55 protein-coding genes and 1 pseudogene (1 of these 56 running past the window's edge) are annotated in these 56,270 nt (G+C 70.8%); 11 read left to right on the top strand and 45 right to left on the bottom strand.

Translation table 11 applies throughout. The features are described 5' to 3' along the window. Positions 1-28: 28 nt before the first annotated feature. From dxr to AB4091_RS10025, 3 genes are all read right to left on the bottom strand, one after another. Positions 29-1,237 carry a 1-deoxy-D-xylulose-5-phosphate reductoisomerase gene (dxr, locus tag AB4091_RS10015; protein WP_442291603.1) on the bottom strand — a complete coding sequence of 403 codons (1,209 nt, stop codon included), beginning with the start codon at positions 1,235-1,237 and terminating at the stop codon, positions 29-31. Between the two features lie 25 nt (positions 1,238-1,262). Continuing rightward, the gene (locus tag AB4091_RS10020; RefSeq protein ID WP_442291604.1) at positions 1,263-1,784 is read right to left on the bottom strand and encodes a pyridoxamine 5'-phosphate oxidase family protein; all 522 of its coding nucleotides are present in this window, start codon (positions 1,782-1,784) and stop codon (positions 1,263-1,265) included. An 85-nt stretch (positions 1,785-1,869) separates the two neighbouring features. Next, entirely contained in the window at positions 1,870-3,165 is a 1,296-nt protein-coding gene (locus tag AB4091_RS10025) for an SRPBCC family protein (RefSeq protein ID WP_442291605.1), read from the bottom strand. Between the two features lie 73 nt (positions 3,166-3,238). Here AB4091_RS10025 and AB4091_RS10030 point away from each other — a divergent pair, with 73 nt between their 5' ends. Both AB4091_RS10030 and AB4091_RS10035 read left to right on the top strand, forming a co-directional pair. Further along, positions 3,239-3,727 (top strand): ribonuclease domain-containing protein, encoded by a 489-nt coding sequence (locus tag AB4091_RS10030; protein WP_442291606.1) that lies wholly within the window; start codon positions 3,239-3,241, stop codon positions 3,725-3,727. Beyond that, on the top strand, positions 3,724-4,071 hold the full coding sequence (locus tag AB4091_RS10035; protein WP_442291607.1) for a barstar family protein: 348 nt from the start codon (positions 3,724-3,726) through the stop codon (positions 4,069-4,071). The genes AB4091_RS10030 and AB4091_RS10035 overlap by 4 nt, the downstream gene beginning before the upstream one ends. Positions 4,072-4,174: 103 nt before the next feature. Here AB4091_RS10035 and AB4091_RS10040 read toward each other — a convergent pair whose 3' ends face one another. The 8 genes from AB4091_RS10040 to AB4091_RS10075 all read right to left on the bottom strand — a co-directional run bounded on the left by AB4091_RS10040 (position 4,175) and on the right by AB4091_RS10075 (position 13,807). Next, positions 4,175-5,188 (bottom strand): DnaB-like helicase C-terminal domain-containing protein, encoded by a 1,014-nt coding sequence (locus tag AB4091_RS10040; RefSeq protein WP_442291608.1) that lies wholly within the window; start codon positions 5,186-5,188, stop codon positions 4,175-4,177. Between the two features lie 87 nt (positions 5,189-5,275). Continuing rightward, positions 5,276-6,745: an NAD-dependent succinate-semialdehyde dehydrogenase gene (locus AB4091_RS10045; RefSeq protein ID WP_442291609.1), complete on the bottom strand. Its 1,470-nt coding sequence runs from the start codon at positions 6,743-6,745 to the stop codon at positions 5,276-5,278. Between the two features lie 117 nt (positions 6,746-6,862). Continuing rightward, positions 6,863-8,110 carry a saccharopine dehydrogenase family protein gene (locus AB4091_RS10050; protein WP_442291610.1) on the bottom strand — a complete coding sequence of 416 codons (1,248 nt, stop codon included), beginning with the start codon at positions 8,108-8,110 and terminating at the stop codon, positions 6,863-6,865. A 20-nt stretch (positions 8,111-8,130) separates the two neighbouring features. Continuing rightward, positions 8,131-8,943: an ABC transporter permease gene (locus AB4091_RS10055; RefSeq protein WP_442291611.1), complete on the bottom strand. Its 813-nt coding sequence runs from the start codon at positions 8,941-8,943 to the stop codon at positions 8,131-8,133. Beyond that, positions 8,940-9,860 (bottom strand): ABC transporter permease, encoded by a 921-nt coding sequence (locus tag AB4091_RS10060; RefSeq protein WP_442291612.1) that lies wholly within the window; start codon positions 9,858-9,860, stop codon positions 8,940-8,942. The genes AB4091_RS10055 and AB4091_RS10060 overlap by 4 nt, the downstream gene beginning before the upstream one ends. After that, positions 9,857-10,993, bottom strand: a complete 1,137-nt coding sequence (locus AB4091_RS10065; RefSeq protein WP_442291613.1) for an ABC transporter ATP-binding protein — start codon at positions 10,991-10,993, stop codon at positions 9,857-9,859. Before AB4091_RS10065 ends, AB4091_RS10060 begins: the two co-directional genes overlap by 4 nt. Beyond that, positions 10,993-12,234, bottom strand: a complete 1,242-nt coding sequence (locus AB4091_RS10070; RefSeq protein WP_442291614.1) for a polyamine ABC transporter substrate-binding protein — start codon at positions 12,232-12,234, stop codon at positions 10,993-10,995. The genes AB4091_RS10065 and AB4091_RS10070 overlap by 1 nt, the downstream gene beginning before the upstream one ends. A 124-nt stretch (positions 12,235-12,358) precedes the next feature. Then, positions 12,359-13,807: a gamma-aminobutyraldehyde dehydrogenase gene (locus AB4091_RS10075; RefSeq protein ID WP_442291615.1), complete on the bottom strand. Its 1,449-nt coding sequence runs from the start codon at positions 13,805-13,807 to the stop codon at positions 12,359-12,361. Positions 13,808-13,920: 113 nt separating this feature from the next. Between AB4091_RS10075 and AB4091_RS10080 the strand changes: the two genes are divergently transcribed. From AB4091_RS10080 to AB4091_RS10090, 3 genes are all read left to right on the top strand, one after another. Beyond that, positions 13,921-14,433, top strand: a complete 513-nt coding sequence (locus AB4091_RS10080) for an Lrp/AsnC family transcriptional regulator (protein WP_442291616.1) — start codon at positions 13,921-13,923, stop codon at positions 14,431-14,433. Beyond that, positions 14,430-15,869, top strand: coding sequence for an aspartate aminotransferase family protein (locus tag AB4091_RS10085; RefSeq protein ID WP_442291617.1), 1,440 nt, complete (start codon positions 14,430-14,432; stop codon positions 15,867-15,869). The genes AB4091_RS10080 and AB4091_RS10085 overlap by 4 nt, the downstream gene beginning before the upstream one ends. Before the next feature lie 179 nt (positions 15,870-16,048). Further along, the gene (locus tag AB4091_RS10090; protein ID WP_442291618.1) at positions 16,049-16,807 is read left to right on the top strand and encodes a hypothetical protein; all 759 of its coding nucleotides are present in this window, start codon (positions 16,049-16,051) and stop codon (positions 16,805-16,807) included. A 222-nt stretch (positions 16,808-17,029) separates the two neighbouring features. On the opposite strand, the gene AB4091_RS10095 is transcribed toward AB4091_RS10090, so the two are convergent. Next, positions 17,030-17,968, bottom strand: coding sequence for an AEC family transporter (locus AB4091_RS10095; protein ID WP_442291619.1), 939 nt, complete (start codon positions 17,966-17,968; stop codon positions 17,030-17,032). A gap of 90 nt (positions 17,969-18,058) precedes the next feature. Between AB4091_RS10095 and AB4091_RS10100 the strand changes: the two genes are divergently transcribed. Continuing rightward, complete coding sequence (locus AB4091_RS10100; RefSeq protein WP_442291620.1) at positions 18,059-19,183, top strand: LOG family protein; 1,125 nt, start codon at positions 18,059-18,061, stop codon at positions 19,181-19,183. Between the two features lie 92 nt (positions 19,184-19,275). On the opposite strand, the gene AB4091_RS10105 is transcribed toward AB4091_RS10100, so the two are convergent. Both AB4091_RS10105 and AB4091_RS10110 read right to left on the bottom strand, forming a co-directional pair. Beyond that, complete coding sequence (locus AB4091_RS10105) at positions 19,276-21,198, bottom strand: propionyl-CoA synthetase (protein WP_442291621.1); 1,923 nt, start codon at positions 21,196-21,198, stop codon at positions 19,276-19,278. A 4-nt stretch (positions 21,199-21,202) separates the two neighbouring features. Then, positions 21,203-22,540 carry an MFS transporter gene (locus tag AB4091_RS10110; protein WP_442291622.1) on the bottom strand — a complete coding sequence of 446 codons (1,338 nt, stop codon included), beginning with the start codon at positions 22,538-22,540 and terminating at the stop codon, positions 21,203-21,205. A 71-nt stretch (positions 22,541-22,611) separates the two neighbouring features. Here AB4091_RS10110 and AB4091_RS10115 point away from each other — a divergent pair, with 71 nt between their 5' ends. Further along, positions 22,612-23,619: a GlxA family transcriptional regulator gene (locus AB4091_RS10115; protein WP_442291623.1), complete on the top strand. Its 1,008-nt coding sequence runs from the start codon at positions 22,612-22,614 to the stop codon at positions 23,617-23,619. A gap of 16 nt (positions 23,620-23,635) precedes the next feature. Here AB4091_RS10115 and AB4091_RS10120 read toward each other — a convergent pair whose 3' ends face one another. The 14 genes from AB4091_RS10120 to rpsB all read right to left on the bottom strand — a co-directional run bounded on the left by AB4091_RS10120 (position 23,636) and on the right by rpsB (position 38,284). Continuing rightward, positions 23,636-24,784, bottom strand: coding sequence for a N(5)-(carboxyethyl)ornithine synthase (locus AB4091_RS10120; protein ID WP_442291939.1), 1,149 nt, complete (start codon positions 24,782-24,784; stop codon positions 23,636-23,638). Between the two features lie 87 nt (positions 24,785-24,871). Beyond that, positions 24,872-26,071: a 23S rRNA (adenine(2503)-C(2))-methyltransferase RlmN gene (rlmN, locus tag AB4091_RS10125; protein ID WP_442291624.1), complete on the bottom strand. Its 1,200-nt coding sequence runs from the start codon at positions 26,069-26,071 to the stop codon at positions 24,872-24,874. Positions 26,072-26,186: 115 nt separating this feature from the next. Next, positions 26,187-27,155: a phosphatidate cytidylyltransferase gene (locus AB4091_RS10130; protein ID WP_442291625.1), complete on the bottom strand. Its 969-nt coding sequence runs from the start codon at positions 27,153-27,155 to the stop codon at positions 26,187-26,189. A gap of 59 nt (positions 27,156-27,214) precedes the next feature. Next, on the bottom strand, positions 27,215-27,772 hold the full coding sequence (frr, locus tag AB4091_RS10135; RefSeq protein ID WP_442291626.1) for a ribosome recycling factor: 558 nt from the start codon (positions 27,770-27,772) through the stop codon (positions 27,215-27,217). A 112-nt stretch (positions 27,773-27,884) separates the two neighbouring features. Continuing rightward, positions 27,885-28,613, bottom strand: a complete 729-nt coding sequence (gene pyrH, locus AB4091_RS10140; protein ID WP_442291627.1) for a UMP kinase — start codon at positions 28,611-28,613, stop codon at positions 27,885-27,887. A 91-nt stretch (positions 28,614-28,704) separates the two neighbouring features. Then, positions 28,705-29,844, bottom strand: coding sequence for an aminotransferase class V-fold PLP-dependent enzyme (locus tag AB4091_RS10145; protein ID WP_442291628.1), 1,140 nt, complete (start codon positions 29,842-29,844; stop codon positions 28,705-28,707). Positions 29,845-29,881: 37 nt separating this feature from the next. Then, complete coding sequence (locus AB4091_RS10150; RefSeq protein WP_442291629.1) at positions 29,882-32,638, bottom strand: DUF4153 domain-containing protein; 2,757 nt, start codon at positions 32,636-32,638, stop codon at positions 29,882-29,884. Beyond that, positions 32,635-33,393: a response regulator gene (locus AB4091_RS10155; RefSeq protein WP_442291630.1), complete on the bottom strand. Its 759-nt coding sequence runs from the start codon at positions 33,391-33,393 to the stop codon at positions 32,635-32,637. Before AB4091_RS10155 ends, AB4091_RS10150 begins: the two co-directional genes overlap by 4 nt. A 91-nt stretch (positions 33,394-33,484) precedes the next feature. After that, entirely contained in the window at positions 33,485-34,012 is a 528-nt protein-coding gene (locus AB4091_RS10160) for a DsrE/DsrF/DrsH-like family protein (protein ID WP_442291631.1), read from the bottom strand. Beyond that, the gene (locus AB4091_RS10165) at positions 34,012-34,326 is read right to left on the bottom strand and encodes a TusE/DsrC/DsvC family sulfur relay protein (protein ID WP_442291632.1); all 315 of its coding nucleotides are present in this window, start codon (positions 34,324-34,326) and stop codon (positions 34,012-34,014) included. Before AB4091_RS10165 ends, AB4091_RS10160 begins: the two co-directional genes overlap by 1 nt. Before the next feature lie 21 nt (positions 34,327-34,347). Beyond that, on the bottom strand, positions 34,348-35,595 hold the full coding sequence (gene sqr / locus AB4091_RS10170; RefSeq protein ID WP_442291633.1) for a type III sulfide quinone reductase, selenoprotein subtype: 1,248 nt from the start codon (positions 35,593-35,595) through the stop codon (positions 34,348-34,350). Positions 35,596-35,705: 110 nt separating this feature from the next. Beyond that, a complete protein-coding gene (locus AB4091_RS10175; RefSeq protein WP_442291634.1) occupies positions 35,706-36,290 on the bottom strand; it encodes an antibiotic biosynthesis monooxygenase in 585 nt (194 codons plus the stop codon). Positions 36,291-36,473: 183 nt separating this feature from the next. Next, positions 36,474-37,304, bottom strand: a complete 831-nt coding sequence (gene tsf / locus AB4091_RS10180; protein WP_442291635.1) for a translation elongation factor Ts — start codon at positions 37,302-37,304, stop codon at positions 36,474-36,476. Between the two features lie 59 nt (positions 37,305-37,363). Further along, a complete protein-coding gene (rpsB, locus tag AB4091_RS10185) occupies positions 37,364-38,284 on the bottom strand; it encodes a 30S ribosomal protein S2 (RefSeq protein WP_442291636.1) in 921 nt (306 codons plus the stop codon). A 280-nt stretch (positions 38,285-38,564) separates the two neighbouring features. On the opposite strand from rpsB, the gene AB4091_RS10190 reads away from it, so the two are divergent. The 3 genes from AB4091_RS10190 to AB4091_RS10200 all read left to right on the top strand — a co-directional run bounded on the left by AB4091_RS10190 (position 38,565) and on the right by AB4091_RS10200 (position 42,586). Next, positions 38,565-40,493 carry a DUF6541 family protein gene (locus tag AB4091_RS10190; protein WP_442291637.1) on the top strand — a complete coding sequence of 643 codons (1,929 nt, stop codon included), beginning with the start codon at positions 38,565-38,567 and terminating at the stop codon, positions 40,491-40,493. A gap of 258 nt (positions 40,494-40,751) precedes the next feature. Then, a complete protein-coding gene (locus tag AB4091_RS10195; protein ID WP_442291638.1) occupies positions 40,752-41,915 on the top strand; it encodes a pyridoxal phosphate-dependent aminotransferase in 1,164 nt (387 codons plus the stop codon). Positions 41,916-42,028: 113 nt separating this feature from the next. Beyond that, a complete protein-coding gene (locus AB4091_RS10200; protein ID WP_442291639.1) occupies positions 42,029-42,586 on the top strand; it encodes a murein hydrolase activator EnvC family protein in 558 nt (185 codons plus the stop codon). Between the two features lie 207 nt (positions 42,587-42,793). Here AB4091_RS10200 and AB4091_RS10205 read toward each other — a convergent pair whose 3' ends face one another. The 9 genes from AB4091_RS10205 to rplS all read right to left on the bottom strand — a co-directional run bounded on the left by AB4091_RS10205 (position 42,794) and on the right by rplS (position 50,248). Further along, a complete protein-coding gene (locus AB4091_RS10205; RefSeq protein ID WP_442291640.1) occupies positions 42,794-43,744 on the bottom strand; it encodes a tyrosine recombinase XerC in 951 nt (316 codons plus the stop codon). Positions 43,745-43,910: 166 nt separating this feature from the next. Then, positions 43,911-45,014: a DNA-processing protein DprA gene (dprA, locus tag AB4091_RS10210; protein WP_442291641.1), complete on the bottom strand. Its 1,104-nt coding sequence runs from the start codon at positions 45,012-45,014 to the stop codon at positions 43,911-43,913. 27 nt (positions 45,015-45,041) lie between these two features. Beyond that, positions 45,042-46,604: a YifB family Mg chelatase-like AAA ATPase gene (locus AB4091_RS10215; RefSeq protein WP_442291642.1), complete on the bottom strand. Its 1,563-nt coding sequence runs from the start codon at positions 46,602-46,604 to the stop codon at positions 45,042-45,044. Continuing rightward, complete coding sequence (locus AB4091_RS10220; protein ID WP_442291643.1) at positions 46,604-46,969, bottom strand: YraN family protein; 366 nt, start codon at positions 46,967-46,969, stop codon at positions 46,604-46,606. Before AB4091_RS10220 ends, AB4091_RS10215 begins: the two co-directional genes overlap by 1 nt. 105 nt (positions 46,970-47,074) lie before the next feature. After that, entirely contained in the window at positions 47,075-47,395 is a 321-nt protein-coding gene (locus AB4091_RS10225; RefSeq protein WP_028785386.1) for a DUF2469 domain-containing protein, read from the bottom strand. After that, positions 47,392-48,162, bottom strand: coding sequence for a ribonuclease HII (locus AB4091_RS10230; RefSeq protein WP_442291644.1), 771 nt, complete (start codon positions 48,160-48,162; stop codon positions 47,392-47,394). Before AB4091_RS10230 ends, AB4091_RS10225 begins: the two co-directional genes overlap by 4 nt. A 20-nt stretch (positions 48,163-48,182) precedes the next feature. Further along, positions 48,183-49,088 carry a signal peptidase I gene (gene lepB, locus AB4091_RS10235; protein ID WP_442291645.1) on the bottom strand — a complete coding sequence of 302 codons (906 nt, stop codon included), beginning with the start codon at positions 49,086-49,088 and terminating at the stop codon, positions 48,183-48,185. Beyond that, positions 49,088-49,744, bottom strand: coding sequence for a signal peptidase I (lepB, locus tag AB4091_RS10240; RefSeq protein WP_442291646.1), 657 nt, complete (start codon positions 49,742-49,744; stop codon positions 49,088-49,090). The genes lepB (AB4091_RS10235) and lepB (AB4091_RS10240) overlap by 1 nt, the downstream gene beginning before the upstream one ends. A gap of 129 nt (positions 49,745-49,873) precedes the next feature. Continuing rightward, positions 49,874-50,248: a 50S ribosomal protein L19 gene (rplS, locus tag AB4091_RS10245; RefSeq protein ID WP_442291647.1), complete on the bottom strand. Its 375-nt coding sequence runs from the start codon at positions 50,246-50,248 to the stop codon at positions 49,874-49,876. Positions 50,249-50,465: 217 nt separating this feature from the next. Between rplS and AB4091_RS10250 the strand changes: the two genes are divergently transcribed. Next, positions 50,466-51,224 carry an ABC transporter permease gene (locus AB4091_RS10250; RefSeq protein WP_442291648.1) on the top strand — a complete coding sequence of 253 codons (759 nt, stop codon included), beginning with the start codon at positions 50,466-50,468 and terminating at the stop codon, positions 51,222-51,224. 17 nt (positions 51,225-51,241) lie between these two features. On the opposite strand, the gene trmD is transcribed toward AB4091_RS10250, so the two are convergent. From trmD to AB4091_RS10290, 8 genes and pseudogenes are all read right to left on the bottom strand, one after another. Next, entirely contained in the window at positions 51,242-52,411 is a 1,170-nt protein-coding gene (gene trmD / locus AB4091_RS10255; RefSeq protein WP_442291649.1) for a tRNA (guanosine(37)-N1)-methyltransferase TrmD, read from the bottom strand. Between the two features lie 50 nt (positions 52,412-52,461). Continuing rightward, a complete protein-coding gene (gene rimM / locus AB4091_RS10260; RefSeq protein ID WP_442291650.1) occupies positions 52,462-52,992 on the bottom strand; it encodes a ribosome maturation factor RimM in 531 nt (176 codons plus the stop codon). Positions 52,993-53,136: 144 nt separating this feature from the next. Continuing rightward, positions 53,137-53,379 (bottom strand): RNA-binding protein, encoded by a 243-nt coding sequence (locus tag AB4091_RS10265; RefSeq protein ID WP_442291651.1) that lies wholly within the window; start codon positions 53,377-53,379, stop codon positions 53,137-53,139. A 2-nt stretch (positions 53,380-53,381) separates the two neighbouring features. Continuing rightward, positions 53,382-53,819 carry a sunset domain-containing protein gene (locus tag AB4091_RS10270; protein ID WP_442291940.1) on the bottom strand — a complete coding sequence of 146 codons (438 nt, stop codon included), beginning with the start codon at positions 53,817-53,819 and terminating at the stop codon, positions 53,382-53,384. After that, positions 53,813-54,038: pseudogene (rpsP, locus tag AB4091_RS10275) on the bottom strand (30S ribosomal protein S16); the annotation flags it as partial. The gene AB4091_RS10270 and the pseudogene rpsP, both read right to left, overlap by 7 nt. A gap of 207 nt (positions 54,039-54,245) precedes the next feature. Next, positions 54,246-55,175, bottom strand: a complete 930-nt coding sequence (locus tag AB4091_RS10280; RefSeq protein ID WP_442291652.1) for a GNAT family N-acetyltransferase — start codon at positions 55,173-55,175, stop codon at positions 54,246-54,248. After that, a complete protein-coding gene (locus tag AB4091_RS10285; RefSeq protein ID WP_442291653.1) occupies positions 55,165-56,253 on the bottom strand; it encodes an amidohydrolase family protein in 1,089 nt (362 codons plus the stop codon). The genes AB4091_RS10280 and AB4091_RS10285 overlap by 11 nt, the downstream gene beginning before the upstream one ends. A 9-nt stretch (positions 56,254-56,262) precedes the next feature. Then, positions 56,263-56,270, bottom strand: partial view of an alpha/beta fold hydrolase gene (locus tag AB4091_RS10290; protein WP_442291654.1) — the final stretch only. The gene runs 850 nt beyond the window's last position; the window shows 8 of its 858 coding nt (coding positions 851-858); the start codon falls outside the window, past its right edge — the gene reads right to left on this strand; it ends in the stop codon at positions 56,263-56,265.

Raw genomic sequence — 56,270 nt, forward strand, 5'->3', positions numbered from 1 at the left:
ATCACCTCGAACCGGGGGTGACTTCGGGTCAGGAGGAGCCGATGGCGCGCTCGGCGGCGCTCCGCGCCCAGGTGTCGGCGGCGAGGACGTCGTCGAGCGTGAGATCGGCCGCCCGTGAGGCCGGCTCGGCGGCATACGCGTCGACGACGTGCGCGACGGTGTCGACGATGTCGACGAAACCGATGCGGCCGTCGTGGAAGGCGTCGACGGCGACCTCGTTGGCGGCGTTGTAGACGGCCGGCCACGTGCCCCCGGCCTCACCGACCCGTCGGGCCAGTGCGACAGCCGGGAACGCCTCGTCGTCGAGCGGCTCGAACTCCCAGCTCTGCGCCTTAGTCCAGTCGACGGGCACATCGGCGTCGGCGAGGCGGTCGGGCCAGCTCATCCCGAGAGCGATCGGCACGAGCATCCGGGGCGGGCCGGCCTGGGCGATCGTCGACCCGTCGACGAACTCGACCATCGAGTGGATCATCTGCTGCGGGTGCACGACGACGTCGATGCGCTCGAACGGGATGTCGAAGAGCAGGTGAGCCTCGATGACCTCGAGGCCCTTGTTGACGAGGGTGGCCGAGTTCGTCGTGATGACGCGGCCCATGGCGAAGTTCGGGTGTGCCAGCGCCTGCTCGGGTGTCACGTCGGCGAGCTCGGCACGCGTGCGTCCCCGGAACGGCCCACCGCTCGCCGTGACGACGAGCCGACGCACCTCGTCGGCGCGGCCGCCCCGCAGGCACTGCGCGATTGCCGAGTGCTCCGAGTCGACGGGCACGATCTGCCCCGGAGCCGCGACGGCTTTGACGAGCGGACCGCCGATGATGAGCGACTCCTTGTTGGCGAGCGCCAGGGTGGTGCCGGCGCGCAGCGCGGCGAGCGTCGGCTCGAGGCCGATGGCGCCCGTAATGCCGTTGACCACGACGTCGGCGTCGCGGGCCGCGAGTGTGCTGCTGGCGTCGGGGCCGACGAGCACCTCGGGGGCGTATGCCGTCACGCCTGCTGCGTCGGCCGCGCTCGCGATCGCTCGCGCCACGTCCTGCTCCGAGCCGCTGGCCACGGCGACCACGGGCACCTGCAGGGCCACGGCCTGCCGGGCCACCAGCTCGAGGTTGGCTCCGGCGGAGAGACCCACGACCTCGAACCGTTCGGGGTTGCGCTCGACGAGGTCGATGGCCTGGGTGCCGATCGAGCCGGTCGAGCCGAGCAGGACGATGCGGCGGCGGGCCGGTGCCGGGGTCTCAGTCACCCGGGCATTGTTCCGCAGTGTCGGCTCAGGCGGGCACTCCCCTCGCCTGCAGCAGCTCGTCTCGCTTGAACGCGTAGGCGACCGCCCAGGTCATGCGCAGGCAGTACATGCGGATGTCGTCTCCCCAGGTCCAGGGGCTGCTGCCGTAGTGGGCCGTCCAGTGGGCCTCGACCTCGTCGCGCTCGGGACCGGGCTGCATGAGTTCGGCGTAGCCGTGGGTGAACAGGGCGAGGTCCTCGCCGTCGACGTGGGCCACGCTGACGGCAGGACGAGCCGCCAGGTGCTTCGCCTTGGCCGAGGTGCCCGACGTGCTGAAGGTCCAGGTGCCGTGCAGGAAATGGCCGTCGAGGGCGCTGATGCGCGGCTCGCCGGCAGCGGTGACCGTGGCGACCGACAGCACCTTCATGCCGGTGAGCAGTGCGACGAGCTGCTCTGCCGTCAGCGTGCGGTCGTCGGTGATGATCGCCCGCAGGTGGCCCGTGGACCTCGCGATCGACGCGTCGAGCAGGGACTGGAGGGCTGCGGTCTCTGCACGGGTCTCGAGCATTCTCCGACGCTAGACCCGACCACCGACCACGGGTGCGTCGGCGACTCGGCGTCTTCGAGCGGACCGCCTCGACCGGCGGTCAGGGTCAGCCGACCCCGTCGCCGGCGTAGAAGACCAGGTCGCCGAAGAAGAACTTCGGGCCGTAGTCGTAGGCCCCACCGGGGTCGGGCACGTGTGGCGGCGGCAGCACGACGCTCGAGGGCACCGAAGCGACCTCCGTCGTCACGCCCGTCGCGCCCGTCGCGCCCGCCGTCTGCCCCGGCGGCCGGAACCCGGTGCTCGGGTCGCGCTGGGGCCGCACACCGCCCTCGGTGAGGTTCTTGACGGCGGCGAGCCGCGTCCGCATGAACCCGCCGATCGACGAGGTGTCGACGACGCGTCCGGGACCAGAGGGCAGCCAGCCGGTGAACGTCTCGGTCAGCCGGCTCCCCTCGCCCACGGCCTCGATGGTCGTCACCACGTCGCTCTCGTGCGAGGCGGTGAGCTCGCGTTCGATGATGCGCGACGGCGGCACCGCCTCGACCACCAGTGAGACCGTGCCACCGCGCCGCCCGTCGTCCTGACGGTGCACCGCCACCACGTGTTCGCGGCCGGGGTCGTCGGCCAGCTCGACCCGGATCAGGTGCTGGATCCCCGGCTTGAGAAGCTGCTCGGACGACGGCGCCCCGAGCACCTCCCACAGCTCGTCCGGCGGCGCCGCCACGTCGACGGTCGCCGTCTCAGTGACCGGGGTGAAGCCCAGCAGTGCCGCGGGCCGGGCACGGGAAGCCCCGACGCCGGGCACTGCGACGCCGGGCACTGCGACGCCGGGCACCGCGAGGCCGGACCCCATCACGCCGCTTGCCATCACCTGCTCGACCAGCTCATCCGACTCAGCATCGCCGAGGTCGCGGCGGTCACGCCCTTCGATGTCGGCCTTGAGCCCGAGGAGTCCCCGGACGAGCCACGCCCGGAGGAAGGCGGCCGCGCCGCCCGGCATGGCGCCGCGCAGCTGCTGGCTCACCACGCACCCGTCGTCGAGAGTCTCCAGCGTCGTCGTGAGAGTCAGGGCCCCGGCGCCGTCCGCCGACCGGGCGACAACGCGTTCGCCGGGGACGAGCTCGACGACCGTGCTCAGCCCGACCCAGAGGCGCCCGTTGCGGCGGCGCCACACCCCGACGAACTCGGCCACCTCGCCCGCTGCTGGAGCAGGAAGGGGCAGCAGCCGCACGCAGTCGACGCCCAGCTCCGCGGACGGCGCCGGCTCGACGAGGTGCTGCCACACCGTCGCCGGCGGCCGCTCGACTAAGACGCGGTGGCCGACCTCGACGACAGGGGCCGACGGGGCAGGGTCGTCGCGACGACCGGCCCGCCCGCCGAGGAGGCCACGGAGGATGCCCACGCCCGGCAGTCTCCCCCCGCACGGTTTCGGCGTCAGGCGATTCGCGGCTTTGGTCCTCGGGCATGATGGCGAGATGAAGTCGGTCGCGCCACGCCAGGCACTCCTCGGCGTGATGGTGGTCGTCGTCGTCGTGCTGGCGTGGCTCGTCGTCCGAGCGGCCCAGGGACCAACCGACCCGCAGGGACGCACCGGCTCGGCCGCCGCCACCACGTTGGGAGGCAGGGTCGGTGGCGCCACCGCGCCGGCGACGACCCAGGGCACCGACCCGGTGTCGCGCCTGCCCTGGGTGTCCGAGTCGGCGCTCCCCCGCGAGGCCCGCGACACCCTCACGCTCATCCGGGCGGGAGGGCCCTACCCCTACCCCCGCAGCGACAACAAGACGTTCGACAACCGAGAGCGGTTGCTGCCCGACAAGACTCGCGGCTACTACCGCGAGTTCACCGTCGTGACACCGAGATCCGGAGACCGAGGACCTCGACGACTGATCACGGGTGGCAGTGGTGAGATCTACTGGACCGATGACCACTACGCGTCGTTCCACCGCGTCAGGGAGGGCACGTGACGACGTTCCTCGGCCGCCACAGCGAGGCTGACGACCACCTCGACCAGCTGCGCTGGCTCGGCCACGACGTGCGCGTCGTGACCGGCGGGCACGACAAGGCCAGCGTGCTCGAGGCCTTCGCGACCGGCCTCGAGCTACCCGAGTGGTTCGGCCACAACTGGGACGCGTTGCTCGACGCCCTCCGTGACCTCGAGGGCCCCCGTGGCGTGCCGGTCGAGCTCGTGTGGGACGGCGCTCACGCACTGCGCCAGGCCGACCGCCCGACCTACGAGACGGTCATCGAGATCCTCGAGCAGGTCGACGAGGAGCGCGACGACCTCAACGTCACCGTCATCGCCCGCTGACGCCTCCAACCGGCGACCACGTATGCCGTCTCGGCGCACGAGCGAGACGGCGCGGCCCCGCAGGCGGCGGGCACACGGCATACGTCCTCGGAGCGGGGGGTCGTCAGTTGACGAAGACCCTCTCGTCGATGAGGCGCTCCTTGACCTCCTGGCCATCGGTGTGGAACCGGCCGTGGGTGAAGTCCTTGTGGAACTCGAGCTCGACGCCGGCGCGGCCGTGCCGGTTCTTCTCGACCGTGACGACGCACCAGTCGCTGAACCGCTGCGCGTTGCCGAGGTCGTAGATGAGGTGGTCGCGCGCGACGATGTCGACCTTCTCGCTGAGGATGAGCACGATGTCGGACTCGTAGGCGAGCGCCGACGAGCCGCGCAGGTCGTGGATGCGCATGCGGCGCCCGGCGCCGAGGCTGGCCTTGTCGGCCGCGGCCACGGCCACGGCGGGCAGACCGGCCTGGAGCGCCAGCTCCTTGAGGCCTTCGGCCGCGGCGGTCATGGTGTCGCCGTCGCGAGCCTCGCGCACCGGCACCTTCTGGAGGTAGTCCACAAGGACCAGCGGCATCTCGCCCGTCAGCTGGGCCACCTCGTCGACGATCCGACGGATCTCCGGCAGGGTCGTCGACGCGTTCGACTCGTGGATGTGCAGCCGCTCGCCGAAGTCCGCGAGGGCGAAGAGGGCCGGCAGCGCTCCGGGGAGGGGCGTGAGGACGTCCTCGAGGGTGAGGCCGCCCGAGTCGGACTCGAGCGCACGTCGCACGTCGTGCACCGTCGCGACCTCGCCCGGGATGCGCTCCGCGGCCTCCATGGAGACGAGGCGTTCGAAGAGCGTGTGCGCCTCGTGCTCGTAGGAGAAGAACAGCGCCGTGCGCCCGGCGGCGACGGCGTTGCGCACGAACTGCAGGGCCATGGTCGTCTTGCCGTTGCCCTGCGATCCACCGAGCAGCACCAGCTCGCCTGCGCGGAAGCCACCGGTCAACGTGTCGTCGAGCGCCGGGAAGCCGGATGACCACACGGACACACCGGCCGAACCCCCGCGCCGCAGCGCCGAGTCGGTGTCGTCGAGCAGGGAGGCGAGCGAGCGAAGCGCCCCGCCTCCCAAGCGCCCCGCTTGAGTCGTCATGGAAGGGATTGCACCACAGCGTGAGCCTGGCTCGGGTCGGTTTCGCGCAGTTTGCCCCGTGGCAGCGAGGTGGCGGGCGACGGGTGGCTAGAGGGCGATGCCGACGTACTTGGTCTCGAGGTACTCGTCGATGCCCTCGAAGCCGCCCTCGCGCCCGACGCCGGATGCCTTGACACCGCCGAACGGCGCCGCTGGGTTGGACACGATGCCCTGGTTGACGCCGACCATGCCGTACTCGAGCGCCTCGCTCATCGTGATGGCTCGCGAGAGGTCCTGGGTGAAGAGGTAGGCGACGAGGCCGTACTCGGTGTCGTTGGCGAGGCGGATCGCCTCGGCGTCGGTGCGGAAGGTCGTGACGGGCGCTACGGGCCCGAAGATCTCCTCGCGGGCCATCTCGGCGTCGGTGGGGACGTCCGCGAGCACTGTCGGCTCGTAGAACCAGCCTGCGCCCGTCGGGGCGGAGCCGCCGACGAGCACCTTGGCGCCCTTGGCGACCGCGTCGTCGACGAGCGAGCTGACCTTGTCCCGGGCCTTCTCGTCGACGAGGGGGCCGACGTCGACGCCGTCCTTGGTTCCCTTGCCCAGGGTGAGCGCGCCCATCCGCCGGGCCAGCTTCGCGCTGAACTCGTCGGCGAGCGACTCGTGCACGTAGAAGCGGTTGGCCGCAGTGCACGCCTCACCCATGTTGCGCATCTTTGCGAGCATCGCGCCGTCGACGGCCTTGTCGACGTCGGCGTCCTCGAAGACGAGGAACGGAGCGTTGCCGCCGAGCTCCATCGAGACCCGGAGGATGCCCTGGGACGCCTGCTCCATCAGCGACCGGCCCACGGGCGTGGACCCGGTGAAGGTCAGCTTGCGCAGCCGCGGGTCGCGGATGAGCGGCTCCATGACGGCGCCGGTGGTCTCGTGGGTCGTCATGACGACGTTCAGCACGCCGTCGGGCAGGCCGCACTCGCGCAGCAGGTCGGCGAGCGCGAGCATCGTCAGCGGCGTCTGGCTCGCGGGCTTGACGACCATCGTGCAGCCGGCGGCGATGGCGGGACCGATCTTGCGGGTTCCCATGGCCAGCGGGAAGTTCCACGGGGTGATCATCAGCGTGGGACCGACCGGCTGCTTCATCGTCATGAGGCGCGTGGCGCCGTTGGGTGCCGTCGACCACCGGCCCGAGATGCGCACGGCCTCCTCGGAGAACCAGCGGAAGAACTCGGCGCCGTAGGCCACCTCGCCGCGGCTCTCGGCGAGCGTCTTGCCCATCTCGAGGGTCATGAGCATCGCGAACTCGTCTGCGCGCTCGGTGATCTTCTCGTATGCCGCCCGCAGCAGCTCACCGCGGTCGCGCGGTGGGGTGCGCGCCCAGTCGGACTGCGCCGCCACCGCGGCGTCGAGCGCCGCACGGCCGTCGGCGACCGTGGCCGCTGCGACGTGCGTCAGCACCTTGCCCGTCGCCGGGTCGTCGACCGCGATGGTCTGGCCGTCGCTGCCGTCGCGCCACTGGCCCCCGATGTAGAGGCCCTTGGGCACCGAGTCGATCACTGAGTTCTGCGTCACCGCTGCCATGCCTGGAACCCTAGTCCTCGTTGGTGTTTCGTGATCGGGTGGTCGACCGCGTCCGGGCGGTTGCCTCCGCGCAGACCCGGGCGCGCGGAGAACCGACGAGCCGCCGCCTCGGCGTGCTCAGCGCTCGTCCACACCCCAGGGCGAGCCGTAGCCCCCGGGCTTCGGGGCGGCGAGCAGGTCGAGGAACGGAACGGCATCGAACGCTTCCGGCCCCAGGACACCCTCGCCCTTCCACGTGCCGCGGGCGAGCAGCTCGAGCGCGACGACGGGGTTGACGGCGGTCTGCCAGACGACGCACTGGGCGCCGTAGTCGCGCATCGTCTGCTCGTTGTCGACGACGTGGTAGAGGTACGTGCGTCGCGGCTGCCCGTCGGTGCCTGTGCCCGTGACGAAGAGCCCCGCGCAGGTCTTGCCGGTCATCCGCGGGCCGATGCTCGCCGGATCGGGCAGAACCGCGGCCACGACGTCGCGGGGGCTCACCTCGACCCCCTTGACCCGCACCGGCTCGGTGCGGTCGAGGCCGAGGGTGTTCAGGACCTTGAGGATCGTGATGAACTCGTCGCCGAGGCCGTACTTGAAGGTGACCCGTCCTGCGTCGAGCCAGCGCGGCATGAGGAGCACCTCCTCGTGCTCGACGTTGACGCACTCGACCGGGCCGATGCCCTCCGGGAAGTCGAAGACCTCGGGCTCGCTGAACGGCTCGGTGGTGAACCAGCCGCGCTCCTTCTCCCAGATGACCGGCGGGTTGAGGCACTCCTCGATCGTGGTCCACATCGAGAAGCTCGGCGCGAACACCTCGTTTCCGTCCTCGTCGCGCACCACGAGGTTGGCGCCGTCACGGGTGCCGAGCTCGTCGATCTCCGAGAAGAGGTGGTCGGCGGCGTAGCGGGCGAACACGTCCGACAAGCCCGGCTCGACGCCGATGCCGACGAGCGCGAGCCGACCGTCGGCCTCCCACTCCCCCGCCACGGCGAACTGCTCGTCGCCGAGCTTGACCCCGGTGACGGCATACGGCTGCTCGGGGTCTCGTTGCGAGAGACTCATCGCCATGTCGAGGTAGTCGGCACCAGCAGCTTTGGCACCGTTGAAGATCGACATGTTGAACTTCGGGTCGACGGCGTTGAACACGTGCGTCGCACCGTGCTCACGCGCCAGCGCCGTGACGGCCTCGGCGGAGGACGCGTCGACCTGCGCCGCCACGAAACGACTCTCGTTCGGGCGCCGTTCGGCCACGGCGGCGACGGTGCGCTCGGCCCGCGACGCGTCGTAGTCGGCGACGACCCAGAGCTCGAAGTAGTCGCGTTCGGCCGCGATGCGCGCGGCGGCGTCACCGACCCCGCCAGAGCCGATCATGAGGACACGCAAGAAGACTCACTCCAGATCGGTCAGGCCGTCGCGCCACGACGTCGACTGCCGATGACCTGGGCAGCGATGACGCAGAGGATCGCGATGACGAACATCGAGAACCCGATGACATTGGCCTGGGCCGGGATGCCACGGGTGTAGGAAACGTAGACGAACTTCGGGAAGGTGGTCTCGTTGCCGGAGACGAAGTTGGTGATGATGAAGTCGTCGAAGGACAGCGAGAACGACAGCAGGGCGGCCGCGACGATGCCCGGAAGGGCCAGGGGGAAGGTGATCCGCAGGAAGGTGATCCGCGGGTCTGCGTAGAGGTCGGACGCCGCCTCCTCGAGGCGCGGGTCGAGACTCTGCAACCGCGCCTTGACGGTGACGACGACGAAGCTGATGCAGAACATGATGTGCGCGATGACGACCGTCCAGAAGCCGAGGTCCATGCGGAAGGCCTGGATGAAGATCGTCAGCAGGCTCGCGCCCAGCACGACCTCGGGCGTCGCCATCGGCAGGAACACGAGGATGTTCGTCGAGCCGCGCCCCCGGAACGTGTAGCGCACCAGCGCGAACGCGATGAGGGTTCCGAGAATCGTGGCCACGAGGGTGGCGAGGGCCCCGATCTTGATGCTCTCGACGAGGGCGGGGCAGACCCCCGGCGCGCCGCACGGGTTGGCCCAGTGCTTGAGGGTCGGGCTGCCCTCGGGGTTCCAGGTGATGTTGGACCGGCGGTAGTTGTTGAAGGAGAAGACGAACGTGTAGAAGACCGGGAGGAAGAGGTAGACGAGGACACCCACCGCGATGACCATCGCAAGGTGTTCGCTGACCCAGGTGCGTGCGCGCCTCACAGGACCTCCTCCGTGCCGAACCGGCGGACGTACCCGAGCACGAGCACGAGGATGAGGATCATCAGGCTGATCGACAGCGCCGCAGCCGTCGGGTAGCCGCCGAGCACCGTGAAGAACTGGCTGTTGATGACGTTGCCGACCATCTTGGTGCTCGTGTCGGAGCCGAGCAGCTCGGCGTTGACGTAGTCGCCGGCGGCGGGGATGAACGTCAGCAGCGTGCCGGCCAGGATGCCGGGGGCTGCGAGCGGGATCGTGACGGTGCGCAGGTTCGTGAACCGGTCGGCGTAGAGGTCACGCCCGGCCTCGAGCAACCGAGGGTCGGCGCGCTCGAGGCTGGTGTAGATCGGCAGCACCATGAAGGGCAGGAAGTTGTAGGTCAGTCCGGCGACCACCGCAACCCACGTCTCGGTGATGTGCCCGCCGGGCAGCAGGTGCAGCGTGCGCAGCGTCGACGCGACGAAGCCGTCGTCGGCGAGGACCTGGCGCCAGGCGATGGTGCGCAGGATGAACGAGGTGAAGAACGGGGCGACGACGAGGATGAGCATGACGTTGCGCCAGCGACCGGCCTTGAACGCCATCGCGTAGGCGAGCGGGAAGGCGACGACGAAGCAGAGGACGGTGGCCGTGCCGGCATAGAGCAGCGAGCGCAGGAAGTGCACGCCGTAGGTCCGGAGCGCCTCCACGTAGTTGCCCGCGTTGGCGTCGCGGTAGTAGTAGCCCGGAGCCCCCGGCCACTGCGACTGCAGGCTCGCCGAGCCCAGCTGGATGAGCGGCACGATGAAGAAGAGCGTCAGCCAGAGCAGGCCGGGGACCAGCAGCAGGTACGGCGTCAACCTGCGTCGCTTCGTGCCCAGGCGTGGCGGCGTCAGCTGTGGGTTGCCGGCCTCGCGGGCGCTCGCCGCGACGGCGGTGGTCATGCCCCCTCCTCCGCCAACGCCGCCTTGCGGCCGTCCTCGTCGACCGGCACGGCGAAAGCGTGCGTGGGGTCCCAGGACAGCCACACGTCGTCACCCGGCCGGAGGCTGATCGGTTCGACGTCGAGGTTCTGCTCGTAGACGGTCCAGTTGGCGCCGCTCGGGACGGTGACGAGGTACTGCGTGGCGACGCCGCTGAACGAGACGTCCGTGACCGTGGCCCGAACGTCGTTGCCGGTGGCGTCGGGCTGGGAGTCGTGGATGCGGACCTTCTCCGGACGAACTCCGAACATCAGCTCGCCGTCATGGATCTCCGTGCGCTGCTTGGGGATCCGGACCTTGGTGTTGCTGACCTCGGCCATGATGAAGTCAGCGTCGGTGCCGAGGATCCGCCCGACGCCGAGGTTGGACTGACCGACGAAGTTGGCCACGAAGGCGGTCCGCGGCAGGTCGTAGAGCCGCTCGGGCGGGCCCATCTGCTCGATCCGCCCACCGTTCATGACGGCGACGGTGTCGGCCATGGTCATGGCCTCCTCCTGGTCGTGCGTCACGTGGATGAAGGTGAGACCCACCTCGCTCTGGATCCGCTTGAGCTCAACCTGCATCTGGCGGCGCAGCTTGAGGTCGAGGGCGCCCAGAGGCTCGTCGAGCAGCAGCACCTCCGGCTGGTTGACGACCGCTCGCGCGAGCGCCACGCGCTGTTGCTGACCACCGGAGAGCTGCATGGGCTTGCGGCCGGCCAGGTGCGAGAGCTGGACGAGCTCGAGCGCGTCGTCGGCCAGGCGCATCGCGTCGGCAACCTTGCGACGCTTGGGCCCGAAGGCGACGTTCTCGCGGACGGTCAGGTGCGGGAAGAGGGCGTAGCTCTGGAAGACCGTGTTGACCGGACGCTCGTGCGGCCTCGTGCCCGTGAGGTCGGTCTCACCGATCAGGACCCTTCCGGCCGTGGGCTGCTCGAGGCCCGCGACCATGCGCAGCGTCGTCGTCTTGCCGCAGCCCGAGGGCCCGAGCAAGGCGAAGAACGAGCCGCGTGGCACGACGAGCGACAGGTCGTCGACGGCCGTGAAGTCGGCGAACTCCTTGGTGACGTTCTCGAGGACGAGGTCGCCGTGCGCCTCGCGCGTGTTCGTAGCCATCAGTTGCCCACCGCCGTGCTCCAGATCTGGGAGTACTTCTGGTCCTCTGCCGCCGACAGTGCCCGAAAGCTCCGTGTGTTGGCTCTGAGGTACTCCTCCGTGGGAAAGATCATCGGGTCGTCGACGAGTGTCGCGTCGACCTTCTTCATCTGCTCCTGGGCTCCCTGGACGGGGCAGATGTACGCGACGTACGCGGCGACCTTGGCGGCCACGAGAGGGTCGTAGTAGTAGTCCATGAGCCGCTGCGCGTTGCGTCGGTGGCGCGACGTGATCGGGACCATCATGTTGTCGCTCCAGAGCGTGCCCTTGCTGTCGGGCAGCACGAACGTCCAGTTGTCGTCCTTGGTGTTCGTCTGCAGCTGGGCGATGTCACCGCTCCAGACGATGCCTGCGATCGCGTTGCCGCTCGTGAGGTCCTGCAGGTACGAGTTGCCCTTGATCCGGCGGATCTGGCCGTCGGCCAGGTGCTTGGAGACCTCGTCGACGCCCTTCTGGAACTGCTCCTCCGTGAACGGCTGGGAGATGTCGACGCCCTGGCGCAGCATGATCAGGCCGACCGTGTCGCGGAACTCGAGCAGGGCCGTCACCTTGCCCTTGAGGTCGGGGGCCCAGAGGTCGTCGAGCGTCTTGAGCTCTCGACCGACCTTGCCCTTGTGGTAGCCGATACCGGCGAAGCCGCTCTGCCACGTCAGCGAGTGGTTGCGACCGGGGTCGAAGGAGACGTCCTGCAGGATGGGTCGCAGGTTCGCGGCGTTGTGCATCCGGATCAGCTCGAGGGGCTGGACGAAGCCCTGCAGGATCATCCGGTTGGCCATCCAGTCGGTGAAGACGAAGATGTCGCGGTCGATGTTCTGGTCGGCCTGCAGCTGTGGCGAGATCTTCGTCGCGTACGTCTCGTTGTCCTCGATGTCCTCCGAGTAGGTCGCCGTGATGCCGGTCAGCTTCTGGAACGCCTCCAAGGTGGGGTAGGTCTTCGTCTTGTCGTCGTAGTCGAGGTAGGCCGTCCAGTTCGCGAACTTGACGACCTTCTCGGTGTCGGAGAGGTCCTTGGGGAGCGTCAGCGTCGGTGCTGCGCCCGAACCTCCGCTGGGTGGGGGCGGTGGTGCGCACGCAGACAGGCCGAGGGCGGCGAGACCGGCCACGCCGCCGCCGAGCAGGCCACGTCGTGAGAGACCGGATGAGGTGACCATGTTGGCCAGGGCTCGGATACCGGGATCCGAGGGGGGGCGACGGCTGTTCACGCCTTCTCCTTCACGTGCTGGTGAACGCACCCGGCCCGATTGGGCCGGGCAGTCGGACGGCCCTGTACGTCCGCTTGCCTGCTGCTTGCCTGCTGCTTGACTGCTGCGTGCTCGGGAGTCCCGGTCAGGACTCGATGTTGGCCATCACGTGCTTGACGCGGGTGTAGTCCTCCAGTCCGTACATCGACAGGTCCTTGCCGTAGCCGCTGTGCTTGAAGCCGCCGTGGGGCATCTCGGCGACGATCGGGATGTGCGTGTTGATCCACACGCAGCCGAAGTCGAGCTTGCGGCTCATCCGCATCGCCCGGCCGAAGTCCTTGGTCCACACGCTCGAGGCGAGGCCGTACTGCACCCCGTTGGCCCAGGCGAGCGCCTCGGCCTCGTCGGTGAACTGCTGAACGGTGATGACCGGGCCGAAGATCTCGTTCTGGATCTGCTCGTCGTCCTGACGCAGGCCGGCAAGAACGGTCGGCTCGAAGAAGTAGCCATCACCCAGGCCGTCGGCCCGGCGGCCTCCGGCTGCCACCCGGGCGTGGTCGGGCAGGCGGTCGATCATGCCCGAGACGTGCGTGACCTGGTTCGGGTTGTTGACCGGACCGAAGAGCGCGTCGGGGTCGTCCGGCATACCGACCTTGGCCTCGTTCTTGGCGTACTCGGCGAGGGCTGCGACGAAGTCGTCGTGGATGCGTGGGCCGGCGAGCACGCGGGTCGCGGCCGTGCAGTCCTGGCCGGCGTTGAAGTAGCCGCCGACGGCGATGCCCTCGACGGCGGCCTCGAGGTCGGCGTCGTCGAAGACCACGACGGGCGCCTTGCCGCCGAGCTCGAGGTGGACGCGCTTGAGGTCGCGCGAGGCGCTCTCGGCGACCTGCATGCCGGCGCGGACCGAGCCGGTGATGGCGACGAGCGCCGGTGTCGGGTGCTCGACGAGCATCCGACCGGTCTCGCGGTCACCGGTGATGACGTTGAAGGTGCCCTCGGGGAGGAACTCGGAGGCGAGCTCGGCGAGCAGCAGGGTCGTCTCGGGGGTGGTGTCGGACGGCTTGAGCACGATGGTGTTGCCCGCGGCCAGGGCCGGGGCGATCTTCCACATCGCCATCATCATCGGGTAGTTCCACGGCGTGACCTGGCCGACGACGCCGATCGGCTCACGGCGCACGAAGGAGGTGTGACCCTTCATGTACTCGCCGGCGGACTTGCCCTCGAGCACCCGGGCCGCGCCGGCGAAGAAGCGCAGCTGGTCGAGCATCGGAGGGATCTCCTCGCTCTGGGTCAGGGCGTGCGGCTTGCCGGTGTTCTCGCCCTCGAGACGCACGAAGTCGTCGGCCCTGGCCTCGATGGCGTCGGCGAACTTCAGCAGCGCGGACTGGCGCTCGCTCGGGGTCGTGTCGCCCCACGTCTCGAACGCCGTCGCCGCAGCGGCATACGCCCGGTCGACGTCGGACTGGCTGCTCACCGGCGAGGTGGCCACGACCTGTGCCGAGGACGGGTCGACGATGTCGGTCGTCGTGTCACCCTCGGGATCGACGTACTGGCCACCGATGAAGTTGCGGAGCTGGCGCGGCTTCGAAGTCATGTCTGGATGCTAGACGCAGACCTTCGCAATCGTGAAGGGTCGCCGCGGCAAATCTTCGGATTCCGTTGCTTGGGCACTTGCCAACAGCGTGTTCCACAGGTCAGTATCGGGACATGACGACCATCCGAGGCGTGGCCAACGCGGCCAACTCCGGAGGCGGACGGGCGAAGAAACCGACGGTCAACCTCGATGACGTGAGCAAGACGATCATCGAGCTGCTCCAGCACGACGGCCGCAAGTCCTACGCATCGATCGCCCAGCAGGTCGGCCTCTCCGAGGCCGCCGTGCGCCAGCGCGTGCAGCGGCTCCTCGATGCCGACGTCATGCAGATCGTCGCGGTGACCGACCCCTTGCAGGTCGGATTCCAGCGGCAGGCCATGGTCGGTCTGCGTGTGTCCGGCGACATGACGTCGGTCGCCGACGCCCTGACCGAGATGGACGAGGTCTCCTACGTCGTGACGACGGCGGGCAGCTTCGACGTGCTGGCCGAGGTCGTCTGCGAGAACGACACCCACCTGCTCGAGCTGCTCACGACCCGCATCCGCCCGATCCCGGGCGTCACGGCGACCGAGACGTTCGTCTACCTGAAACTCAACAAGCAGCTCTACAACTGGGGTACACGATGAGCATCAACCCGAACGAGGTCTGGGAACCCACCTCCGACACCCGGACTCCGACCGGTGCGCTCCACTCGGACGCCGCGCGCGACCACCTGTGGATGCACTTCACCCGCCACTCGGTGTTCGAGGGGAAGGACGCCGGAGGGCTCGGCCACTCCGTGCCCATCATCACCAAGGGCCAGGGGTGGAAGATCTGGGACGACCGCGGCAACGAGTACATCGACGGGCTCGCGGGCCTGTTCGTCGTGCAGGCCGGTCACGGCCGTGAGGAGCTCGCCGAAGCGGCGGCCAAGCAGGCCAAGGAGCTCGCCTTCTTCCCGCTGTGGAGCTATGCGCATCCCAAGGCCATCGAGCTCGCCGAGCGGCTGGCGGCATACGCCCCGGGTGACCTCAACCGCGTCTTCTTCACCACCGGTGGCGGCGAGGCGGTCGAGACCGCCTGGAAGCTCGCGAAGCAGTACTACAAGCTGACCGGCAAGCCCACCAAGCACAAGGTGATCTCGCGCGCCGTCGCCTACCACGGCACGCCCCAGGGCGCCCTGTCGATCACCGGCATCCCGGCGGCCAAGGAGATGTTCGAGCCGCTCGTGCCCGGTGCGCACAAGGTGCCCAACACCAACATGTACCGCGCGCCCGAGCACCTGCGCGACGACGAGAAGGCCTTCGGCCGCTGGGCCGCCGACCGCATCGCCGAGGCCATCGAGTTCGAGGGCCCCGACACCGTCGCCGCGGTCTTCCTCGAGCCGGTGCAGAACTCCGGTGGCTGCTTCCCGCCGCCGGCCGGCTACTTCGAGCGCGTCCGCGAGATCTGCGACGAGTACGACGTGCTCCTGGTGTCCGACGAGGTCATCTGCAGCTTCGGCCGCATCGGGTCGATGTTCGCCTGCGACGACTTCGGCTACGTGCCCGACATCATCACGTGCGCCAAGGGCATGACGAGCGGCTACTCCCCCATCGGCGCGATGATCGCGAGCGACCGCCTGTTCGAGCCGTTCAAGCACGGCACGACCTACTTCCCGCACGGCTACACCTTCGGTGGGCACCCGGTGTCGTCCGCGGTCGCGATGGCCAACCTCGACATCTTCGAGCGCGAGGGCCTCAACGACCGCGTCAAGCAGAACGCCCCGGTGTTCAAGGCGACGCTCGACAAGCTGCTCGACCTGCCGCTCGTGGGTGACGTGCGCGGAGCCGGCTACTTCTACGGCATCGAGCTCGTCAAGGACAAGGCCACCCGCGAGACGTTCAACGACGCCGAGTCCGAGCGTCTGCTGCGAGGCTTCCTGTCCAAGGCGCTGTTCGACGCCGGGCTCTACTGCCGCGCCGACGACCGCGGCGACCCGGTGATCCAGCTTGCGCCGCCGCTCATCATGGGGCCGGAGCAGTTCGACGACATCGAGTCGCGCCTGCGTTCGGTGCTGACGGAGGCCGAGAACCACCTCTGACCCGCTCTTCCCGACTCCGTGCGTATGCCGTGGGGTTGTCGCCGGCCACGAAGCCACCGGTTCGCGGGTGGCTTCGTGCGTCCCCCGGTGGCGGGAACGGCAGCGGCCCCGGAACGCTGGGTGACCCCGTTCGTTGGGTAGGTATCCGACAGGTGCGACGCCGACGCAAGGAGAACGACATGGGATTTCTCGACAAGCTGCTCGGGCGCGAGCCGCTCCAGCAGACACAGCAGCAGCGCACCGCGCCCGTCCCCGCGGGGCAGCCCTACCAGGTCCCGGCGCCGCGTGGCGGTGCCTCGAGCGAGGACGAGCGCGCCATCGCCCGCTACAAGTACCTCCTGCGCACGGCCGACCCCGAGGACATCGAGCGCGTGCACACCGAGGCCTTCGGCAAGCTGTCGCCGGAGCAGCGACAGATGGTGCTGCAGCGCCTCAACGAGGACCTTCCGGAGGGCGAGCGTCCCCGCAGTGACCAGCCCGCAGACCTGGCCCGCAGCGCCACGCGCGCGGAGATGGGCCGGCCCGGCTACCTCCAGGGCGCGTTCGGAGGCGGCCGCGGCATGGGCGGTGGCATGGGGATGGGCGGCATGATCGCCGGCTCGATGCTCGGCACCATCGCCGGCGTCGTCGTCGGCTCCGCCCTCGCCGACATGATGCTCGGCGGCTACGACTCCTCTCCCGAGGCCCAGGAAGCCGGCGACGCGAACGGTGACTCGGGCGACTCGGGCGACTCGGGCGACTCGGGCGATGCCGGTGGTGACTCCGGCGACTCGGGCGACTCGGGCGGTGCCGGCGGCGACTCCGGCGACGTGGGCGGGGATGCAGGCGGCTCCGACTTCGGCGACGTCGGCGGTAGCAACTTCGGAGGCGACTTCGGCGGGGGCGACTTCGGCGGCGGGGGCGACTTCGGCGGCGGCGGAGACTTCGGCGGCTTCTGACCGATCATTCGCTGGATCAAGTGGCGGATCAGTCGGCATCCGGTGTCGCCCAGACGACCCCACCCGCAGACTGATCCGCAACTTGACCTGGCGTTCCGACTCCGCCGACTGATCCGCCGCTTGATCTGCCGCGCGATTCCGCTGTGATCTGACTGCGGATCAGTCCGCAGTGGGTGTCGTCAGGGCTACGTCATCCGCAGACTGATCCGCGGACTGATCCGGTCAGACCCCGACGATCCAGTGGAAGAGCGCCGCGATGCCGAGGATCACCGGCACCGAGGCGAAGGTGCTGACGAAGATGGTGTCGCGAGCCAGGTTGACCTCGCGACGGTAGCGGACGGCATACGTGAAGATGTTCTGGGCCGTCGGCAGGGCCGCGGTGACGACGACGGCGAAGAGCGCCTCGCCGCGCAGCCCGAGTGCGAGCCCGACGCCGAGCGCGATGGCGGGCATGAGCAGGATCTTGAGTCCCACGATGGTCCAGACGTGCTCGGCGCCGCGGCCTGTCGCGGGCCGGGGTCCGCGGCGCAGCGAGATGCCGAACGCGACCAGCATCGACGGGACGGCCATCGCGCCGAGCAGGTCGATGGGTGCGGCGACGACGCGGGGCAGGTGGATGTCGAAGATCGCGATGAGCAGACCGGCGACCGCGCCGAGCGTGATCGGGTTGCTGAACATCCTGCGGAGGCTGCGCAGCAGCGTTGGCCGCTCGCCGCGCGCATCGCTGTCGAAGAGGGCCATGTAGATCGGCGTGATGATGAGCAGCTGCATGAGCAGCGTCGGCGCCACCCAGGCGACGTCGCCGAGGACGTACAGCGCGATCGGGATGCCGAGGTTGCCCGCGTTGACGTATGCGGCCGAGAGACTGCCGATGAGGCGTGACCCGAGCGTCCCTCCCGCCCAACGGAACCGGGCGATGAGCAGGTAGACCCCGACCACCACCGCAAAGCTGATGAGGGACGTCACGAGGTTCGCCGAGAGCACCGCGTCGAGCGAGGTGCGCTGCATGACGGTGAGCAGCAGGGCCGGGGAGGCGACGTGGAAGGCGAGGCGCGAGAGGTTCACCTGCGCCGACTCGTCGAGGATGCGCCGGTGCGCGAGGAACCAGCCGACGACGACGATGACCGCGATCGTCGCAAAACCCTCGAGGACCCCGACCATGCGACCGATCCTGTCAGCGGGGCCACGACACGCGACGGCCGGGTCCGCCCCTCGATCACCGGCGGCACCGGCCGGGGCAGGATGTGCCCCATGGAGATCGAGACGCTCGAGGAGTTCGACGACCACCTCGGGTCGGACGCACCACTTCGGGGCCTCCGGCTGCAGGACCTCGACCTCACCGGGTACGCCGACCGCCTGGCGGCGCGCGGCGACCTCACCGGCCTCGTGGTGCTGGGCGGCGACGTGCCGCTACCCGTGGCCGAGGTGCTGCTCCGCGGTGGGGCGATCCTCTTTCCCGGCGTTGCCGAGGCACCCGTCGACCCGTGGCGCGGCCTCTACCTCCCGTCGGACCTCTACGCGGGTCTCACGGACGGCTACGCCGCCACTCCCGACGCGAAGGCGTACGCGTGGTTCGTCGACGCGAGACTGCGCACCGACGCGTACTGCACCCTCGTTCGGGCGATCCACGACGACTCGGTGACGGACGACCTCGACGAGTTCGTCGAGGGCAGATCTGTCGTCGGCATCATGGGCGGGCATGCGCTGCAGCGTGACTCGTCGTCGTACGCCGGTGCGGCGGGCCTTGGTCACAGCCTCGCCGAGGAGGGCTACCTCGTCGCGACGGGTGGCGGTCCCGGCGCGATGGAGGCGGCGAACCTCGGCGCCCTGTGCCGCAGCGCGGAGGCCGTCGAGGAGGCGGTGGCACGCATCGCTCCCGTGCCCGGCTTCCGGCCGGACATCACCGCCTGGGCGTCGGGAGCGCTGGCTGCGCGGGAGGCCGTGGTCGGCGACGAGCCGGCAGCGACCACGGACACGCTCGGCCCGACCGCTCGCTCGCTGGGCATCCCGACGTGGTTCTACGGCCACGAGCCGCCCAACGTGTTCTGCGACGTCATCGCGAAGTACTTCTCCAACGCGATCCGCGAGGAGGGGCTGCTGGCCCGGTCCAACGCCGGCATCGTGGTGCTCGACGGTGCCGCGGGCACGGTGCAGGAGATCTTCCAGGCTGTCACGCCGCTCTTCTACGCGGTCGACGGTGCGGCGCTTCCACCGCTGATCCTCGTCGGCCGCGAGCACTGGACCGAACAGGTGCCGGTCTGGTCCGCCATCACGGCGATGGCGGCGGGCCGGCCGATGGAGCAGGCGGTGCACCTCGTCGACACGATCGACGACGTCCTCCCCCTCCTCCCGCCGCCCGACCCCGTCGGGAACTGAGCACTCGACCCCCACCCCCACCATCGAGTGCCCACTTTCGTACGCGCCCACCCCGTCGGGAACTGAGCACTCGACGGGGTGTGGCGAGACGGTCAGGAGGAGCCGGGGTCGCGGAGCACGGGTGCCAGCGCGTCGAGCACTGCCGGATCCTCGATCGTCGCCGGCACCGCGGCGTCCTTGCCGTCAGCCATCTCGCGCATCGTCTTGCGCAGGATCTTGCCCGAACGGGTCTTGGGCAGCGCGGCCACGATGTCGACGCGGTGCAGTGCGGCCACCGGCCCCACCTCGGCGCGGACGCGGGCCACGAGCTCGCGGCGGATCCGCTCGCCGTCGGCCGCGGCGTCGATGCCGGACTTCAGCACGACGAGGGCACGTGGCACCTGACCCTTGAGGTCGTCGTGCACGCCGATGACCGCACACTCGGCCACGGCCTCGTGGCCGGCCAGGGCAGCCTCGAGCGAGCCGGTCGAGAGCCGGTGCCCTGCGACGTTGAGCACGTCGTCGGTGCGGCCCATGACGAAGAGGTAGCCGTCCTCGTCGACATAGCCGCCGTCACCCGTCAGGTAGTAGCCGGGGTGCGCCGAGAGGTAGGAGCTGACGTAGCGGTCGTCGTCACCCCACAGTGTCGGCAGGGTGCCGGGCGGCATGGGCAGCTTGATGCAGATGGCGCCCTCGACCCCGGGCTCGACCGGCTCGCCGGAGCCGTCGAGCACCTGCACGTCATAGCCGGGGACGGCCACCGTGGGCGACCCGGCCTTGATCGGAAGCAGCCCGATCCCCTTGGGGTTGCAGGCGATCGGCCAGCCTGTCTCGGTCTGCCACCAGTTGTCGATCACCGGCTTGCCGAGCGCGGCGGAGGCCCACTCGTAGGTGTCAGGGTCGAGCCGCTCCCCCGCCAGGAAGAGGGTCCGGAAGCGTGAGAGGTCGTGGTCGGCGAGCTTCGAGGCCGTGGAGTCGTCCTTCTTGATCGCGCGGAACGCTGTCGGCGCGGTGAACAGGCAGACGGCCCCGTACTCCGCGATGACGCGCCAGAACGCCCCGGCATCGGGGGTGCCCACGGGCTTGCCCTCGTAGAGCACGGTCGTCGCCCCGGTGAGCAGGGGTGCGTAGACGATGTACGAGTGCCCGACGACCCAGCCGACGTCGCTCGCGGTGAACATCGTCTCGCCGGGCGCCACGTCGTAGAGGTTGGCCATCGACCAGCGCAGCGCGACGGCATACCCCCCGCTGTCCCGGTAGATGCCCTTCGGCTTCCCGGTCGTGCCGGAGGTGTAGAGGATGTAGAGCGGATCGGTGGCGGCGACGGTCACGCAGTCGGCCGGCTCGGCGTCGGCATCGACCTCGTCCCACGTCATCTCCTCCCAGTCCGTGTCGCGCTCCCCGACGGCGGCCGGCGACTGCTCGCGCTGGAGCACGATCACCGACTCGGGCTTGTGGCTGCTGCGGTCGAGGGCGGCGTCGAGCATCGGCTTGTACTCGACGATCCGGGACGGCTCGACGCCGCAGCTCGCGGAGACGACGACCTTGGGCTCCGCGTCCTCGATGCGGGCGGCGAGCTCCTGAGGCGCGAAGCCGCCGAAGACGACGGAGTGCACCGCACCGAGCCGTGCGCACGCGAGCATCGCCACGACCGCCTCGGGGACCATCGGCATGTAGATGACGACGCGGTCGCCCTTCTCCACTCCCAGACCCGACAGGGCACCCGCGAAACGCGACACGCGACCCAGCAGCTCGGCATACGTCAGCGTCGCCTTGCTGCCCGTGACCGGCGAGTCGTACTGCACGGCCGGCTGGTCACCGCGCCCCGCGGCGACGTGCCGATCGAGCGCGTTGAAGCAGACGTTGAGCTCGGCGTCGGGATACCACCGGTAGAACGGTGGCCTCGAGTCGTCGAGGATGCGCGTCGGCGGCGTCACCCAGTCGATCGCTCCGGCGGCGTCGCGCCAGAAGCCTTCGGGATCGGTCAGGCTCGCGTCGTGGACCCTTCGGTATGCCGTCTCAGCGCCGTCGCTCATGCCCTCACTCTGCCGCCGCGTCCTCCACGACACCAGAGCCGTTGCGCCGAGATGACGCCTCAGCGGGACGAGCGGTACGGATCGCGACGCACATCACAGCGGCCACGAGGCAGAGGACGGCCGCCACGTACCACGCGAGGTCATAGGTGCCGAGCTGGTCGCGCACCAGGCCCGCCCCGAGGGCTGCGACGGCCGCACCGAGCTGGTGGGAGGCGAACACCCAGCCGAAGACGATCGGCGCCCGGTCGCCGAAGGCGCTGCGACACAGGGCGATCGTCGGGGGAACCGTCGCCACCCAGTCGAGCCCGTAGAAGAGCACGAAGGCGAGCATGTTGACGTGCATGTGGTCGCTGAAGAGCGAGGGGAGCAGGAACAGCGAGGCACCGCGCAGCGTGTAGTACGCGGCGAGCAGCACACGGGGGTCGATGCGGTCGGTGAGCCAGCCGGAGAACACGGTGCCCACGACGTCGAAGATGCCGACGAGGGCGAGCAGCCCGGCCGCGGTCGTCGTCGGCATGCCGTGGTCGTGCGCCGCCGGGATGAAGTGGGTGCCGACGAGACCGTTGGTCGACATGCCGCAGACGGCGAAGCTGCCGACGAGCAGCCAGAAGACCCTGGTGCGGGCGGCGTCGCGCAGGGTGCCGAGGGCGAGGTGCACGGGGTGGCCCGTGGGGCGGGGCGGGCGGGCCACCGGGGTCCCGTCGGAGGCGCCGTATGCCGTGAGGCCGAGAACGCTCGGATGGTCGTGCAGCTTCCAGAGCACCAGCGGCACGACCGTCAGCGCCGCCGCGGCCGTCGCGAGCGCGGCCGACCGCCAGCCGTGGTGCTCGGCCAGCCACGCGAGCACCGGCAGGAAGATGAGCTGTCCGCTGGCGCCCGCAGCGGTGAGGATGCCGGTCACCAGGCCGCGGCGGGCCACGAACCACCGACCGGTGACGGTCGCGACGAGGCCCATCGACATGGCCCCGGTGCCCATCCCGACGACGATGCCCCAGCACAGCACGAGCTGCCACGACTGGGTCATCCAGATCGGCAGGAGCGAGCCGACGCTGACGAGCACGAGCGCGACGGCTATGACCCGCTGGATGCCCAGACGCTCCATCAGGGCCGCCGAGAACGGGGCTGCGAGGCCGAACAGCACGAGGTTGACCGAGACGGCGCCACCGATGACACCCATCGGCCAGCCGAACTCGTCGTGGAGCGGCGTCATGAGCACGCCAGGCGTCGATCGGAAGCCGGCTGCGCCGATGATCGTCAGGAAGGTCACCACGGCGACCCACCAGGCCGGGTGGATGCGGCCGGTCTGCGAAGGCGCGTCGACGGTGCGGTCGGTGAGGGTCACGGGACAACTCTGCGGTATACGGGGTCGGCGGCGCGAGTGGCCGGACGGACATCATGTGAAAGAATCCGGCCATGCCCCCGATGACGTCCTGTCCACCCCACCGCGTCGTCGTGCTTGCTCTCGACACGGTCATCGCGTTCGAGCTGGGGCTCGCCCACCGGTTCCTCGCCTCCTCGGCGCTCGACCCCGGCTGGCCCGGCGAGCTGACGGGCTCCCCGCCGCCCTACGACGTGCACATGGTGACGGTCGATGACGGGCCGGTACGCACCTCCGCCGGCTACCAGGCGCTCCCCACCGACCCGAACACCCTTGTCGCACAGGCTGACACGATCATCATCCCGGGCATCAACGGCACGATCATCCGCGACGGCGTGCTGCCTGACGCCCTCGTCCGACTGGCTGGCACGGCGCGACCCGGGGCCCGCTGGGTCTCGATCTGCACGGGGGCGTTCGTGCTGGCCGCCCTCGGCAAGCTCGACGGACGCGAGGCGACGACGCACTGGTGCCACGTCGACGCGTTCCGGCGGCTCTTCCCGCGGGTCGAGCTCACCCCCGACGTGCTGTACGTCGACCACGGCGACGTGCTCACCTCGGCCGGCAACGCCGCCGGCATCGACCTGCTGCTGCACCTGCTCCGCTCGGACCACGGCACCGAGGCTGCCAACCGGGTGGCCCGCGGCGCCGTCGTGGCCCCGTGGCGGGCCGGCGGGCAGGCCCAGTTCATCGACCGGCCCGTGCCCGACGAGTCCGACGCCGGCACCGGACCGACGCGGGCGTGGGCCCTCGAGCGTCTCGACGAGCCGATCTCGCTGGCCGACCTGGCCCAGCACGCCGGGATGAGCGTGCGCACGTTCACCCGCAGGTTCCGCGAGGAAACCGGTGAGACCGCCGTGACGTGGTTGACCCGGGCCCGGGTCGACCGGGCGCGTCACCTGCTCGAGACGACCGACCTGGCCGTGGACCGGGTCGCCGCCGATGCCGGGTTCCGGACGACCACATCCCTGCGCCAGCACCTCGCGACGACCGTGGGGCTCTCCCCGCTGGCCTACCGTCGCACCTACCGCGCCGAGACAGACTGACGCCCCGCTCGACCCGTCAGGTGGCGAGCGGCAGGTGCGGGTGCGCGGGCGAGCGGCCCTGGAACGACAGGATGGCCGGGTTCTGGATCTCACCGCCGCGGATCTCGATGGAGCGGCGGATCGTCGGCGAGGCGTCCCAGGCCTCCGGCCCACCCATGACCGTCGGCAGGAACGGCAGGAGTGCCTCGCTGATCTCCCAGGTGGCGGCGTCCCAGAGGTAGCTGGGGCTGTGGTCGACCGCGTAGTAGAGCACGTGGTCGCCGACCATGAAGGTGGGCTCGGTGAAGGTCGTCGGCCTCGCCCAGCTGAAGCCCATTCCCTCGTCGCACGACACGTCGATGACGATGCTGCCCGGCGTCATCCGCTTGAGGTCGTCGTCGTCCATGAAGGTGAGCGGGGCGTCGGTGTCCTGGAGGACGCAGTTGACGACGACGTCGTGCTCGGAGAGGAACTCGCCGAGCGGCACCGAACCGTCGTCGGTCACGGCGTGGCTCACCCGCGCCGTCGTGTCGTCGGTGTCGAAGTGCACGATGCGCGCGGAGTGGATCGGTGAGGCCACGGCGGCCTTCTGGCGGTGGGTCAGCACGTCGACCTCGCCGATCCCGAGAGCCTTGAGGGCAGTCACCGCCCCGCGGGCGGTCGCACCGAAGCCGATGACGACGGCGCGGCGCTGCGGGCCGTAGTCGCCGGTGATCCCCGCGATCTGCAACGCGTGCAGCACAGAGCAGTAGCCGGCCAGCTCGTTGTTCTTGTGGAACACGTGGAGGCTGAACGAGCCGTCCTTGTTCCAGTGGTTCATCGCCTCGAAGGCGATGAGGGTCAGCTGCCGGTCGATGGCGACCTGGGTCAGCTCCTCGTCCTGCACGCAGTGCGGCCAACCCCAGAGGACCTGCCCGACGCGCAGCGCGGCGATGTCGGCGAGGAGCGGCTTCGGGGCGAGGACGATGTCGCACTGCGCCACGAGCTCGTCACGGCTGCGGAAGCCGCCCACGTAGCGGGCGAGCTGGTCGTCCGAGACGCCGTGCCGCTCGCCGTAGCCGGTCTCGAGGAAGATCCGGCCGCGGAGCTCCTGGGGGATGCGGTCGAGGTGCTCGGGGTGCAACGGCAGGCGGCGCTCGTTCTCCTTGAGGGACCGAGCCATCACGCCGAGGCTGAGCTGGGCCATGCGCACCTCCTGGTGGGTCGTCCGCGCTCGGCCCGGCGAGTCGTCACCGGTGTCCGTGCGGGGCACGACCCCGCCAGCGTACGCGTGTCAGGCCGTCGAGGCTGCGAGCTGGCCGCAGGCGCCGTCGATGTCCTGGCCGCGCGTGTCGCGGATCGTCGTCGGGATGCCGTGGGCGCGCAGTCGCTCGACGAAGTTCTGCTCGACACCGTGCCGCGAGGCGGTCCACTTCGAGCCCGGGGTCGGGTTGAGCGGGATCGGGTTGACGTGCACCCACCCCTGCCCGCGTGCGGCGAGCTTCTCGCCGAGCAGGTCGGCGCGCCAGCCGTGGTCGTTGATGTCGCGGATGAGGGCGTACTCGATCGACACGCGCCGGCCGGTCGCCTCGTAGTAGCGGTGAGCGGCGTCGAGGGCCTCGTCGACCGACCACCGGGTGTTGATCGGCACCAGCTCGTTGCGCAGCTCGTCGTCGGGTGCGTGCAGCGACAGGGCGAGCGTGACGGGGATGCCCTCTGCCGTCAGCTTGTCGATGCCCGGGACGAGGCCCACCGTCGACATGGTGATGCCGCGGGCCGACATGCCGAGGCCGTCGGGAGCGGGATCGGTGAGGCGCCGGATCGCGCCGATCGCCGCCTTGTAGTTGGCGAGCGCCTCGCCCATGCCCATGAAGACGACGTTGCTGACGCGCAGCGGGTGCTCGCGGTCCTCGTCGCCACCACCGGCCAGTTCGCCGCGGCGCAGCGCGCGGGCGGCCCAGACGACCTGCTCGACGATCTCGGCGGCCGACAGGTTGCGCGTCAGTCCGGCCTGGCCGGTCGCGCAGAACGGGCAGTTCATGCCACAGCCGGCCTGGCTCGAGATGCAGATCGTGACGCGCTTCGGGTAGCGCATGAGCACCGACTCGACGATCGCGCCGTCGTGCAGGCGCCACGCGTACTTCATCGTCTGCCCGTCGTCGGCGACGCGCTGGACGATGGGGGTCAGCAGGGTCGGGAGCAGGTCGGCGACGAGCTCGGACCGCACGCCCTTCGGCAGGTCGGTCATCTGCTCGGGGTCGTCGACGAGGCGCTCGAAGTAGTGGGTGGACAGCTGCTTGGCCCGAAAGCCCTTGTGCCCGAGCGCTTCGACGGCTTCCTTGCGCTCGGCCGGGCTGAAGTCGGCCAGGTGCCGCGGGGGCTTGCCACGGCGCGGCGCCGTGAAGGTCAGCTGCCCCGGCTCGGGTCGGGTGGTCGTCGGCTCGGGGAGCGCGATCGGCGCGGGTGCGGACGCGGCGGCGGGGGTCTCAGTCATGGCTCACCCATTCTCTCAGGTGGAGTCAAAACCGGCCGTATGCCGTCATGCCGGGTCGCGCGGCACGGGCGGTCCGCGCGAACGGCGGGTGCGACCGAGGTCGAGTCGGCGTGGCTCAGGTGGGCTTGGCCGCGAGCAGCGTGAGCACGGCCCAGACGATGGGCGCGACGACCACGAGCGAGTCGAGGCGGTCCATGACGCCGCCGTGCCCCGGGAGGATGTTGGACATGTCCTTGATGCCGAGGTCGCGCTTGATGAGCGACTCCATGAGGTCGCCGACCGTCGCCGCGACTGCCACGCCGATGCCGAGGGCGATGCCGATCCACCAGGCATGGCCGAGGAAGAAGTGGACCGTGAGCGAGCCGCCCACGATGCACAGGAGCACCGAGCCGGCGAAGCCCTCCCACGACTTCTTGGGGCTGATCGACGGCGCCATCGGGTGCTTGCCGAAGAGCACGCCGGAGGCATAGCCGCCGACGTCGCTGCAGACCGTGGTGATGAGGAAGACGAACACCCGCCCGACGCCGTCCTCGGGGGCGAGCAGCAGCACCGCGAACCCCACGAGGAACGTCGGGTAGGTCGCGACGAAGATGCCACCCATGACATCGCGTCCGGCGCCGTCGAGGTTACCGGTGCCGCGCCACAGCACGACGGCGAGACACGTGAGCGCCCACGCCACGACGAGGCCGCCCGGGCCGTGCTCGTAGGCCGCCCACAGCATCGCGGCCATGCCGAGGACCGGCGGCACGAGCGGCGCCTGCACGGCGGCGTGACGCAGGGCCGCGCGCAGCTCCCAGATGCCCACGGCCACGGCGAGCGCGACGAGGACGACGAACGACTCCTTGCGGATGAGCAGGGTCGAGACGATGAGCACACCGAGGCCCAGCCCGACGCCGATGGCTGCGGGCAGGTTGCGCCCGGCGCGGCTCTGCTTCTTCTCGAGGACGGTCTGCGCAGGCAGGCCGGCGAGCTCGTCGAGCCTGGGGTCGTAGGGCACCGGGTCGAGGGGCCCGTGGGCCTCGTCGACGACGGGCTCCCCGAGGTCGGGGTCCGCGGGCACGTGGTCCGCGGGCGCGCGGTCCACCGGATCCGTCGGGGATCCGGACGGGGAGTCAGTCGTCATCATCGGGTCGAACGCCGAGGTCACACCTCGAGCAGCTCGGTCTCCTTGGCCTTGACGAGCCCGTCGACGAGGTCGGTGTGCTTCTTGGTGAGCCCGTCGAGCTCCTTCTCCGCACGCGAGCCGTCGTCCTCGCCGACCTCGCCGTCCTTGACGAGCTTGTCGAGGTCGGTCTTGGCCTTACGCCGGATGTTGCGCACCGAGACGCGGGCCTCCTCCGCCTTGTGGTTGGCGAGCTTGATGTACTCGCGGCGACGCTCCTCGGTCAGCTCGGGCATGACGCAGCGGATCTGGTGGCCGTCGCTGCTCGGGTTGACCCCGAGGTCGGAGTCGCGGATGGCCTTCTCGATCTCGTGCATCGCCGACTTGTCGAACGGGATGACGAGGATCGTGCGCGGCTCGGGGTTCTGGAAGGACGCGAGCTGCTGCAGGGGCGTCGGGGCGCCGTAGTACTCGACCGTGAGCTTGTTGAACAGGCCCGGGTTGGCGCGGCCGGTGCGGATGCCCGCGAAGTCCTCCTTGAGGACCTCGACGGCCTTGTCCATCTTCTCCTCGGCCTCGAACATCGTCTCTTCGATCATGGCTCTCTGGCTTCCTCGTCCCTCGGTGGCGGGGTGTACAGGGTGGTTCGTCGTGGCCGGCGGTGGTGCCGGGTGGTGCGTGTGCCTGGTGGGTCGCCGGCGGCTGCTGGGGTCAGGCGTTGGTGACCAGCGTGCCGATCCTCTCACCGAGGAGTGCGCGCGTGATGTTTCCCGCCCCCTCCATGCCGAAGACGACCATGGGCAGCTTGTTCTCCATGCAGAGGCTGAACGCGGCGGCGTCGACGACCTTGAGTCCCTCGACGATCGCGTCGTTGAAGGTGACGGTGTCGAGCTTCTTGGCGTCGGGGTTGCTGCGGGGGTCGGAGTCGTAGACGCCGTCGACGCCGTTCTTGGCGATGAGCACGGCGTCGCACTTGATCTCGAGGGCCCGCTGGGCGCTCACGGTGTCGGTGGAGAAGAAGGGCATGCCGGCGCCGGCGCCGAAGATGACGACGCGGCCCTTCTCGAGGTGGCGGATGGCGCGGCGCGGGATGTAGGGCTCGGCGACCTGCTGCATCGCGATCGCGGACTGCACGCGCGTCTCGACGCCTTCCTTCTCGAGGAAGTCCTGCAGGGCGAGGCAGTTCATGACGGTGCCGAGCATGCCCATGTAGTCGGCGCGCGTGCGATCCATGCCGCGCTGCTGCAGCTCGGCGCCGCGGAAGAAGTTGCCGCCGCCGATGACGACGGACACCTGGACGCCACCCCGGACGGCGTCGGCGATCTGCTTGGCGATGCCGGCGACGACGGCCGGGTCGAGGCCGATGCTGCCGCCTCCGAAGACCTCACCGGAGAGCTTGAGCAGAACCCGGTGGAAGGGGGTCGACTGGGCGTCGGTCATGGCTCAGGGCCTCCTCGTGGGCAGCTTTCAGGCGGTCGGTCGATCTTTCCACATCCCGTGGGCATCGTCCGCATCGAGGTGCCGACAGGACTCAGGCCGGAGCCGGCTCGCCCAGGATCGCGGGCATTGCCCCCGCCAGCCGCGCGTAGTCATCCTCGTCGTTGTAGGGCGCCGCGGCGAGCCGCAGGTAGCCGCGGCCGTCGAAGGCGACGGGCGGCACGACGAAGCCGGCCGCGTGCAGGCGCTGCCAGAGGGCCTCGGCCGACTCGGTCGTCGTGGCCACCCCCTCGGGCAGCGCGACGAGCCGAAGGCAGGGGGCAGAAGGTATGCCGCCGTGCGGGCTCTCGGTGCCCAGCGCGGCGCGTACGTGCTCGGCCCCGCGCAGCAGCAGCTCGGCGTTGCGGTGCACCTGCTCCCAGCCCCCGAGCCCGGCCCAGGCGGCGAGGCCGTCGGTGACGGCAGCCCAGGCCGAGTGGTCGACAGTGCCCTGCAGGTCGAACCGCGCGGGAAAGGGCAGTCCGTGGCTCCACGACGTGACGAGCGGGCGCATGCTCTCGCGATGCTCGGGTGCCACCCACAGGGCGGCGGCCGCTCGAGGCGTGTAGGCCCACTTGTGCAGGTTGCCCGCCCAGAACGCGACGCCGAGCGCCTCCACGTCGAGCCCGGGAAGAGCGCCGGGCACGTGCGCCGCGTCGACGAGGACGGGCACGGGGGCGACGGCGGCCGCGACCTCGGCGACCGGGAGCAGCAGTCCGGTCGGCGAGGTGATCTGGTCGACGACCACGAGGCGGGTCCGGTGGGTCACGGCGGCTGCGAACGCCGCGGCGACCTTGCCCGCGTCGGCGTCGACCGGGAAGTCCGCCGTGCGCAGCGTCGCGCCACGCGCCTCGGCGGACCATCCCGCGGTGAGGTAGCCGTGGTTGCTCACGACGACGTCCTCTCCGGGCCCGATGCCGAGCCCCTGGAGCACCACCCCGACCGCCTCGGTGACGTTGCGCACGAGGGCGGTCGACTCTTCCGGCAAGCCCAGGAACGCCGTCGCCTGCGCGCGGGCGTCGGCGAGCACCGTCGGCAGCTCGTCGCGGAAGGCGCGCATCGGCGCTCGCTCGATGCGGGCGCGGGCCCGGTCCTGGGCCTCGCGAACCGATCGAGGGACCGCGCCGAAGGCGCCGTGGTTGAGGTGGGTCAGGGCGGGGTCGAGCTCGAACAGCTCGGCGATGTCACGACGCACCGGCCCATCCTGCCCGACCCCGCCCGTCATCGGCGCGTCAGGTCGCCGGCGCCGCCCGGAGGTCGGCGCACGCCGTGGAGCCCTGCGGCGCCTTCCAGCTGGGCAGCGCGGCGGCGCGCTGGCGAGCGAGGTTCCACGAGAGGGCGTCCTCGACCGGCGGACGCCACATCTCACCGACGATGCAGTTCGCGACCGAGGTCGGCAGCCCGCCGTTGCTGATCGTCGGAGCCGCGTCGGATCCCAGCGTGCCCAGGTACGAGGCGTCCAGCTTGCCTGTCGCCACGTAGCGGTCGATGTTGTGCTGGGCCACCCAGGCCTCGGGGTTGACGAGTCCGCCGACGAGGACGAAGGCAGCCGCCGCCATCAGCGCCGCGCGAGGGAGCCACCAGCCGCGGAGCCGGATCCCGGCCACGAAGACCATGACGACGAGGAGGCCGAGCCACAGCTCGAACGCGTCGACCAGCACCCGCAGGACCGTGAAGCCGTACGCCTGCTGGTAGAGGTCCATGCGGTGCAGCGCGGAGCCGACGACGACGAGCGTCAGCGCGCACAGCGCACCGAGCACGGCGCGGAGCACCAGACGCTGTCGAGCGGTCTCCCGAGGCGCCTTGCGGGCGGCGATGGCAATGGTCACGAGGGTGAGCACGGTCGCGAACGTCAGCTGCCCGAAGCCCTCGTGCACGTAGTCGGCGTAGGTCAGGCCCGTCGTGCGCTGGACGTAGTCGTGCCCGCCGAAGAGGGCCGCGGCCTGGGCCACGACGAAGGCGACGAACAGAGCGACCACGAGCCCGACCGGCACGACCCACTCGAACGTGCGGGTGACCGGACGACCCGCCGGCAGGGCCACGCGCTGGACCCTCGGCGGGTTGAGCGCGACGTAGGCGGCGGCGAGCAGGGCCCCGCCCATGACGAACCCGACGAAGAAGCGGAAGGTCAGGCTGTCCCAGGCGAACTGCGGCACGAGAGCACTCGTCCACGACCCGAAGATCGCGTCGCCCGAGGCGAAGAGACCACCGAAGACGACGAGGGCGACCAGCGAGATCGCGGCGGTGCGCACGATCGGCCACACGATGCCGACCCGGCTCGTCGCGCTGATGCTCCGGCCCAGCAACGGCAGCCCACGCAAGGCGGCGAGCGGCCACGAGGCGGCGCCGGCGACCATCGACAGCAGTCCCCTCGCGTCGGTGAGCGCCGTGGTCGTGAGCAGCAGCCCCAGCAGGACCGCCAGCACCATGAGCCACTCGGTCGAACGCAGGACCGACAAGGACGCCAGACCGGTGCACACCACGGCCGTGGCGACGGTCCAGGGCTGCAGGCGTCGCTGCGACGTGCGCCAGAGGACGGCGCCACCGACGACGAGCACGAGGAAGAGCGCGACGCCCATGTCGCGGTACGGCAGCAGCACCGCGGCCAGGACCCCCACCCCTACACACGTGAGGAGCAGCCTCACCTGCGGCCCGACACCCGGCTCGGGCCACAGGTCGCCGAAGAGCGAGTCGAGCAGCGGCTTCTGGGGTCCGACGGGCACGGTCGCGTATGCCGTCGGCGGAGCCGACGGGGCACCGGCGCCTTGGGGGCCGCCGGGCGATAAACCGGCAGCGGCGGGAATCGGGACGGGCACGGCGGCCTCCTTGGTCGTTGGCGTGGCGTCGGCAGGGCCGACAGTGATGCTGGCGGTGGCGGTGGCGGTGGCGCTGTCGGTGGCGCTGTCGGTGGCGCTGTCGGTGGCGCTGTCGGTGGCGCTGTCGGTGGCGGCATACGTGGTCGGGGCCGTCGATGGCTGCCCCGAGGGCCGAGGAGTCCGGGGAAGGACGGCGCGGATGCGGGCGCCCCGCTCCCCCGGCAATGTCGGCAGGGCGGCGATCGAACCGCCGTGGAGATCGCACACCCAGCTCGCGATGGCCAGGCCGATGCCGGTGCCGCCGCCGGCGTCGTCGCCGGAACCGAAACGGTCGAAGACCCTCTGTGCGTGCTCGGGTGCGATGCCGGCCCCCTCGTCGGACACGAGCAGCCACCAGCGGTCGGCGCCCTCCGGTCCGGCACTGACGGTGACCGTGCCGCCGGACGGGCTGTGGCGGTCGGCGTTGTCGAGCAGGTTGGCGAGCACCTGGTGGAGGCGGGCGGCGTCGGCGGTGACCGTGAGGCCCTCGGGCACGTCGACGACGTGCACGGTGCCCCGGCGCGAGACCCCCGCCTCGGCAACGGCCGTGACGACGAGCTCGCGGACGTCCACCGTCGCCAGGGCCAGCGGGACGCGTCCGCCGTCGACGCGGCTGAGGTCGAGCAGGTCACCCACGAGGGCGCCGAGCCGCTCGGCCTGCGCCAGGGCCGTGCGGAGCACGGCGTCGTCGGGTCGGACCACCCCGTCGACGAGGTTCTCGAGCAGGGCTTGCTGCGCGGTGAGCGGGGTCCGCAGCTCGTGCGAGACGGTGGCGACGAGCTGGCGACGCTGCCGGTCCGCGTCGGCGAGGTCGGCGGCCATGGTGTTGAAGGCTGCAGAGAGTGTGCCCACCTCGTCGGTGGCCGTGGTCGTGACCCGCTGCGAGTAGTCGCCGGTGGCCATGCGGGACGCGGCTGCCGTCATGTCGCGCAGCGGCGAGGTCATGCCGCGGGCCAACCACTGGGTGACGCCGAGCGCGGCGACCAGGGTCACGGGGACCGTCAGCCAGACCGGCACCTCGGCGCGGTCGCCGATCTGCGACACGAGGATCGCCGCGACGATGCTGACCGCGACGAGCAGACCGAGCTTGACCTTGATCGAGCGGATGGCGTCGAGGGGGCGGTCGGTGTTCACGCGCCCTCGCTCGGTGTCGACGCGTCGTCGAGGCTGCGGTCGGACTCCAGGGCGTAGCCGACACCGTGCACCGTGCGCACTCGGCCGGCGCCGATCTTGGCCCGCAACGACTTCACGTGGCTGTCGAGGGTGCGCGTGCCACCCGCATCGGCCCATCCCCACACGTCGCGCATGAGCTCGTCGCGACCGCGGACGGCCCCGGGCTCGGCGGCGAGGGCGAGCAGCAGGTCGAACTCGAGGGGCGTCAGGTGCACCTCGCTCCCCTGCACGGTGACGCGGCGGGAACCCCGGTCGACGCCGAGGTCGCCGACCGTCAGCACGGGCGGCTGCTCGGCGGCGAGCTCGCGGGCGCGCTCGACGCGGCGCAGCAGGGCACGGATGCGCGCGACGACCTCGCGCATGCGGAAGGGCTTGGTGACGTAGTCGTCGGCCCCCACGCCGAGACCGACGAGCAGATCCGTCTCGTCGGTGCGTGCGGTGAGCATGAGCACCGGGACTGGCCGCTCGGCCTGGATCCGCCGGCACACCTCGAGCCCATCGAAGCCGGGCAGCATGAGGTCGAGCACGACGAGGTCGGGCGAGTGCTGGCCGTGGGCCTCGACGGCCGCTGGACCATCGAACGCCTGGACAACCCGGAACCCTTCTGCGACAAGCCGATCCGTCACGGCCTGGTTGATGGTCGGGTCATCCTCGACCACCAGCAGTGTCGTCGCTGCGGGCGCGCTCGACGGGCGCGCCGTGTTCCCCTGGCTCATGCCACCGACTCTAGGAGGGTGCGACCGGAGGGCGCGGGTGCGAAGTGTGGAGATCCTGTGAAGGTCGCTTCGGCGTCCTCCGGCGCCTCTCTCAGATGAACAGGAGCTGGGCCCCCTCGGTGAGCTCGATGAAGTCCGATGCCGAGATGATGCCCTCGACGTCGTCTCGAAGGTCCGCCTCGGTGAGGTGCTGCATGTCTGCCGACATCCGGCAGGCCCACAGGTGACCGCCCGACGCGACGATCTGGTCGAGGAACTCCGGCACCTCGGGGACATCGAGGTCGGCGATCGCCTTCTTCATCTGCGAGGTGGCGAGGTGCGTCATCCCCGGGATGCCGCCCAGGCCCTGGGGCATGTGCGTGGCCGTGTTGCCCAGCATCGTGAACTTCAGGTCGCCCGAGGTCTTCCGGTTGATCATGTCGAAGCCCCAGAAGGTGAAGAACAGGTGTGTCTCGACCCCCTCACCGAGCGCCGCGTTGGCGAGGATGAGGCCCGGGTAGGCCATGTCGAGGTTGCCCTTGCTGCAGATGATCGCGAGCTTGCGGCCCTGCGAATCCGGCGCGTCGAAGGTCGGCACGAGCGGGGCCGTGGTGGCGGTAGGTGCGGTCTCGGTGGTCATCACACACATCCCTTCGGCTTGGGCAGCCCCGCCACGTAGGCCATCTTCTTGGCCGGCTTGCCGGGGAAGAGGGCGAAGAGGGACTTGATGGGGGTGCCGGTGCGGGTGCTGACCCGCCGGAGCGTGGCGGTCTCACCCTCGTGGGCGAAGTCGTCGCGGAGGAAGCGGACGAGCTTCCAGTGCTCGTCGGTCAGCTCGATCCCGATGAGCCGGCCGAGCTCGAGGCCCAGGTCCTCCGACCACTGTTCGGGTCTGGTCAGGAAACCCTCGCCGTTGACCTCGACCGCATGGCCGGCGATCGTCGTGGTGGGCATGGCAGCGCTCCTTTCAGGCACTCACGCGGCGGGGACCTTCCCCGCCATCGACATCTGCGCGGGCAGGCCGAGTGGTCGTCCGGGAAGCAGCAGGTTCCAGTAGAGGTGGCGGAACGCGAGCTTGCCGAGGTGGTTGGCGCGCGACTCCTTGAGCAGCTTCATCGGGCCGAGGCGGGGCAGCGGGAAGGTGCCGGTCAGCGGCTCGGTGTCGTAGTTGAAGTCGAGGAGCATGGCCTTGCCGCCGCCCGACTCGACGAAGCAGTTGGCGTGTCCGTCGAACCGGTGCGTCATCGGCCGGCCGACGGCGTGCTGGAGGAAGTTGTCGACGAAGACCTCGACGGAGAAGTGGGCCACGGATCCGGCCTTGGAGGTCGGGATGTTGCTCGCATCGCCCAGGACGAAGATCGAGGGGTGCTCGGTCGAGAGCATCGTGTGCTTGTCGACGGGCACGTAGTTCAGCTCGTCGCCCAGCCCCGACCGTGCCAGGAAGTCGGCGCCCATGTTGAGCGGGACCGTCACGAGCTGGTCGTAGGCGATCTCCCGCTCGTCGTAGGAGACGAGAAGGCGCCGCTCCTGGTCGACGCGCTCGACCAGGAAGTCGGTCTCGAGGGTGATTCCCTTGTCGTCGAGCAGGTGGCCGAGCTCGCGGCTCGCCACCGGCTTCGTGAACGCGCCGTCCAGCGGGGTCACGTAGACGATCTCGGTGCGGTCGCGCAGCCCGCGTCCACGCAGGAAGTCGTCGGCGAGGAACGCGAACTCGAGAGGTGCCACCGGGCACTTGATCGGCAGCTCGGTGACGTGGACCACGAGCCGGCCGCCCGAGAAGCCGGCCAGCGCCTCGCGCAGCGCCAACGCGCCCTCGTACGTGTAGAACTCGCCGACGCTGCGGTGCCACTGCGGTCCGAGCATGCCCGGCGTCTGGTCGGGCCGAGGCGTCGTGCCGGTGGCGATGACGAGGTCGTCGTAGGCGAGGGTGCGGCCGTCGACGAGTGAGACCTCGCGCGCCGCTGGGTCGACCCTGTCGACCTCGCCCAGCACGAGCTCCACCCCGTCGGCGATGAGGCCGTGACGGCTCCGGCGCACCTGCCCCGGCTCGATGAGCCCGAACGGCAGGAAGAGGTAGCCCGGCTGGTAGTCGTGGACGTCGTCCCGGTCGACGACGGCGATGCGCCACTCGCTGGCGGGAAGGCGGTGCCGCAGCTTGTTGACGACCATGGTGCCGGCCGTGCCCGCTCCCAGGACCACGAGTGACCTCATGGTGGTGGTCATGCTCCGACGGTACCCCTGCGGGTATCCGGAGCGCTGTGAGCGAGCAGACAGCCACGCTGTGACGTGCGAGACAAACCCCTGTCGCACAAAGAAATCGGGCGTGCGACGACTCAGTCGGCGCGCAGCCAGCGTGCGAACAGCCGCGTCACGAACGGCAGGAAGACGTACGTCATCCACGGCGTCGCCACGAGCGTGGTCACGAGCACCCGCACCACCGGCGACCAGTCGGCGCTGAAGGGCATGAGCAGGAAGGTCAGGGCGAGGCTCGTCGGGAAGAAGGCGAGCCAGATGACGCTCGCCTGCTTCCACCGAGGCGGGGCGGCCGGACCAGGAGCGCCGGGCTCCTCGACCGAGCGCGACGCCGGCTCGTCGAACCAGCCCTCGATGCCGGTGCGGTACTCCGTCCGGCGGTGCTCGACGAGGTCGGCGGCCGAGCGCAGCCACCGGATGCGCTCCGGCGAGCGCTCCCAGGCATCCAGGTGCGCGCGAGAGGCGAACCGGTAGAGCATGTGCCAGTCCTCGACGCCCGACCGCACCCAGCCCGCCCCGAGGAAGCCCTCGAACCGCTCGGCCATCGACGTGCCGGCGTGCACCCATGCCTGCATGAGCAGCTCGTCCTCGGGCGCCACGCGTCGGGTGATTGCGACGGTGAGGGGGGCGTCCGTCACGGCGACGTCTGCGGGGGTGGTGACCATGGGCTCTCCTCTGGCTGAAGGTGTTCGCGGGCAGCGCGCGTAAACAGACGCGGAACCAGACGCCGAGACAGACCGGCCCCGGACGCGACGATGCCGGCCGCCCCGACTGGGGCGACCGGCATACGTCGTCGTGCTGCGCGGTCGGCGCTGCGCTGGGTCGACGAGTGTCGTGCGCTCAGTGACTCACTGGCCGACGCGGAAGCGCGCGAAGGACTTCGCCGAGGCGCCGCCCTCCTCGAGCACCTTGGCGACCGTCTTCTTCGGCTCCTTGGCGAACGGCTGCTCGAGCAGGACGTTCTCCTTGAAGAAGCCGTTGACACGACCCTCGATGATCTTCGGCAGGGCAGCCTCGGGCTTGCCCTCCTCCTTGGCCGTGGCCTCGGCGACACGACGCTCGTTCTCGACCGTCTCGGCCGGGACGTCGTCGCGCGTGAGGACGGTCGGGCTGAACGCCGCGATGTGCATCGCGACGTCGCGGCCCACGGCCTCGTCGCCACCCTCGAGCGCGACGAGGACGCCGATCTGCGCGGGCAGGTCGGGGCTCGTCTTGTGGAGGTAGGAGACGACCTTGTCGCCCTCGAGGCGCGCCACGCGGCGGACCTCGATCTTCTCGCCGATGGTCGCGTTGGCCTCGTCGAGGAGCTCCTGGACGGTCTTGCCGTCGTCGAGCGTGCTCTTGAGAAGCGAGTCGGCGTCCGTGGCGCCGGCCGAGACGGCCTGCGCGAGGACCTGGTCGGCGAGGGCGATGAACTTCTCGCCCTTCGCGACGAAGTCGGTCTCGCAGTTGACCTCGACCAGCGTGCCGACGCCGTCGGTGGCCGACGCGGCCACGAGGCCGTTGGAGGCCGAGCGGCCCTCACGCTTCGTGACGCCCTTGAGGCCCTTGACGCGCAGGATCTCGACGGCCTTGGCGCGGTCGCCGTCGGCCTCGTCGAGGGCCTTCTTGACGTCCATCATGCCGGCGCCGGTCTGCTCGCGCAGCGCCTTGATGTCAGCGGCGGTGTAGTTCGCCATGCTCTGTATCGCTCTTTTCGTCAGATGTGGATGACTCGAAGTGGCTGGGAGAGAAGGCCTCAGGCCTTCTCGGCAGCAGCCTCGGCAGGGGCGTCGACGGCGATCTCGGCGGCGACCTCGGGGGCCGGCGTCTCGACGGGGGTCTCGGCCGGCGCATCGGCAGCGGCCTCGGCGGCGTCGATCTCGGCGGCGCCAGCAGGAGCCTCGGTCGCGGCGGCGTCGGCGTAGAGCTCACGCTCCCACTCGGCCAGCGGCTCCTCGGCCTGCGTGTCGGAGCCGGACTTGCCCGACGAGCGCTGGACGAGACCGTCGGCGACGGCGTCGGCGACGACCCGCGTCAGCAGGGTGACCGAGCGGATGGCGTCGTCGTTGCCGGGGATCTTGTAGTCGACCTCGTCGGGGTCGCAGTTGGTGTCGAGGATCGCGATGACCGGCAGGCCGAGCTTGCGCGCCTCGTCGACCGCGAGGTGCTCCTTCTTCGTGTCGACGATCCAGACGGCCGAGGGAACCTTGGCCATCGTGCGGATGCCGCCGAGGGTCTTCTCCAGCTTGTCCTTCTCGCGCTTGAGGATGAGCAGCTCCTTCTTCGTGTAGCCCGAGCCGGCCACGTCGTCGAAGTTCAGCTCCTCGAGCTCCTTGAGGCGCGTGAGGCGCTTGGAGATCGTCTGGAAGTTGGTGAGCATGCCACCGAGCCAGCGGTGGTTGACGTACGGCATGCCGACGCGCGTCGCCTGCTCGGCGATGGGCTCCTGGGCCTGCTTCTTCGTGCCGACGAAGAGGATGGTGCCACCGTGGGCGACCGTCTCCTTGACGAAGTCGTACGCGTTGTTGATGTACGTCAGCGACTGCTGCAGGTCGATGATGTAGATGCCGTTGCGCTCGGTCATGATGAAGCGCTTCATCTTGGGGTTCCAGCGACGGGTCTGGTGCCCGAAGTGGACGCCGCTCTCGAGGAGCTGGCGCATGGTGACGACGGCCATGCCGTGTTCTCCCTTGTGTCGTTGTCAGTTGTTCGTGGACCGCGCCGTGGTCGGACACGTGCGTGCACGTGCCCGCCGTACGGCATACGGCCTCACTCCTGGCGCCTGACGCACCCCGCCCCGCCCGAAGGTGGGGACTGCCGTGGTGAGACCCGGTCCGGTGGACCGGCAGAAGACGCGCGAATTGCGGTCGCGCGTGACGAGCACACGTGACCGCCGCCCATCGTACGTCCTGACCCGGGTGGTGGAGAAATCGAAGCGACAGGACACAATGGCCGGCATGGTGGACTGGCTGGTGATGATCCCGGCCTTCGTCGTCCTCTCGGCCGTGCTGCTGCTTCCGGGCTGGCTGATCGTGCGCGCCCTGGGCGCCCGCGGACTCGAGGCGCTCGCCGTCTCCCCCGCCGTGTCCACAGGCCTCATCGCCACCTTCGCCACCGTGGCCCAGCGCGCCGGGGTGCGCTGGGGGCTGCTACCCCTGCTCGTGGTGACCCTCGCGTCGGTCGGCGTCGCCATGCTCGGCATGCGACTCTTCGGCCGGCACGACCCCGACCTCGGCACAGCGAGGCGTTTCCTCGGCCGTCCCCGACCTGATGCGGTCGTCGCCATCGCCGTCGGCGTCGTGCTCGCGCTCGCGACGATCCTGCCCGCGATCGGCCGGCCCGACGAGCTCGTCGACAGCCCCGACGCCGTCTACCACCTCGACCGCATCCGCACCTTCCTCGAGAGCGGCAACTTCTCGATCGTCAACCCGACCTTCTACCCCAACGGTTTTCACGCCTGGATAGCCACCAGCCTGCTGCCCGGTGTCGCCGACGTGCTGCCCGGCACGAACGTCGCCACCGTGGTGCTCGCCGCCGTCGTCTGGCCCGTCGGGTGCGTCGCCCTCGTGCGTCACGCTCTCGGGACCTCTCGTCTCGTCACGTATGCCGCCGGGTTCGCCTCCGCGGCGTTCATCGCCTTCCCGACGACGCTCCTCGGGTGGGGGGTCCTGTGGCCCAACCTGATGGCGACCGCACTGACCCCGGGCGCCCTGGCGCTCATGCTGCAGGCCGCCCGGTCGAAGCGCATCGGTCAGTGGCTCGGCTTCGCCGCCGCCCTTCCCGGTCTGGCGCTCATCCAGCCGAACGCCCTCGTGGCCCTCGTGCTCTTCGCCCTGGTCTGGTTCGTCGCCGCGCGACTGCGGGCCGGGCTGCTGCACCACCTGTCGTGGCCGGTCGTGACCCGCGACCTCGCCGTCGTGGCCGTCGTCGGTGTCGGCGGCCTCGTCGCGGCGCCGGTCGTCTCCGCGCGCCTCGCCTCGACCCAGTCGTACGAGTGGACCGACCGGGTCTCCATCTGGACCGCTCTCGTCGAGGTCGTGGGCGGCCGGCTGCAGATCGCGAGCGTGCTCTGGGGCCTCGTCGTCCTGCTCGCCCTCGGCATCGCGTGGATCGCCCTGCGGGCCCGGGCCGCGATCCCCGTGGTCGCCATGTGGGTCTCGTGCGTCGTGCTCTACGTCATGGCCGCCTCCTCGACGGCCTCGTGGACGGCGCTCATCACCGGCTACTGGTACAACGACAAGGTCCGGCTCGCCGCTCTGGCAGCAGTCCCGGGTGTCGTGCTCGTCGCGGCGGCCGCGCCGGCCCTGCGTGAGCTGCTGCGACGCACGCCGCGCGTGGGGGCCCGGCTCGAGGCCCGGCCCGTCGCCGCAGCCGTGGTGGCGTTGCTGGTCCTTCCGGTCCTCACCCTGGGACTCAACGCGACGACGCGCCACCGGATGCTCACCGGCTTCTTCCAGCCCGGCTCTGCCGACCGCGTCATCCTCGGCTTCGAGGGGCAGGAGTCGTTGCGCCGCCTGGGTGCGCTCATCCCGGTCGGGCAAGGCGTCGTCGGCCGGCCCGAGAACGGCTCGCCGCTCATGTGGGCCCTCTTCGGCACCAACACGCTCTACCGCTCGATCCCCATCCCCACGACCGGCGACGAGATCCTCATCGGCACGGGCTTCGACAACCTGGCCGACCGCCCCGACGTGTGTGAGGCGCTGGCTCGCCACGACATCCGGTGGGCGATCGACTCGAACCACGTCTACTGGCTCGACCGTCCGGAGCGCAGCTCGGGCCTGGAGCACCTCGCCGACAACGACGGGGTCGAGCCGGTCAGGACCGACGGCGACTACACCCTCTACCGCATCACCGCCTGCGGACTGGGCGACCGCTCGCCCGCCTGAGCGCTCGGTCCCGAGCCCACCAGGGCGGCATACTCGGCGCCCGTGCTACCCAATTGCGGACAAGGCGTAACACTTCGCCGGCTGGAGCGATGGTGGGGGTGGCAGACCCCACCGAGACCCCTGACCGGGTGGGTGCTGCCGGTTCGCGGCACGCCCCCTCCACAGCACCCCGCGAACCCACGAGAGCCCCTGCCCCTGCCGGGCGGGGGCTCTCGCGTCCCCGGGATGCCCGGACCCGCCCGTGGATACGCTCGGGCCATGGCCACGCCGCTCATCACACGCATGCAGCCCTTCGGGACGACGATCTTCGCCGAGATGTCGGCCCTCGCGACGCAGACGGGCAGCATCAACCTCGGGCAGGGCTTCCCCGACACCGACGGACCGGCCGAGATGCTCGCTGCGGCGAAGGCAGCCATCGACGGGGGTCGCAACCAGTACCCGCCGGGTCCCGGCGTGCCAGAGCTGCTCGACGCGGTGGCTCGGCACCAGCAGCGCTTCTACGGCATCACGCTCGACCCGCGCTCCCAGGTGCTCGTGACCGCCGGGGCCACCGAGGCGATCGCGGCTGTCGTGCTGGCGCTGTGCGAGCCGGGTGACGAGGTCGTCACCTTCGAGCCCTATTACGACTCGTATGCCGCCACCATCGCCCTCGCGGGCGCGACGCGCCGCACGTCCGTGCTGCGCTTTCCCGACTTCTCCGTCGACGAGGCGTCGCTGAGGGCCGCGTTCTCGTCGCGCACCCGGCTCGTCCTGCTCAACACCCCGCACAACCCGACCGGCAAGGTGTTCACCCGCGAAGAGCTCGAGCTGGTCGCGTCGCTGGCGCGCGAGCACGACGCGTGGGTCGTCACCGACGAGGTCTACGAGCACCTGGTCTTCGACGGGACCGAGCACGTGCCGATGGCCACCCTGCCGGGGATGTTCGACCGCACCATCACCATCTCGTCGGGCGGCAAGACCTTCTCCGCGACCGGGTGGAAGGTCGGCTGGCTGTCGGGGCCCGCGGAGGCGGTCGCCGCGGCACGCACGGTCAAGCAGTTCCTCACCTACGTCGCGTCCGGGCCCTTCCAGCCTGCGGTCGCACTGGCCCTCGGACTCGGCGACCCCGTGTATGCCGGGCTGCGCGACTCGCTCCAGGCGAAACGCGACCTGCTGTGCTCGGCGCTCGAGGCGTCCGGTCTGAAGGTGTCTCGCCCCTCCGGCACCTACTTCGTCATCGCGGACGCCGCACCGCTCGGGGCGGTCGACGGGCTGGAGTTCGCTCGGCGGCTGCCCGAGATCGCCGGGGTGGTCGGCGTGCCGGTCTCGGTCTTCCACGACGACCAGGACGCCGCACGCACGCTGGTGCGGTTCGCGTTCTGCAAGAAGGACGACGTGCTGCTCGAGGCGAGTCGCCGTCTGGCCGCGGCCGGGAGGTCCTGACCCGGCTTCCTTCACCGGAGCGCTGTCCACACCTGCCTGCGGCCAGAGCGGCCCGTCCACAGGCGCGGGCGGCTTCGCCCGGCACGTCGCGGACACGCCCCAGCATGGGATTCATGTCGATCGGTTCAGCACTGCTGGCAGCGGTGGTCGCCGCGGCGTCGGTGACGGGCGCGACGGCCGCGCCGAGCTTGTCAGCGCGTCCCACGATGCAGCCTGCGTCGCCAGCGGCGCGTACGGGTGGGGCCGACCCTTCGCAGCCCACGGCACGGTGGGCCTGGCCGCTCGACCCGGAGCCGTCCGTCGAGCGGCGGTTCGACCCACCTGACCAGCCGTGGCTACCAGGGCACCGTGGGGTCGACCTCGCCGCCGCCGCAGGGCAGCCCGTTCGCTCGCCGACCGACGGCATGGTCACGTATGCCGGGACGCTCGCCGGCCGTGGCGTGGTCGTGGTCGCCCACGCCGACGGGCTGAGGAGCACGTTCGAACCGGTGGACGGCTCTGTGCCGGTCGGCGCGTCGGTCGCTCGCGGCGAGGTCATCGGGGTCGTCGCCTCGACCACCGGCCACTGCTCGCCCGCCGTCTGCCTCCACTGGGGCGTGCTGCGCGACAAGACGTACCTCGACCCGCTCGGCTTCGTCGGCCGGGCGCGCATCGTCCTCCTGCCTCTCTGAGGCAACCCGAGCCGTGCCCGTTCGGCCGCGCCGTCCGAAGGCCTCTGTGCTGTCCGACTGCGGACGCGCCGTGCGCGGATGATCGCGCGCGAGATCGGGCGGCCGCGGCGCCAGGGCGACACCGGCTGCGTGATCAGCCGCACCATCTCGAGCAGCAACAGGGCACCGACTGGCACCGACTGACCGACTGGGGCTGCGGCCGGAGGCTCAGGCGCGAGGGTGCGCCTGCTCGTAGCTGCGGCGCAACCGGTCGACCGAGACGTGCGTGTAGATCTGCGTCGTGGCAAGGCTCGCGTGGCCGAGGATCTCCTGGACCATGCGCAGGTCGGCCCCTCCCTCGAGCAGGTGGGTGGCGGCGCTGTGCCGCAGGCCGTGCGGCCCGAGGTCGGGCGCGTCGGGCAGGTGTGAGAGCAGCTCGTGGACGGCTGAGCGCACCTGGCGGGCATCGACCCGGCGTCCGCGGCGACCGAGGAAGAGCGCGGGACCGGAGTGGTCCCCCACCAGGGTGGAGCGGACCTCGAGCCAGGCCTCGATCGCGCGACCGGCCGGCGCACCGAACGGCACGATCCGTTCCTTGGCACCCTTGCCCATCACCCGCACGACGCCCTGCGACAGGTCGAGGTCGTCGATGTCGAGACCGGCGAGCTCACCGACCCGGATACCGCTGGCGTAGAGCAGCTCGAGGACGGCCTGGTCACGGACGTGGATCGGGTCACCGTCGTCGGCCCGGGTCGCGGCGAGGTCGAGCAGCTCGGTGGCCTCCGCCTGCCGCAGCACTCCGGGAAGAGCGGCGCGGCGCTTGGGGGCGACGAGGCGCAGCGATGGGTCGGACGGAATCCGACCGGTGTGCTCCGCCCACTTGAGGAAGGTGCGCGCCGACGCGGCCCGTCGGGCGATGGTGGCGCGGGCCGCGCCGGCGTCGGCCTGCACCCCCAGCCATGAGCGCAGGTCGCCGATGCGAAGGTCGCCGAGCTCGTCGATGCCCCTCTCGGCCGCGAACGTCAGCAGGTGGCGCACGTCGCCGAGGTAGGCGCGGCGCGTGTGCACGGACCGCCCACGCTCCGCGCCGAGGTGGCGGGAGTACGCGTGCAACAGCTCGGCGTGGCGCTCGAGCACGTCAGCCCCCGCGCCCGCCTGGCCGTTCGCCACATCCGTCACTCCCGCACCATGGCAAACCTCAGCCCCCCACGCAAGCATCGAGAAGGCAATCCGCCCGAGCCAGCCGACCGGACCGACGCTTCTCGATGTGGAACGGCACGCCATCGAAGAGCACACTCCGTTCGCGGCGCGCGTGACGGAGTGTCCTCTCGATCGGGAGGAGCGGTCAGCCCGCTCGGCGCTTGCGCTGGGGGCGCTTGCGCCAGGTGCCGGCCGACTGTGTCACCAGTCCGAGGTGTTCGAGCCGACCCAGTGCTGCTCGGACGGTGAGCGACGCATGGGCTGCCGACCGGACGATGTCGTCGAGCGGGACGGCGGAACGGTAGGGCACGGCCTCGAGCACCGCGGCGTCTACCGGGGACAGGTCGTCGCCGGGGCGCACCGGCCCCCGGGCCGGCTCGGCGGCGTCGTCACCGAGGTCGCCGACGAGGTCGATCACCTCGTCGACCGAGGTGACGAGGACCGCCCGTCCGTTGCGCAGCTCCTCGTGGCACCCCGCGGACATCATCGAGGTGACCGGCCCCGGCACGGCGCCCACAGGACGACAGGCCGTGACCGCGTGTGTGACCGTGTTGCGCGAGCCGGACCTGAGGTCGGCCTCGACGACGATGGTGCCGCGGGTGAGACCGGCGATGAGCCTGTTGCGGGCCAGGAACCTGGACTTCATGGGGGCCGAGCCCGGAGCCACCTCGGCGATGACGAGCCCGTCGGCCGCGATGCGGGAGATGAGCGCGGCATGGCCTGAGGGGTAGGGCCGCTCGACACCGCCCGCGAGCACGGCGATGGTCGCACCGTCGACGGCGAGCGCCCCGCGGTGCGCCGCCCCGTCGATGCCGAAGGCGGCACCGCTCACGACCGTCCACCCTCGACGCGCGAGCCCGCTCGCGAACTCGGTCGCGAGCTGCTCGCCGTACGTCGTCGCCGTGCGCGACCCGACCACGGCCACCGATCGTTCGACCGTCTCGGCCAGGTCGAGGCGGCCTCGCACCCAGAGGCACCAGGGGGGCACCGGGATCGTGTCGAGCCGCTCGGGCCACTCCGGATCGCCGGGCACGACGAGACGCGCTCCCACCTTGGCCGCGATGTCGAGGTCACGCTCGGTGTCGAGCACCGCCACCCTCGAGCGAAACCGGGCGAGCGTGCCCGCCCCCGCGAGGACCCGCTCGAACGCCTCGACGGCGCCGACCTGGGTGACCAGCGCGTGGACCTCGACGTCGGCGGGCTCCACGACCCGTGACAACGCGGCTCGCGCATGACGGTCAGGCTCCATGACGCACCTCCATCACCTGGTCGGCCTTCATGCTGCGACACCGGCTCGGTGTCGCAGGGAGAGTGCGACGTCGACCTCTTCTCGCCCGGGACGCTGGAGGCCCGTGAGATCGGCGACGGTCCAGGCGCAGCGGAGCGTGCGGTCGTAGCCCCGCAGGCTGAGCGCCCCGATCTCGAGCAGGTGGTCGAGCGTGCGTGTGGCCACCTCGGGCAACTTCCACGGTCGGGCCCTGAGCTCGGAGCCGGGAACGTCGGAGTTGACCCCGCGGCTGCGCTCGAGCACGTCGCGCCAGCGCTCACCCTGCGCCGAACGAGCTGCCGCCACCCGCGTCGCAACGACCGAGGTCGGCTCGCCGGGCGCCGCGCCTGCCATCGTCAGTCCGGGCGGCTGGACGTGAACCTGCAGGTCGACCCGGTCGAGAAGAGGCCCGCTGAGCTTGCCGAAGTAGGCCCGTCGCATCAGTGGCGTGCACGTGCAGTCGAGCCCCTTGCCCCAGGCCTTGCCGCACGGGCACGGGTTTGCGGCCAGCACGAGCTGGAACCGCGCCGGGAACGTGACCGACTCCTGCGCCCGGGCGATCGACACGAGACCCCGCTCGAGCGGCGTGCGCAGCGACTGCAGGACGCCCTTGTCGAACTCGGGTGTCTCGTCGAGGAACAGCACCCCGCGGTGCGCCTGGGTGATGGCTCCCGGTCTGATGCGCCCGCTGCCGCCCCCGATCACGGCCGCCTGGGAGGCACCGTGGTGCGGCGCCACGAAAGGCGGGTGCGTGATGAGTCGCGCGTCGTGGCCGGCGCCGAGCGCCCCGAGCACGGAGTGGATGGCGGTGACCTCCATCGACTCGCCCTCGTCGAGCGCAGGCAGCAGCCCGGGCAGCCGCTCGGCGAGCATCGTCTTGCCGGCCCCCGGGGGGCCTGCGAGGAGCAGGTGGTGGCCGCCGGCGGCCGCTATCTCGAGAGCCAGCTTGGCCTCGGCCTGGCCGACGACCTCGCTGAGGTCGCGCACCTGCTCGGGCTCGGACGCGGCGACGAACGGGACCGGGACCTCCTGCACCGGGCGCCCCTTGCCGAGGTGGCCGTAGCGTCGCACCAGCTCGGTCACGTCGGCCACGGGATGCACCCGGACCCCGGACACCAGGCGCGCCTCCCCCGCGTTGGCGACGGGCACCACGACGTGCCGGACGCCCGCGAGCGCTGCCGCGTGGACGAGCGGAAGCACGCCGGGAACAGGACGCACCGTGCCGTCGAGCCCCACCTCCCCGATGTGGACGACGTCATGCGCCACCCGGGCCGGCAGCAGGTCCATGGCGGCCGCGACCGCCACGAAGATGCCGAGGTCGAAGCCGGTGCCGACCTTGCGCTCCCCCGCCGGTGACAGGTTGACGGTGACCCGCCGCTGGCTCACGGCCATCTTGTCGATGAGCGCCGCGGCGGCCTTGATGCGGTCGGAGGACTGCTTGACGGCGGAGTCGCCGAGCCCGCTGATGGCGAAGCCGGGGAGCCCGGTCGTGACGTGCGCCTCGACGTCGACGACAAAGCCGGCCACCCCGCGCAGCCCGACCGACAGGGTGCGCCCGAGCCCGGCGCCCATCAGCACACCCCACGCAGGTGCTCGAGCCGGGCGGGCCCGGCCGGAGGTCGCATGATCGAGATGACGTCGATGCGCAGGTCGAGCCCGCGCACCGTCTCGGCGTGCTCGTCACGCCAGAGCCCGGCGAGCCGACGCAGCCGTCGCTGCTTGCGCCACGTCACCGCCTCGAACGGCGCGCCGAACGCCTCGCTGGTGCGTGTCTTCACCTCGCACACGACCAGGTCGCTGCCCTCGCGGGCGACGACGTCGATCTCGCCGCGGACGCACCGCCAGTTGCGGTCGAGGATCGTCAGCCCGTGGGCGAGCAGGTAGCGGCAGGCGAGGCGTTCGCCGTAGTCGCCGAGAGCGCGGGTGGAGAGGTCCATGCGGACCACCCTGTCCGGGCCACGTCGAGCGGCACAGCCGTCAGCGCGAGGCTGTGGACGGCATACGTGGTCGGCGAGGGGGTGTGGACAGACGGCCCCGAGGACTCAGCTGAAGTCGCCGTTCTCGGGCAGCTTGATGTCGGGCTTGGGCAGCTCTTCGACGTTGACGTCCTTGAACGTCACGACGCGCACGTTCTTGACGAAGCGCGCCGGCCGGTAGATGTCCCACACCCAGGCGTCGGCCATCGTGACGTCGAAGAAGACCTCGCCGCCGTCGCTGCGCACCTTCACGTCGACGGAGTTGGCGAGGTAGAACCGGCGCTCGGTCTCGACGACATGGGTGAAGAGGCCGACGACGTCGCGGTACTCCTTGTAGAGCTGGAGCTCCATCTCGGTCTCGTACTTCTCGAGATCTTCCGAACTCACCTGATCGCCGTCCCTGTCTGCTCTGCCGTCATGGCCACCGGAGCGAACGTCTCCGTGACCTCATTCAACACCTCGACCTGCGTCTCGGCGTAGACGCCGGGCAGGCGCCACGACCTGCGGTGCAGCTCGCACGGCCCGAGCCGCGCGAGGGCGTCCATGTGCTCGGGCGCGGAGTAGCCCTTGTTGAGCCCCCAGCCGTATGCCGTGTGCTGCTCCCCCAGCGCCACCATGAGGGTGTCGCGCTCCACCTTCGCGAGCACGCTGGCCGCGGCGACCGAAGAGCACTTCATGTCGGCCTTGATCATGGTCGTGACCGGCGGCGTGGCCGGACCGGACTCGTCGGCGAAGGCGAGCAGGCCGACCTCGGTGGGTGCCGTCAGCCAGTCGTGGTTGCCGTCGAGGATGACGAGGTCGGGCACGACCCCGAGCCCGTCGAGGGCCCGAAGGCCGGCGAGCCGCAGCGCCGCCATGATGCCGATCTCGTCGATCTCGTCGTTGCTCGCGTGCCCGACCGCATGGGCCACCGCCCACCGCTGGATGCGGGGGACGAGACCGTGCCGCGCCTTCTCCGTGAGCAGCTTGGAGTCCTTGACCCCGACCGGCGCCGACCGGACCATCTCGTCGATGACGACGACCCCGACGCTGACGGGCCCGGCGAGGGCGCCACGGCCCACCTCGTCCATGCCGGCGAGCAACCGGTGCCCTGACCGTTGCAGGGCGCGCTCGACCCTGAGGGACGGCTTCTTGGAGGGAGCTGGAGGTGCCATGGCTGTGGTGCCCGCGGTCGTCAGCCGGCCGCGACCTTCGTGGCCGGCACGGTCGGCTTGGCTCCGGGCTTCGGGTTGACCGTCGCCTTGGTGGCGGGCTTGTTGAGGGGTCCCTTGACCGGCTTGGGCGCCGGCACCTGGGCGAAGGTGCGCTCGGGCACGCCGAGCCAGGTGACGTGATCGATCGGCCACACGACGAACAGCGCACGCCCGACGATCTTGTCCATCGGCACCGAGCCCGCGGCACCGGTGCCGTCGTCGTGCCACCGGCTGTCGGAGGAGTCGGAGCGGTGGTCGCCCATGACCCAGATGCGCCCGGCTGGCACGGTGATGTCGAACTTCTTGCCCTCGCTCGGGAAGTCTCCGGGCTTGACGTAGGGCTCGGTGATCTCGACGCCGTTGACCTTGAGCTTGCCGGTGCTGCCGTCGGCCTGGACGTGGTCGCCCGGGAGGCCGATGACCCGCTTGATGAGGTGGTTCTCGGCGTCCTCGGGCAGCAGTCCGACGAAGACGAGGGCGTCGTGGAAGGGTCCGCCGACGTCGCTTCGCTGCTCGCCGAGGCTGCCGAGCCACGGGCTCGGCGTGCCGGGGTCCTCGAACACGACGACGTCGCCGCGCTTGAGGTCGAAGGGGCCGGGGGTCAGCTTGCTGACGATCACCCGGTCGTCCTTCACGAGGGTGTTCTCCATCGACCCGGAGGGGATGTAGAACGCCTGGAACAGCCAGGTCTTGACGACGAACGAGAGCGCCATCGCGAGGACGACGACGATGAGCAGCTCCTTGAGGCCGGCCAGGACCGACCCCATGAAGCCGCGAGGCTCGTCGTCGAAGTCATCGTCGAGGTCGTCGGCCTCGTCCCCCTCGTCGATGCCGTCGACAGGTCGCCCGCGCGTGGGGTCCTCGGGGCGTCCGGTGTACTGCGACATCACTCACCATTTCGTGGGACGGAGGCAATTTGTCCTTGGTCGACCGGCCCGAGCCGATCGAGCGGCCAGTATCGCACCCAAACCTTGCCGATGATGTCGCTGCCGGGCACCATGCCGCCACCCGGCTCGCCGAGATGCGCGCGGGAGTCCGCGGACGCTCCACGGTTGTCGCCCATCATCCAGAAACGGTCAGGCGGCACGGTCACGTCGAAGGGGATGGCGCTCGGTCGGGCGCCGGCCGCGAGGTAGGGCTCGGTGACGGCGACACCGTTGACCTCGAGTCGGCCGTCGGCGGCGCAGCAGCGCACGTGGTCTCCCGGCAGGCCGATGATCCGCTTGACGTAGTCGGTGGGCTGGCCCTTGCCGGCGAGGCTCTCGACCGCCTCGACGAGCCTTTGCAGCACGCCGCGCTGTGGCACGTCGAGGTTGAAGGCCTCGGACGCGTCGAAGACGACGATGTCGCCGCGCTCGAGCTGGTCCGCCGGTGTCGTGCGAGACACCAGGAGCCGGTCGCCGACGAGCAGGGTGTCCTGCATCGACTCGCTGGGGATGCCGAACGGCGTCACGAAGAACGCCCGCACCACGACGACCGCGAGGAGCAGGACCGCAGGGCCGAGCATCCAGCGGTGCCGGCGGGCAGCAGCGTTCGCCCTCACCCCACCAGGACGCGACGAAGGCGCGGTGGACCCCGTGTCGGGGAGCGTCCCGGAACTCGTGTCAGGGACGACCCGCTCGGGGTCCACCGCGCCTCGCGTGGTCAGACGGACGACTGCGTCAGCAGCTCGTCAGCTCTTCGCGCCGGTCTTGGTCGGGATGCTGTCGCGCTTCTCGCGGATCTTGGCGGCCTTGCCGCGCAGGCCGCGCAGGTAGTACAGCTTCGCGCGACGCACGTCACCGCGGGTCATGACCTCGATCTTGTCGATGACCGGGGTGTGCAGCGGGAAGGTGCGCTCGACACCGACACCGAAGGAGATCTTGCGGACCGTGAAGGTCTCGCCGATGCCGCCGCCGTGGCGACGGATGACGACGCCCTGGAACACCTGGACACGCGAGCGCGTGCCCTCGATGACCTTGACGTGCACCTTGAGGGTGTCACCGGCGCGGAACTCGGGGATGTCCGAGCGCAGCGACGCGGCGTTGATCTCGTCGAACGTGTGCATGATGCTTCGCTTTCTCAGGCGCCACAGGCCACCTCGTCACAATGTGGGTGTCGCATCCGCCGGGCCGCGTGGCCGACCGTGTGGTGCTGGTGGGCCAACTCCCCCTGTGGCAGGGGCCGTCGTGTGCCGGACGCAAGGAGCAAGTCTGCCAGAGCAGGCGGCATACCTGAAATCGGAGAGCACCTCAGCCACCCGGCGACCGCCTAGCGTGGGGGCCGTGGACGTCTCCCCCGGCTGGCCCGTCGTCATCTGCCTCGTCATCCTCCTGGCGGTGACGGTCGTCGCCGACCGCGTCGGGCGCATCGACCTCGACCGCCAGGCGGTCCTCGCAGCTGCCCGGGCCGTGGTCCAGCTCACCCTGGTCGCGCTCGTGATCACCGCCGTGGTCGGGTCGCTGTGGCTCTCGTTCCTCGCGGTCGCCGTCATGTTCACCATGGCGGTCGTCACGACGACGCGCCGGGTCGGGGCGCCGGGCGCGTGGCCGTGGGCGGCGGCTGCCATGGCCTGTGGCGTGGTGCCGGTGGTCGGCATCGTGCTCCTGACAGGAACCGTCCCCCTCGCCGGGATCGCGCTCATCCCCATCGCCGGGATCGTCATCGGCAACACCATGACCGTGCACACGCTCGTCGGCAGACGCACCTTTTCCGCCCTGCGGGACGAGCGAGGTCAGTACGAGGCGGCCCTCTCGCTCGGGCTGACCTCCGGCCAGGCCATCGACGAGGTCATCGCCCGGCGCGTGCCCGAGGGCATCCTGCCGAGCCTCGACCAGGTGCGCACGTCGGGCGTGGTGACGCTCCCGGGTGCGTTCATCGGCGTCATGCTCGGCGGCGGCAGCGCGGTCCAGGCCGCCACGGCTCAGGTGCTCGTGCTCTTCGCGATCATGGCGACGCAGGCGGTCACGGCCGGCGTGCAGGCGGCGCTCATCCGCCGGCGGCTCCTGCTTCCTGACGACCTGCGCGACGGGCTGGCCGCCTGAACGCCCGGCCGCCCGGTTCAGCGACGCCGCTTGACGAGGGTGACGGCGCCCGGGATCGGTGTGACGGCGCCGGTGGGGCGATAGCCCGCCTTCTTGTAGAAGCGCAGGTTGTCGGTGCTCCTGGCCCCCGTGTCGAGAGAGAACGTGCGTATGCCGTCCGGCGCGGTCGCCTCGGCGTGCTCCAGGAGGCGTCGGCCGAGGCCGCGGCCCTGCAGGTCGGGCGCGACGCAGAGGCGGCCGATGTACCAGTCGTCACCGCGACGCGACGTGCGCACCGCCCCGACGAGCCGACCGGCACTGCGGGCCACCCACGTCTGCGTCGTGTCGAGGCTGGCACGGACGTCGTCGAGGCTCTCGTGCAGGGCGGGGATCTCGAGCGTGGCGTTGGCGACCGCCTCCTGCACCCAGCACGCCCGCACGAGCACGGCCAGCTCGGGCACGTCACCCGGCGTCGCGGCGGAGATGTCGATCCCCCCGTCGCCGTGCGAGGCGTGCAGCAGGTCGGGTCGGCGCGCCGCGGTGCGGGCCAGCCGCTGCTCGTGCCGCCACGCCGCGATGGCGCCGTGGTTGCCCGACAGGAGCACCTCGGGAACCTCGCGCCCGTTCCAGGTGCGCGGTTTCGTGTAGATGGGGTACTCGAGCAGGCCGTCCTCGTGCGACTCCTCGACGAGGGATTCGGCGTTGCCGATGACCCCGGGAACGAGTCGACCGACGGCCTCGACCATGGCGAGGACCGCGACCTCGCCCCCGTTGAGCACGTAGTCGCCGAGGCTCACGACCGAGACCTCGAGCCCGAGGTCCTCGCGCGCGTAGTCGTAGACCCGCTCGTCGATGCCCTCGTAGCGTCCGCACGCGAACGTCAGCCACGGCTCCTGCGCGAGCTCGCGCGCCAGGGCCTGGGTGAACGGCTGACCACCCGGACCGGGGACGACGAGTCGTGGCCTGGCTGACGGATCCGCTTGTGCGACAACGTCGTCGAGGGCCTCGGCCCAGGGCTGCGGCTTCATGACCATGCCCGCTCCGCCGCCGTAGGGGGTGTCGTCGACGGTGCGGTGCCGGTCGTGGGTGTAGGTGCGAAGGTCGTGCACGCGGACGTCGAGCAGCCCCTCCTGGCGCGCCTTGCCGATGAGCGAGAGGTCGAGCGCCGCGAGGTAGTCGGGAAAGATCGAGACGACATCGATGCGCATGGCCTGACGCGAGACCGCCTCTGGCACAGGCAATTCGGGGGCCGATCCGGTCACTCGCTGCCCTCGCGGTATAGGTCGAACAGGCCGGGCGGGGCGTCGACCACGACATGGTCGTCGGCCACGGTCGGCACGATGCGCTTGACGAAGGGGACGTAAGCCGTGACGCCGTCGGTGAGCGTGATGACGAGACGGTCCTGCGCCGCGCCGAGCTCGAGCCCGCTGACGGTGCCGACCTGCTCGCCTGCGGGGTCGCGCACCTCGAGGCCGACGAGGTCCTCCTCGTAGTAGCCCTCGTCGTCGTCCGCCTTCGTCGCGAGCTCGGGCATCACGAGCCGGGTGCCGCGCAGCCCCTCGGCGCCGGTGCGGTCGGGGATCTCCTCGAACGTGAGGAGCCAGATGCCGCGGTGCACGCGGGTCGAGGCGATCGTGAGGGCGGTGGGCACCCCGGAGCCGGGCTCGGCCTCGGTCGCGACCACCGTCCCTGGTGCGAATCGCGACTCGGGCTCGTCGGTGTGCAGCTGCACGGTGACCTCGCCCCGCAGTCCGTGGGGCTTGCCGATGCGGGCGAGGACGACGTTCATGGCCCGAATCCTCTCAGGTTTGGCGGTGGCCCGGGCGCGCGCCCGGGAGTGCACCGACGGCATACGTGATCGGTGGCGAGGACGACAGTGGGGCACCCCGGTCACCCGGGATGCCCCACTGGTCTGGCGTTGTGTGGCGGTCGCTCAGCGGACGCGGTCGGTGTCGACGATGTCGACACGGACGTTGCCGTTGCCCGCGAGGGCGCCGACGACGGTGCGCAGGGCGCTCGCCGTGCGGCCGGAGCGGCCGATGACCCGGCCGAGGTCGTCGGGATGCACCCGGACCTCGAGCAGCTCACCGCGGCGGAGCTCCTTGCGGCGCACGACGACGTCCTCGTCGTGGTCGACGATGCCCTTGACGAGGTGCTCGAGCGCCTCCTCGAGCATGCTCAGGAACCGGCCTTGACGAAGCCGGCGGCCTCGGCGTCAGCGGCGTTCTTGAACCACACCTCGGCGACGGTCTGCTCGTACCACTGGCCGTCGGGCTCGTGGAACTTCATCGAGTCCTTGTTGCCCTTGACGGTGTAGCCCTCGGGCGCCGAGCCGTCCTCGTTGGCGGGAGCGGAGTTCGCGAACTCGGCAGCGGCGGCAGGCGCCTCGGCCTTCTCGTCGGCCTTCTCGTCGGCCTTGTCGTCGGCCTTGTCGTCGGCCTTCTTCTCGTCAGCCTTGGGCTCGGCCTTCTTGGCGGCCTTCTTCTTCTGCGTGGTCGCACCCTCGGAGCCGGCGTCGACCTTGCCGCCAGCAGCGGAGACGGCGGCCTCGTAGAGGTCGCGCTTGGAGGTCTTCGGGGCCTTGGTCTCGACCTTGCCCTCGTCGACGAGCTTGATGAGCGCGGCGACGGCCTCGGTCGGCTGGGCGCCCTGGCTCAGCCAGTAGTGCGCGCGCTCGATGTCGATGTCGATGAGCGACGGCTGCTCGGTGGGGTGGTACTTGCCGATCTCCTCGATGGCCCGGCCATCGCGCTTGGTGCGCGAGTCCATGACGACGACGCGGTAGAAAGGTGCACGGATCTTGCCCATGCGCTTCAGACGGATCTTGACGGCCATGCTGGCGGTCTCCTCAATCAGGTAGTGAGCGCGGCGAGACCGGCTGGGATCAGACGGGGTGCCGACGCTCGGTGTGTAGGCGTCCGGTCCAGCCGAGAGGGGGCCGGACGGGTACAGCCCTCCATTCTGCCAGACGTGAGGGAGTGGTCCGCACGCGGGCGGCGGTGCCGCGCTCCGTCGGCGGGATCGAGCCGGGATGGCGCCCGCTCAGGCGTAGGCGGCGCGCACCGCCAGGGCGTGCCGCACCACCTCGCTGCGGGGCAGGTCGAAGGCCGCCTCGAGGTGCGGCACGACGGAGGGGTCGAATCCGGCTCGGGCCAGGCCCATCCGGAGTTCGGGAGCGCTCGCGCGCACCTCGACCACGCCGCCGACGGGCGAGGCGCGGAGCAGCTCGAAGAGCACCGACGGGCTCTCGACCGTGGCCGCGGAGAAGAGCGGGATGCCGAGCTCGGCCGCGACGGCAGCCCCGACGCTCCTGCCGCGCGACGCGGCGTCGTAGCCGGGCGCGCCGGTGACGACGCACGCGATCCGCCGGTGCCCGTGGGGGCGGTACGGCACGGCCGGCCAGTCGGACGAGAGCATGGTGAAGCGCTCGTGGTCGCGCCAGTCACGGCGGCCGTCGGGGCCGGGAAGGTGCAGGAAGGCCCGCGAGAAGCCCTCGTGCACGAACCCCAGCGACCGCGCGAGCCCGGCCGAGCGGTGGTTCGCCGGCTGGATGTTGGCCTCGATGCGGTGCAGGCCCATCCCGTGGGGTTGGTCGTCGAAGGCGATGTCGACCGTCAGCCTGAGACCCTCGGCGAAGAGGCCGCGGCCGGCGTACGGGTCGTAGGAGTCGTAGCCGATCGAGGCGCTGCGGAACGAGCCGCCGACGACGTTCGCGATGTTGATCCGCCCGACGAGGCCGTGCGAGCCCTCGGGGTCGAGGGCGAGCACCATGAAGGTGCGGTAGGTCGGCGACTGGTTCTCGAGCACGACGGGCAGGTTGTTCGGGTCGGGGACCGCGAAGTCGGCGAGCCGCCGCTCGGACCGCGTCACGGCATCGGCGTATGCCGTCGCGTCGGCCGGGATGGGCGGGCGCACCTCGACGCGCTCCCCCACCGCGGTGAAGGGCGCGACGGCCTCGGGGTCAGCGGACAACGCGACCTCGCAGGACCACACCCAACGGCTCGGCGACGGTGGTGACATCGGCGCGGGGGTCGGAGGCGTACACCACGAGGTCGGCGTCCTCGCCCTCGACGAGGCCCGGCCGACCCAGCCACTGACGCGCCCCCCAGGTGGCGGCGGACACCACCTCGCTGTTGCTGAGCCCGGCCTTCGTCAGCTCGACCATCTCCTGGGCGACGAGGCCGTGGGGCAGGCTGCCACCGGCGTCGGTGCCCACGTAGATGGGCACACCTGCCTCGTGCGCGGCCCCGACCGTCGCGTAGCGCCGCTCGTGGAGGTCGAGCATGTGGCGGTGGTAGCCGGGGAACTTCTCCTTCGCCGGCTCTGCGAGGGCGGGGAACTGGGCGATGTTGACGAGCGTCGGCACGATCGCGATGCCCTGCGCGGCGAACGTGTCGATGGAGTCCTCGCGCAGGCCGGTCGCGTGCTCGATGCAGTCGATGCCGGCGGCGGCGAGGTCTCGCAGGGACTCCTCACCGAAGCAGTGGGCGGTGACGCGTACGCCCTCCTCGTGGGCGGCGGCGATGGCGTCGGCGACGGCCGGCCGCGACCAGCTCGGCGAGAGGTCGCCGACGTCACGGTCGATCCAGTCGCCGACGAGCTTGACCCAGCCGTCGCCCCGGTGCGCCTCGAGACGGACGTGGCGCACCAGCTCGTCCTCCTCGACCTCGTGGGCGAAGTTGCGGATGTAGCGCCGGGTGCGAGCGATGTGCCGGCCGGCGCGGATGATCTTCGGGAGGTCCTCGCGCTCGTCGACCCAACGGGTGTCGCCCGGCTGGCCGGCGTCGCGGATGAGCAGCGTGCCGTGGTCGCGGTCGGTGAGCGCCTGCTGCTCCGCCTCGTCGCGGGGCACCTCACCGTGCGGACCGAGACCGACGTGGCAGTGCGCGTCGACGAGACCCGGGAGCACCCACCCGTCGAGAGTCTGCTCGTCGCTGCGGTCGCCCGGTGGGGTGAAGGTCACCCTGCCCCCGACGACCCACAGCTCGTCGACCACCTCGTCCGGTCCGACGAGCACCCGACCGCGGACGTGGAGCACCGGTGCACTCATGGCCCGACCCTAACCGG

The organism is Terrabacter sp. 2RAF25, assembly GCF_052115265.1.
Taxonomy (GTDB): Bacteria; Actinomycetota; Actinomycetes; order Actinomycetales; family Dermatophilaceae; genus Terrabacter.

Bases quoted from the DNA above. Each gene is read 5' to 3' on its own strand.
- AB4091_RS10040 (WP_442291608.1), bottom strand. From the start codon at position 5,188: ATGACGACTCAAGCGGGGCGCTTGGGAGGCGGGGCGCTTCGCTCGCTC.
- AB4091_RS10215 (WP_442291642.1), bottom strand. From the start codon at position 46,604: ATGGGCGCCGGGCTCGGGCGCACCCTGTCGGTCGGGCTGCGCGGGGTG.
- AB4091_RS10175 (WP_442291634.1), bottom strand. From the start codon at position 36,290: ATGGTCACCACCCCCGCAGACGTCGCCGTGACGGACGCCCCCCTCACC.
- AB4091_RS10220 (WP_442291643.1), bottom strand. From the start codon at position 46,969: ATGGACCTCTCCACCCGCGCTCTCGGCGACTACGGCGAACGCCTCGCC.
- AB4091_RS10115 (WP_442291623.1), top strand. From the start codon at position 22,612: ATGCCCCCGATGACGTCCTGTCCACCCCACCGCGTCGTCGTGCTTGCT.
- AB4091_RS10230 (WP_442291644.1), bottom strand. From the start codon at position 48,162: ATGGCACCTCCAGCTCCCTCCAAGAAGCCGTCCCTCAGGGTCGAGCGC.
- rplS (WP_442291647.1), bottom strand. From the start codon at position 50,248: ATGCACACGTTCGACGAGATCAACGCCGCGTCGCTGCGCTCGGACATC.
- AB4091_RS10160 (WP_442291631.1), bottom strand. From the start codon at position 34,012: ATGACCACCGAGACCGCACCTACCGCCACCACGGCCCCGCTCGTGCCG.
- AB4091_RS10200 (WP_442291639.1), top strand. From the start codon at position 42,029: ATGTCGATCGGTTCAGCACTGCTGGCAGCGGTGGTCGCCGCGGCGTCG.
- AB4091_RS10195 (WP_442291638.1), top strand. From the start codon at position 40,752: ATGGCCACGCCGCTCATCACACGCATGCAGCCCTTCGGGACGACGATC.
- AB4091_RS10100 (WP_442291620.1), top strand. From the start codon at position 18,059: ATGGAGATCGAGACGCTCGAGGAGTTCGACGACCACCTCGGGTCGGAC.
- lepB (WP_442291645.1), bottom strand. From the start codon at position 49,088: ATGTCGCAGTACACCGGACGCCCCGAGGACCCCACGCGCGGGCGACCT.
- AB4091_RS10190 (WP_442291637.1), top strand. From the start codon at position 38,565: ATGGTGGACTGGCTGGTGATGATCCCGGCCTTCGTCGTCCTCTCGGCC.
- AB4091_RS10165 (WP_442291632.1), bottom strand. From the start codon at position 34,326: ATGCCCACCACGACGATCGCCGGCCATGCGGTCGAGGTCAACGGCGAG.
- trmD (WP_442291649.1), bottom strand. From the start codon at position 52,411: ATGCGCATCGATGTCGTCTCGATCTTTCCCGACTACCTCGCGGCGCTC.
- AB4091_RS10020 (WP_442291604.1), bottom strand. From the start codon at position 1,784: ATGCTCGAGACCCGTGCAGAGACCGCAGCCCTCCAGTCCCTGCTCGAC.
- AB4091_RS10080 (WP_442291616.1), top strand. From the start codon at position 13,921: ATGACGACCATCCGAGGCGTGGCCAACGCGGCCAACTCCGGAGGCGGA.
- rlmN (WP_442291624.1), bottom strand. From the start codon at position 26,071: ATGACTGAGACCCCCGCCGCCGCGTCCGCACCCGCGCCGATCGCGCTC.
- AB4091_RS10265 (WP_442291651.1), bottom strand. From the start codon at position 53,379: ATGCTCGAGGAGGCGCTCGAGCACCTCGTCAAGGGCATCGTCGACCAC.
- pyrH (WP_442291627.1), bottom strand. From the start codon at position 28,613: ATGACCGACGCCCAGTCGACCCCCTTCCACCGGGTTCTGCTCAAGCTC.
- AB4091_RS10285 (WP_442291653.1), bottom strand. From the start codon at position 56,253: ATGAGTGCACCGGTGCTCCACGTCCGCGGTCGGGTGCTCGTCGGACCG.
- AB4091_RS10155 (WP_442291630.1), bottom strand. From the start codon at position 33,393: ATGAGCCAGGGGAACACGGCGCGCCCGTCGAGCGCGCCCGCAGCGACG.
- AB4091_RS10065 (WP_442291613.1), bottom strand. From the start codon at position 10,993: ATGGCTACGAACACGCGCGAGGCGCACGGCGACCTCGTCCTCGAGAAC.
- tsf (WP_442291635.1), bottom strand. From the start codon at position 37,304: ATGGCGAACTACACCGCCGCTGACATCAAGGCGCTGCGCGAGCAGACC.
- AB4091_RS10075 (WP_442291615.1), bottom strand. From the start codon at position 13,807: ATGACTTCGAAGCCGCGCCAGCTCCGCAACTTCATCGGTGGCCAGTAC.
- AB4091_RS10045 (WP_442291609.1), bottom strand. From the start codon at position 6,745: ATGGCAGCGGTGACGCAGAACTCAGTGATCGACTCGGTGCCCAAGGGC.
- rimM (WP_442291650.1), bottom strand. From the start codon at position 52,992: ATGAACGTCGTCCTCGCCCGCATCGGCAAGCCCCACGGACTGCGGGGC.
- rpsB (WP_442291636.1), bottom strand. From the start codon at position 38,284: ATGGCCGTCGTCACCATGCGCCAGCTCCTCGAGAGCGGCGTCCACTTC.
- sqr (WP_442291633.1), bottom strand. From the start codon at position 35,595: ATGACCACCACCATGAGGTCACTCGTGGTCCTGGGAGCGGGCACGGCC.
- AB4091_RS10120 (WP_442291939.1), bottom strand. From the start codon at position 24,784: ATGGCCCAGCTCAGCCTCGGCGTGATGGCTCGGTCCCTCAAGGAGAAC.
- AB4091_RS10085 (WP_442291617.1), top strand. From the start codon at position 14,430: ATGAGCATCAACCCGAACGAGGTCTGGGAACCCACCTCCGACACCCGG.
- AB4091_RS10090 (WP_442291618.1), top strand. From the start codon at position 16,049: ATGGGATTTCTCGACAAGCTGCTCGGGCGCGAGCCGCTCCAGCAGACA.
- AB4091_RS10060 (WP_442291612.1), bottom strand. From the start codon at position 9,860: ATGACCACCGCCGTCGCGGCGAGCGCCCGCGAGGCCGGCAACCCACAG.
- AB4091_RS10105 (WP_442291621.1), bottom strand. From the start codon at position 21,198: ATGAGCGACGGCGCTGAGACGGCATACCGAAGGGTCCACGACGCGAGC.
- AB4091_RS10095 (WP_442291619.1), bottom strand. From the start codon at position 17,968: ATGGTCGGGGTCCTCGAGGGTTTTGCGACGATCGCGGTCATCGTCGTC.
- dprA (WP_442291641.1), bottom strand. From the start codon at position 45,014: ATGGAGCCTGACCGTCATGCGCGAGCCGCGTTGTCACGGGTCGTGGAG.
- frr (WP_442291626.1), bottom strand. From the start codon at position 27,772: ATGATCGAAGAGACGATGTTCGAGGCCGAGGAGAAGATGGACAAGGCC.
- AB4091_RS10030 (WP_442291606.1), top strand. From the start codon at position 3,239: ATGAAGTCGGTCGCGCCACGCCAGGCACTCCTCGGCGTGATGGTGGTC.